45 protein-coding genes and 1 pseudogene (1 of these 46 running past the window's edge) are annotated in these 57,671 nt (G+C 72.1%); 21 read left to right on the top strand and 25 right to left on the bottom strand.

Translation table 11 applies throughout. The annotated features are described in order from the left end of the window. Both ACWGI6_RS29810 and ACWGI6_RS29805 read right to left on the bottom strand, forming a co-directional pair. Positions 1-569: the 5' portion of an LLM class F420-dependent oxidoreductase gene (locus ACWGI6_RS29810; RefSeq protein WP_453270400.1), read on the bottom strand. Its footprint begins 391 nt before the window's first position; 569 of the gene's 960 nt are visible here — the first part of the coding sequence; it begins with the start codon at positions 567-569; its stop codon lies beyond the left edge, outside the window. 489 nt (positions 570-1,058) lie between these two features. Then, positions 1,059-2,297 carry an amidohydrolase family protein gene (locus ACWGI6_RS29805; RefSeq protein WP_453270379.1) on the bottom strand — a complete coding sequence of 413 codons (1,239 nt, stop codon included), beginning with the start codon at positions 2,295-2,297 and terminating at the stop codon, positions 1,059-1,061. A 258-nt stretch (positions 2,298-2,555) separates the two neighbouring features. On the opposite strand from ACWGI6_RS29805, the gene ACWGI6_RS29800 reads away from it, so the two are divergent. The 5 genes from ACWGI6_RS29800 (at position 2,556) to ACWGI6_RS29780 (ending at position 8,774) form a co-directional block, all read left to right on the top strand. After that, complete coding sequence (locus ACWGI6_RS29800) at positions 2,556-5,492, top strand: BTAD domain-containing putative transcriptional regulator (RefSeq protein WP_453270378.1); 2,937 nt, start codon at positions 2,556-2,558, stop codon at positions 5,490-5,492. Between the two features lie 211 nt (positions 5,493-5,703). Beyond that, the gene (locus tag ACWGI6_RS29795; RefSeq protein WP_453270377.1) at positions 5,704-5,976 is read left to right on the top strand and encodes a hypothetical protein; all 273 of its coding nucleotides are present in this window, start codon (positions 5,704-5,706) and stop codon (positions 5,974-5,976) included. 206 nt (positions 5,977-6,182) lie between these two features. Continuing rightward, entirely contained in the window at positions 6,183-6,377 is a 195-nt protein-coding gene (locus ACWGI6_RS29790) for a hypothetical protein (protein WP_453270376.1), read from the top strand. 96 nt (positions 6,378-6,473) lie between these two features. Next, on the top strand, positions 6,474-8,042 hold the full coding sequence (locus ACWGI6_RS29785; protein ID WP_453270375.1) for a class I adenylate-forming enzyme family protein: 1,569 nt from the start codon (positions 6,474-6,476) through the stop codon (positions 8,040-8,042). A gap of 141 nt (positions 8,043-8,183) precedes the next feature. Further along, complete coding sequence (locus tag ACWGI6_RS29780) at positions 8,184-8,774, top strand: TIGR03086 family metal-binding protein (protein WP_453270374.1); 591 nt, start codon at positions 8,184-8,186, stop codon at positions 8,772-8,774. A gap of 34 nt (positions 8,775-8,808) precedes the next feature. On the opposite strand, the gene ACWGI6_RS29775 is transcribed toward ACWGI6_RS29780, so the two are convergent. Beyond that, positions 8,809-10,446 carry a FadD3 family acyl-CoA ligase gene (locus ACWGI6_RS29775; protein WP_453270373.1) on the bottom strand — a complete coding sequence of 546 codons (1,638 nt, stop codon included), beginning with the start codon at positions 10,444-10,446 and terminating at the stop codon, positions 8,809-8,811. 105 nt (positions 10,447-10,551) lie between these two features. Between ACWGI6_RS29775 and ACWGI6_RS29770 the strand changes: the two genes are divergently transcribed. From ACWGI6_RS29770 to ACWGI6_RS29760, 3 genes are read left to right on the top strand one after another with little or no spacing between them, the layout of a single operon-like run. Next, positions 10,552-11,703 (top strand): lipid-transfer protein, encoded by a 1,152-nt coding sequence (locus ACWGI6_RS29770; RefSeq protein WP_393907450.1) that lies wholly within the window; start codon positions 10,552-10,554, stop codon positions 11,701-11,703. 36 nt (positions 11,704-11,739) lie between these two features. Next, on the top strand, positions 11,740-12,222 hold the full coding sequence (locus ACWGI6_RS29765) for a Zn-ribbon domain-containing OB-fold protein (protein ID WP_453270399.1): 483 nt from the start codon (positions 11,740-11,742) through the stop codon (positions 12,220-12,222). Continuing rightward, positions 12,219-13,013: an enoyl-CoA hydratase/isomerase family protein gene (locus ACWGI6_RS29760; RefSeq protein WP_453270372.1), complete on the top strand. Its 795-nt coding sequence runs from the start codon at positions 12,219-12,221 to the stop codon at positions 13,011-13,013. Before ACWGI6_RS29765 ends, ACWGI6_RS29760 begins: the two co-directional genes overlap by 4 nt. 3 nt (positions 13,014-13,016) lie before the next feature. Here ACWGI6_RS29760 and ACWGI6_RS29755 read toward each other — a convergent pair whose 3' ends face one another. After that, on the bottom strand, positions 13,017-13,562 hold the full coding sequence (locus ACWGI6_RS29755; protein ID WP_453270371.1) for a hypothetical protein: 546 nt from the start codon (positions 13,560-13,562) through the stop codon (positions 13,017-13,019). 197 nt (positions 13,563-13,759) lie between these two features. On the opposite strand from ACWGI6_RS29755, the gene ACWGI6_RS29750 reads away from it, so the two are divergent. Further along, positions 13,760-14,680, top strand: coding sequence for a hypothetical protein (locus tag ACWGI6_RS29750; protein ID WP_453270370.1), 921 nt, complete (start codon positions 13,760-13,762; stop codon positions 14,678-14,680). Positions 14,681-14,824: 144 nt separating this feature from the next. On the opposite strand, the gene ACWGI6_RS29745 is transcribed toward ACWGI6_RS29750, so the two are convergent. Further along, positions 14,825-17,461 (bottom strand): outer membrane protein assembly factor BamB family protein, encoded by a 2,637-nt coding sequence (locus ACWGI6_RS29745; RefSeq protein ID WP_453270369.1) that lies wholly within the window; start codon positions 17,459-17,461, stop codon positions 14,825-14,827. A gap of 930 nt (positions 17,462-18,391) precedes the next feature. Here ACWGI6_RS29745 and ACWGI6_RS29740 point away from each other — a divergent pair. Next, positions 18,392-19,039: a TetR family transcriptional regulator gene (locus ACWGI6_RS29740; RefSeq protein WP_453270368.1), complete on the top strand. Its 648-nt coding sequence runs from the start codon at positions 18,392-18,394 to the stop codon at positions 19,037-19,039. Between the two features lie 225 nt (positions 19,040-19,264). On the opposite strand, the gene ACWGI6_RS29735 is transcribed toward ACWGI6_RS29740, so the two are convergent. The 3 genes from ACWGI6_RS29735 to ACWGI6_RS29725 all read right to left on the bottom strand — a co-directional run bounded on the left by ACWGI6_RS29735 (position 19,265) and on the right by ACWGI6_RS29725 (position 21,846). Continuing rightward, a complete protein-coding gene (locus ACWGI6_RS29735) occupies positions 19,265-19,735 on the bottom strand; it encodes a nitroreductase family deazaflavin-dependent oxidoreductase (protein WP_453270367.1) in 471 nt (156 codons plus the stop codon). Then, the gene (locus ACWGI6_RS29730) at positions 19,735-21,126 is read right to left on the bottom strand and encodes an acyl-CoA dehydrogenase family protein (RefSeq protein WP_453270366.1); all 1,392 of its coding nucleotides are present in this window, start codon (positions 21,124-21,126) and stop codon (positions 19,735-19,737) included. Before ACWGI6_RS29730 ends, ACWGI6_RS29735 begins: the two co-directional genes overlap by 1 nt. 216 nt (positions 21,127-21,342) lie before the next feature. Continuing rightward, the gene (locus ACWGI6_RS29725) at positions 21,343-21,846 is read right to left on the bottom strand and encodes an allene oxide cyclase barrel-like domain-containing protein (protein ID WP_393907442.1); all 504 of its coding nucleotides are present in this window, start codon (positions 21,844-21,846) and stop codon (positions 21,343-21,345) included. A 776-nt stretch (positions 21,847-22,622) separates the two neighbouring features. Between ACWGI6_RS29725 and ACWGI6_RS29720 the strand changes: the two genes are divergently transcribed. Next, positions 22,623-23,807 (top strand): thiolase C-terminal domain-containing protein, encoded by a 1,185-nt coding sequence (locus ACWGI6_RS29720; protein ID WP_453270365.1) that lies wholly within the window; start codon positions 22,623-22,625, stop codon positions 23,805-23,807. Between the two features lie 63 nt (positions 23,808-23,870). Here ACWGI6_RS29720 and ACWGI6_RS29715 read toward each other — a convergent pair whose 3' ends face one another. Together ACWGI6_RS29715 and ACWGI6_RS29710 are read right to left on the bottom strand one after the other, a co-directional pair. Then, positions 23,871-25,055, bottom strand: a complete 1,185-nt coding sequence (locus ACWGI6_RS29715; protein ID WP_453270364.1) for a macrolide family glycosyltransferase — start codon at positions 25,053-25,055, stop codon at positions 23,871-23,873. 331 nt (positions 25,056-25,386) lie between these two features. Further along, positions 25,387-26,163 (bottom strand): VOC family protein, encoded by a 777-nt coding sequence (locus tag ACWGI6_RS29710; protein WP_453270363.1) that lies wholly within the window; start codon positions 26,161-26,163, stop codon positions 25,387-25,389. A 334-nt stretch (positions 26,164-26,497) separates the two neighbouring features. On the opposite strand from ACWGI6_RS29710, the gene ACWGI6_RS29705 reads away from it, so the two are divergent. Next, positions 26,498-27,814 carry an FAD-dependent monooxygenase gene (locus ACWGI6_RS29705; RefSeq protein WP_453270362.1) on the top strand — a complete coding sequence of 439 codons (1,317 nt, stop codon included), beginning with the start codon at positions 26,498-26,500 and terminating at the stop codon, positions 27,812-27,814. A gap of 1 nt (position 27,815) precedes the next feature. Next, a complete protein-coding gene (locus ACWGI6_RS29700; protein ID WP_453270361.1) occupies positions 27,816-28,550 on the top strand; it encodes a pyridoxine/pyridoxamine 5'-phosphate oxidase in 735 nt (244 codons plus the stop codon). Between the two features lie 276 nt (positions 28,551-28,826). Here the strand turns inward: ACWGI6_RS29700 and ACWGI6_RS29695 are convergent, their stop codons facing one another. The 3 genes and pseudogenes from ACWGI6_RS29695 to ACWGI6_RS29685 form a co-directional block, all read right to left on the bottom strand. Next, positions 28,827-29,315: a GNAT family N-acetyltransferase gene (locus ACWGI6_RS29695; RefSeq protein ID WP_393907436.1), complete on the bottom strand. Its 489-nt coding sequence runs from the start codon at positions 29,313-29,315 to the stop codon at positions 28,827-28,829. Between the two features lie 207 nt (positions 29,316-29,522). After that, positions 29,523-30,005: a Zn-ribbon domain-containing OB-fold protein gene (locus ACWGI6_RS29690; protein ID WP_453270360.1), complete on the bottom strand. Its 483-nt coding sequence runs from the start codon at positions 30,003-30,005 to the stop codon at positions 29,523-29,525. A 26-nt stretch (positions 30,006-30,031) separates the two neighbouring features. Further along, positions 30,032-30,160 (bottom strand): annotated as a pseudogene (locus tag ACWGI6_RS29685) (DoxX family protein); the annotation flags it as partial. Positions 30,161-30,386: 226 nt separating this feature from the next. Here ACWGI6_RS29685 and ACWGI6_RS29680 point away from each other — a divergent pair. After that, positions 30,387-32,642: an acetate--CoA ligase family protein gene (locus tag ACWGI6_RS29680; protein ID WP_393907434.1), complete on the top strand. Its 2,256-nt coding sequence runs from the start codon at positions 30,387-30,389 to the stop codon at positions 32,640-32,642. A 127-nt stretch (positions 32,643-32,769) separates the two neighbouring features. Beyond that, entirely contained in the window at positions 32,770-33,687 is a 918-nt protein-coding gene (locus ACWGI6_RS29675; protein ID WP_453270359.1) for an enoyl-CoA hydratase/isomerase family protein, read from the top strand. 149 nt (positions 33,688-33,836) lie between these two features. Here ACWGI6_RS29675 and ACWGI6_RS29670 read toward each other — a convergent pair whose 3' ends face one another. Together ACWGI6_RS29670 and ACWGI6_RS29665 are read right to left on the bottom strand one after the other, a co-directional pair. Next, positions 33,837-34,502, bottom strand: coding sequence for a hypothetical protein (locus tag ACWGI6_RS29670; protein ID WP_453270358.1), 666 nt, complete (start codon positions 34,500-34,502; stop codon positions 33,837-33,839). Next, positions 34,499-35,092: an RNA polymerase sigma factor gene (locus tag ACWGI6_RS29665; RefSeq protein WP_393907431.1), complete on the bottom strand. Its 594-nt coding sequence runs from the start codon at positions 35,090-35,092 to the stop codon at positions 34,499-34,501. The genes ACWGI6_RS29670 and ACWGI6_RS29665 overlap by 4 nt, the downstream gene beginning before the upstream one ends. 203 nt (positions 35,093-35,295) lie before the next feature. Here ACWGI6_RS29665 and ACWGI6_RS29660 point away from each other — a divergent pair, with 203 nt between their 5' ends. Beyond that, positions 35,296-35,928 carry a flavin reductase family protein gene (locus tag ACWGI6_RS29660; RefSeq protein WP_453270357.1) on the top strand — a complete coding sequence of 211 codons (633 nt, stop codon included), beginning with the start codon at positions 35,296-35,298 and terminating at the stop codon, positions 35,926-35,928. Between the two features lie 39 nt (positions 35,929-35,967). Here the strand turns inward: ACWGI6_RS29660 and ACWGI6_RS29655 are convergent, their stop codons facing one another. From ACWGI6_RS29655 to ACWGI6_RS29640, 4 genes are all read right to left on the bottom strand, one after another. Further along, the gene (locus tag ACWGI6_RS29655; protein WP_453270398.1) at positions 35,968-37,314 is read right to left on the bottom strand and encodes an MFS transporter; all 1,347 of its coding nucleotides are present in this window, start codon (positions 37,312-37,314) and stop codon (positions 35,968-35,970) included. A gap of 97 nt (positions 37,315-37,411) precedes the next feature. Further along, entirely contained in the window at positions 37,412-38,482 is a 1,071-nt protein-coding gene (locus ACWGI6_RS29650; protein WP_453270356.1) for a Zn-dependent alcohol dehydrogenase, read from the bottom strand. Further along, positions 38,479-39,672 carry an acyl-CoA dehydrogenase family protein gene (locus ACWGI6_RS29645; RefSeq protein ID WP_453270355.1) on the bottom strand — a complete coding sequence of 398 codons (1,194 nt, stop codon included), beginning with the start codon at positions 39,670-39,672 and terminating at the stop codon, positions 38,479-38,481. Before ACWGI6_RS29645 ends, ACWGI6_RS29650 begins: the two co-directional genes overlap by 4 nt. A gap of 228 nt (positions 39,673-39,900) precedes the next feature. After that, a complete protein-coding gene (locus ACWGI6_RS29640; protein WP_453270354.1) occupies positions 39,901-40,809 on the bottom strand; it encodes an SDR family oxidoreductase in 909 nt (302 codons plus the stop codon). 108 nt (positions 40,810-40,917) lie between these two features. Between ACWGI6_RS29640 and ACWGI6_RS29635 the strand changes: the two genes are divergently transcribed. Beyond that, positions 40,918-41,844, top strand: a complete 927-nt coding sequence (locus tag ACWGI6_RS29635; RefSeq protein ID WP_453270353.1) for a cyclase family protein — start codon at positions 40,918-40,920, stop codon at positions 41,842-41,844. Between the two features lie 340 nt (positions 41,845-42,184). Here the strand turns inward: ACWGI6_RS29635 and ACWGI6_RS29630 are convergent, their stop codons facing one another. The 3 genes from ACWGI6_RS29630 to ACWGI6_RS29620 form a co-directional block, all read right to left on the bottom strand. Next, positions 42,185-42,670, bottom strand: a complete 486-nt coding sequence (locus tag ACWGI6_RS29630; protein WP_453270352.1) for an ATP-binding protein — start codon at positions 42,668-42,670, stop codon at positions 42,185-42,187. Positions 42,671-43,143: 473 nt separating this feature from the next. Next, positions 43,144-44,130 carry an acyl-CoA dehydrogenase family protein gene (locus tag ACWGI6_RS29625; protein WP_453270351.1) on the bottom strand — a complete coding sequence of 329 codons (987 nt, stop codon included), beginning with the start codon at positions 44,128-44,130 and terminating at the stop codon, positions 43,144-43,146. A 7-nt stretch (positions 44,131-44,137) separates the two neighbouring features. Continuing rightward, the gene (locus ACWGI6_RS29620) at positions 44,138-45,292 is read right to left on the bottom strand and encodes an acyl-CoA dehydrogenase family protein (RefSeq protein WP_453270350.1); all 1,155 of its coding nucleotides are present in this window, start codon (positions 45,290-45,292) and stop codon (positions 44,138-44,140) included. A gap of 131 nt (positions 45,293-45,423) precedes the next feature. On the opposite strand from ACWGI6_RS29620, the gene ACWGI6_RS29615 reads away from it, so the two are divergent. Together ACWGI6_RS29615 and ACWGI6_RS29610 are read left to right on the top strand one after the other, a co-directional pair. Beyond that, a complete protein-coding gene (locus tag ACWGI6_RS29615; protein WP_453270349.1) occupies positions 45,424-46,959 on the top strand; it encodes an AMP-binding protein in 1,536 nt (511 codons plus the stop codon). Positions 46,960-46,996: 37 nt separating this feature from the next. Next, entirely contained in the window at positions 46,997-48,184 is a 1,188-nt protein-coding gene (locus tag ACWGI6_RS29610) for a winged helix DNA-binding domain-containing protein (protein WP_453270348.1), read from the top strand. Between the two features lie 145 nt (positions 48,185-48,329). Here the strand turns inward: ACWGI6_RS29610 and ACWGI6_RS29605 are convergent, their stop codons facing one another. Together ACWGI6_RS29605 and ACWGI6_RS29600 are read right to left on the bottom strand one after the other, a co-directional pair. After that, complete coding sequence (locus ACWGI6_RS29605) at positions 48,330-50,600, bottom strand: protein kinase (protein ID WP_453270347.1); 2,271 nt, start codon at positions 50,598-50,600, stop codon at positions 48,330-48,332. Positions 50,601-50,827: 227 nt separating this feature from the next. Next, on the bottom strand, positions 50,828-52,951 hold the full coding sequence (locus ACWGI6_RS29600; RefSeq protein ID WP_453270346.1) for a protein kinase domain-containing protein: 2,124 nt from the start codon (positions 52,949-52,951) through the stop codon (positions 50,828-50,830). Positions 52,952-53,140: 189 nt separating this feature from the next. Between ACWGI6_RS29600 and ACWGI6_RS29595 the strand changes: the two genes are divergently transcribed. Then, complete coding sequence (locus tag ACWGI6_RS29595; protein ID WP_453270345.1) at positions 53,141-54,376, top strand: serine hydrolase domain-containing protein; 1,236 nt, start codon at positions 53,141-53,143, stop codon at positions 54,374-54,376. Between the two features lie 18 nt (positions 54,377-54,394). Here ACWGI6_RS29595 and ACWGI6_RS29590 read toward each other — a convergent pair whose 3' ends face one another. Next, positions 54,395-56,101 carry a glycerol-3-phosphate dehydrogenase/oxidase gene (locus ACWGI6_RS29590; protein ID WP_453270344.1) on the bottom strand — a complete coding sequence of 569 codons (1,707 nt, stop codon included), beginning with the start codon at positions 56,099-56,101 and terminating at the stop codon, positions 54,395-54,397. A 222-nt stretch (positions 56,102-56,323) separates the two neighbouring features. Between ACWGI6_RS29590 and ACWGI6_RS29585 the strand changes: the two genes are divergently transcribed. Continuing rightward, positions 56,324-57,571, top strand: a complete 1,248-nt coding sequence (locus ACWGI6_RS29585; RefSeq protein WP_453270343.1) for a nucleotide sugar dehydrogenase — start codon at positions 56,324-56,326, stop codon at positions 57,569-57,571. Positions 57,572-57,671 lie beyond the last annotated feature (100 nt).

Below are 57,671 nucleotides of genomic sequence, written 5' to 3'. Positions count from 1 at the left end.
GTCTGCACGGGCCGCGGCGCCTGCCCCAGCCCCTCGAACGTGAACCGCTCCCCCGCGAACTTCGGGAACTCCTCCGGCCCCAGCGCCGCCTTCAGCGCATCGACCGACTCGTCCAGCACCGCCCCCCGCCGCTCGAAGTCCACCCCGAGCGCCTCGAACTCCTCCGTCACGTGCCCGGCCCCCACCCCGAGAATCAGCCGCCCGCCGGAGAGCCGGTCGAGCGTCGCGTACTGCTTGGCCGTGATCAGCGGATGCTTGAGGCCGACGACAGCGACATGGCTCAGCAGCCGGACGCGCTCGGTAACGGCGGCCAGATGCGCAAGGGTGGCGACCGGGTCGTACCAAACGGTGCTCATCGCCTCGGCCAGCCGCCGCGGAATCGCGATGTGCTCACAGCAGGCGATATACGCGAACCCGTACCGGTCGGCGGCCCGCGCGGTCGCGACCAGCTCCGCGGGCCCCGCCCCGGCCTCCCAGCTCTCCGCATACAGCGTGCTCTGCGACTGCACGGGCAACTGCATCCCGTACACCAGCCGCCCCGGCTCCGGCCGCCACACCCCACCGCGCATGCCGTCCACCACATGCCCTCCAGCCATACCTGACGCACCGTCATATAGCTTGCGCGGGACATCGTCGTGCTTACGGGGCCAACAGGCAAGGGGAGGGGGACAGGGGAGGTCGGCCCCGGACGAGCCGCCGCCCCTCGGGGTCAGGGGGCGGCACCCGACGCCCGCGAGCACCAGGCCGGCCCGGGCGGAGAGCCCCGGGTCCGCCTCCGTCATGATCACATCGTCCTCGCCGACGACGTGCGCGAGCGGGGCCGTGGAGCGGCCCGTACCGGCAGCCGTCCGCCCCCGCCAGTCCGCCCCCGCCAACGCCTCGCGCCAACTCCACAGCCGCCTCACGGTTCTCCGTAGCCGTGCGCACCCGGAGAAACGCCGTCACGCGACGACCTCATCCCCGACACGGCGGACCCGGGACGGCGTGAAGGGCTGACAGCCAGGGGCCGCCGCGCCCCGGTTCTCCCGCCGTCGCCCCGTCCATCAGCCCGTGCCCCGTCAGCCCCCGCTCCCCGCCGCCGACGGCTCCCAAAGCCCCTCCCCCGTCAACCCCAGCAGCGAAATCGCGTTCCCCCGAACGATCTGCTCCACCACGTCCGGCGCGAGATGCCCCATCTGGGATTCGCCGACCTCCCTCGACTTGGGCCAGGTGGAGTCGGAGTGCGGGTAGTCCGTCTCGTACAGGACGTTCCCGACGCCGATCGCGTCCAGGTTCTTCAGCCCGAAGGCGTCGTCGAAGAAGCAGCCGTAGACGTGCTCGGTGAAGAGTTCGGACGGCGGGCGGAGGACCTTGTCGGCGACGCCGCCCCAGCCGCGGTTCTCCTCCCAGACCACGTTCGCGCGTTCGAGGATGTACGGGATCCAGCCGATCTGGCCCTCGGCGTACATGATCTTCAGGTCGGGGAAGCGGTCGAACTTGCCGCTCATCAGCCAGTCGACCATCGAGAAGCAGCAGTTGGCGAAGGTGATGGTGGAGCCGACGGCGGGCGGGGCGTCGGCGGAGGTCGAGGGCATCTTCGACGAGGAGCCGATGTGCATCGCGACGACCGTGCCGGTCTCGTCGCAGGCGCGCAGGAAGGGGTCCCAGTAGTCGGTGTGGATGCTGGGCAGCCCCAGATGGGGCGGGATCTCGCTGAAGCAGACCGCCCGTACGCCCCGGGCCGCGTTCCGCCGTACTTCCGCGGCGGCCAGCTCGGCGTCCCACAGGGGGACGAGGGCCAGCGGGATCAGCCGGCCCTGCGCCTGGGGGCCGCACCACTCCTCCACCATCCAGTCGTTGTACGCGCGTACGCCCAGCAGCCCCAGTTCGCGGTCCTTGGCCTCGGTGAAGGTCTGGCCGCAGAAGCGGGGGAAGGTGGGGAAACAGAGCGCGGACTGGACGTGGTTGATGTCCATATCGGCCAGCCGTTCGGGCACGCTGAACGAGCCCGGACGCATCTGCTCGTAGGTGATGCCTTCGAGCTTGATGTCGTCGCGGGAGTAGCCGACGGCGGTGTCGAGGCGGGTCAGCGGACGCTGCAGATCTTCGTAGACCCACCAGTCGGCTATCGGCCCGTCCTCCCCCGTGGCGCCCATCTTCGGCGCGAACTTGCCGCCCACGAAGGTCATTTCCTTCACGGGCGCCCGGACGATGCGCGGGCCGAGGTCTTGATACTTCGACGGGAGCCGGTCCCGCCAGACGTTGGGGGGCTCCACCGTGTGGTCGTCCACCGAGATGATCTTCGGGAAGGTCTCCATGCGGGATACGGTAGCGCTGATCTGACGATCCGTCAGTAACGGTGAAAGGGCCGGGCGGCAATAGGGGGGCGCACGGAAGCACGGCCTTCGCGCCCCCGCCGTACGTCACTCCGACCTCCGCCCCGATCAGCCGAGGAGGCTTTGTGGACGGTCCGGACCCCTACTGACGTAAGAGGGCGCGACAAGGCAGACTGACGGTTGCGCACAGCGAGGTGGTGCGCACAGTGCGAACAAAATGACTGAGAGCAGGGAGACACCATGGACGACGGTCCGGGGCGGGAGCGGCTCCGCTTCACCGTGCTCGGTCCCGTACGGGCCTGGCGTGGCGCAACGCCGCTGGCAGCGGGCTCCCCGCAGCAGCGCGCGCTGCTCGCCGCACTACTCCTGCGCGGCGGACACACCGCCACCGCGCCCGAGCTCGTCGACGCGCTCTGGGGCGACGAACCGCCGCATGCCGCACTCGCCGCGCTGCGTACGTACGCCTCCCGACTCCGCAAGGCGCTGGGCGCGGACGCCGACACCCTGGTCAGCGAGTCCGGCGGCTACGCGATCCGGCCGGTGAACGGCCGCGCCCTGGACCTCGACCACGACCTTGCCGAGCAGTACGCCGCCGAAGCGGAGAAGGCCAAGGCCTCCGGCGACCGCCGCCGCGCACGCGAACTCCTCGAATGCGCCCTTGAGCTGTGGGACGGCGAGCCATTGGCCGGACTCGCCGGTCCGTACGCCGATACCCAGCGCACCCGCCTCGAGGAGTGGCGGCTCTCCCTCGCCGAATCCCGGCTCGAACTCATACTGGAAGCCGGCTGCCACGCCGACGCGGTGTCCGAGCTGACCGTACTCACCGCCGCCCACCCGCTGCGCGAGCGGCTGCGGGAACTGCTGATGCTGGCGCTGTACCGCAGCGGACGGCAGGCCGAAGCGCTCGCGGTGTACGCCGACACGCGTCGGCTGCTCGCCGATGAGCTGGGGGTCGACCCGTGCGCCTCACTCTCCGATCTTCATCAGCGGATTCTTCGCGCGGACACCGATCTGGACGCACCGCCCGTCACCAGCGACAACCCGGACTCCGCCGACCAGGTCGCCGTACGCCCGCAGCAGCTGCCCGCCACCGTGGCGGACTTCACCGGCCGAACGGCCTTCGTCGCCGAGCTCGGTGAACAACTCGCCACTGCCGAGGGCAGCGTGATGGCCGTCTCCGCGCTCACCGGCATCGGTGGCGTCGGCAAGACGACCCTCGCCGTTCATGTAGCGCACGCCGCCCGCGAGCACTTTCCCGACGGGCAGCTGTATGTCGACCTCCAGGGCGCCGGCCACACCCCGTCCGAACCCGAGGCCGTACTCGGTGCCTTCCTGCGTTCCCTGGGCACCCCGGACTCCTCCATCCCCGACGGGCTGGAGGAGCGGGCCGCCCTCTACCGCTCCACCCTCGCCGGCCGGCGCGTCCTGGCGCTGCTGGACAATGCCCGCGACGCCGCGCAGATCCGGCCGCTGCTCCCCGGCACGGAGGGCTGCGCCGCCCTGGTCACCAGCCGCGCACGCATGATCGACCTGGCCGGCGCGCACCTCATCGACCTCGACGTCATGAGCCCCGAGGAGGCGATGAGCCTCTTCACCCGGATCGTCGGCGAGGAGCGGGTCACCTCCGAACGCAAGGCCGTCATGGCGGTCGTCGGCGCCTGCGGTTTCCTGCCCCTGGCCATCCGCATCGCCGCCTCCCGCCTCGCTGCCCGCCGTACGTGGACGGTCTCGACCCTGGCCCGCAAGCTCGCCGACGAGCGCCGTCGCCTGGACGAACTCCGCGCCGGCGACCTCGCCGTCAAGGCCACCTTCGAACTGGGCTACGGCCAGCTGGAGCCCCAACAGGCCCGTGCCTTCCGGCTGTTGGGACTGGCCGACGGCCCGGACATCTCGCTCACGGCCGCGGCCGCCATCCTCGATCTGGACATCGAGGCGGCCGAGGAGCTGCTGGAGTCCCTCGTGGACACCTCCCTGCTGGAATCCGCTGCGCCCGGGCGCTACCGCTACCACGACCTCGTACGGCTGTACGCGCGCGCCTGCGCCGAACGCGACGAGCAGCCGCCCTCCGAGCGCGCGGCCGCGCTGTCGCGGCTGCTGGACTTCTACTCCGCCACCGCCGCCACCATGTATCTGCTCGAACGCCCCGGCGACCGGCTCGTCGATCACAGGGAGGCCACCTCCTACCCGGGCCTGGAGTTCGCCGACCGCACCACTGCCCTGGAGTGGCTGTTCAGCGAGGCCGGCTGCCTGCTGGCCTGCGCTCGCCAGTGCAGCGGACCGACGACCTTGCGGCGCGCCGTCGACCTCTTGCTGCTCACCAAGGACCTGGCCGAATCCGGCGCCGACGCCCTCCAGTACGAGCAGACCAACGTCTCCTTGCTGGCCGCTGCCCAGGAGAGCGGGGACCAGCATGCGCAGGCGAGGATCCACACCTCGCTCACCTATGCCCGTACGCTCGCAGGACGGCTGAACGAGGCCGACGAGAACGCCAAGTCCGCCATGCTGCTCGGCGTTGCCGCCGGAGACCCGTTCTCCTCCTCGTACGCACCCAACGACCGGGCCATCATCGCCAACTCCCAGCGGCGGCACGCCGATGCGGAGGCCTATCTGCGACAGGCCCTGACCGCGTTCCGGGAGGACCGCAACTGGCAGTCCGAGGCCAGCGCGCTGTGCAACCTCTCCCGTGTCCACCTGGACACCGGGCGGGTGGACAGCGCCATACAGCTCGCGGAGGAAGGCATCGCCATCTACCGTCGGGTGGGCGCCAAGCGCCGGCTCGCCAACGGCATGTACGCACTCGCGCTGGCTTACACACAGGCCAACCGGCTGGCGGAGGCGACCGAGCAGCTTCACGCCGCACTGGCCATCTTCCAGGACAGCCGGCAGCGGTTCTGGGAAGGCATGACCAACTTCCGGCTCGCCGAGGTCGATCTCGCCGCGCGCCGGCCGGCCGCGGCCGCCAACCACGCCGAGCAGGCGCTGGCCGCCCTGCGCGGCATCGGAGGCGAATCCCGGCGGGCCAGTGTCCTCACCACGCTCGGCCGGGCGCTCAACGACATCGGGCACACCGACCGGGCACGGGTGTGCTGGCAGGAGGCACTGGCCATGTTCGAGCGTGTCGGGTCGCCGGAAGGGAAAGCGGTCCAGGCGCTGCTGGCTCCCTCGGTGGTCGCATAAGCGCAGGTGCGGGCGCTCATCGCCGACGTTTATCGATCGTTCATCGGCCAGGGCCAGTCTCTTCCTTACCGATCCGCCGCCTCGGGGGGCAAGCGGCTCGGTGACCAGGTCGCCCCGTTAAGGTGAGCGGCCGTGCCGCGCCCGTCCGGCGGTCCTCGGGGGAGTCTCCGGGCGGGCGTGGCAGTTAGCGCCCACACAGGAGTTGATCGCAATGAGCACCGAGAAGCAGGTACAGCATCTGAGGGACCGCGACGTCGTCAAGCCGCTCGACAATCACCAGCCCATCGCGGGGGCCGGCATCACGCCGCAGGCGTCTCCCCAGGCGTCGGCACAGGGGGACCGCGATGTCATCAAACCCCTCGACAACCATCAGCCCATTGCGGGCAGCGACGTCAGTGCCGTTGCCGATGACAATCACCAGCCGACGCCCGGCGAGCGGATCACCTCGGCGGACAACCATCAGCCGGTCGGCAAGCCTCAGTAGCACCAACTGAGCCAACGGGGGTATTCGGGGGATCGCAGGGGCTGGATGTCGTGGCCGGGAGGGGAAGCCACCGACACCAGCCCCTGCGGCATTTTTCCGTTCATGCCGGCTGATTCGCCTGCAGGGCAAGAAGCCGAACATCTGCCCGCATGAACCATTATTTTTATGACACGGGGACACATCCCTTTTCTCATCGAGGAGTTGGCATGACGTACACGAAGAAAGCTCTGGCCGTCGGTGCACTCACGCTCGTCGCCTTCGGTGGCGCCGCTGCGCCGGCCCTTGCCGGCAGCCATACGCCCGCCCCGCCTCACTCCGCCATGATGCTGGACAATCACGCGCCGGTGACGCCGCGTGACAGGCACACGCCGGTGATACCGCTGGACAGCCACACCCCCTGAGTGCGCGAGCCCAAGATTCCGGCCAGTACTTGCATCTGACGAGGCGTCAGACCTGAGTGCTACAGTCACGCCACCCGCGACCCGCGAGGAGGCGCCGTGTTCGAGTTCGCCCGCATACACACGCTCTGGGAACTGGTCGAGTACCGGGCGCGGGCCTCGCCCGGGGCGCCGATGTTCTACGACGGGGACGGGCGGAGCGTCACCTTCGACGGGGTGCGCGACCAGGCGCTGCGGGTGGCGGCCGGGTTCCGGGAGCTGGGGATCGGGGCGGGGAGCCGGGTGGCCTGGCAGCTGCCGACGCGGATCGAGACGGTGGTCGCCTCACTGGCGCTGGCCCGGCTCGGGGCCGTGCAGACGCCGGTCATCCCGCTCCACCGGGAGCGCGAAGTCGGCTTCATCCTGGCCGAGTCGGCGGCGGAGTTCGTACTCGTACCGGGCGCGTGGCGGGGGTTTGACCACACCGCGATGGTGCGGAAACTCGCCGGGGACGGGGTGCGGGTGATCTCGGTGGCCGGCGGGCTGCCGGAGGGGGATCCGGACGCGCTGCCGGCCCCGGCCGGAGCGGGCGGAGGGCCCGACGGGGCGGCCGTCGGCACCACCTGGATCTACTACACCTCGGGCACCACCTCCTCCCCCAAGGGCGTCGAGCACACCGACGCCACGCTCCTCGCCGGTGGCATCGGGCTGGCCACTGCGCTCGGGATGTCCGCGGACGACATCGGCTCGATCGCCTTCCCGTACGCGCATATCGCCGGCCCGGACTATGTCATCGCCATGCTGGTCAGCGGGTTTCCCGCGGTCATCCTGGACACCTTCGAGCCGGGCCGCGCGGCGGCCGTCTACCGGCGGCACGGAGTGACGATGGCCGGCGGCAGCACCGCCTTCTACCAGGCGTTCCTCGATGAGTCGCGGCGCTGTCGCCGGCGGCAGCCGGGGGCCGGGCGGTTGATTCCCTCGCTGCGGCTGCTGTCCGGCGGCGGGGCGCCGATGCCCCCGGAGCTGTTTGCGGCCGCCGGGCGGGAGCTGGAGTGCGCGATCGTGCACGGGTACGGCATGACCGAGTGCCCGATGATCACGATGGGCACCCCGTACGACGGCGATGAGCAGTTGTCGCGGACCGTGGGCAAGCCGGTGGTGGGGGCGGAGGTCCGGATCGCCCTGCCGGACGGGCGCGAGGCCGGAACCGGGGAGTCCGGTGAGGTGACGCTCAAGGGGGCGATGCTCTTCCGGCGGTACACGGACCCGGCGCTGACCGCCGGGGCTTTTACCGACGACGGCTTCTTCCGCACCGGTGACCTGGGGTATCTGCGTCCCGACGGGCATCTGGTGCTGACCGGACGGCTGAAGGACATCATCATCCGCAAGGGCGAGAACATCTCCGCGCAGGAGATCGAGGACCTGGTGCACACCCATCCCGCGGTGGCGGAGGCGGCGGTGATCGGGCTGCCGGACCGCGAGCGCGGCGAGCGGGTGTGTGTGGTGGTCACGCCCGTCGATCCGGCCGCGCCGCCGCTGACCCTGGACGGGCTGACCGCGCATCTGCGGTCGGCCGGGCTGATGACGCAGAAGCTGCCGGAGCAGCTGGAGATCGCCGACGAGCTGCCGCGCGGCGGGCCGCTGGACAAGGTGCTCAAGGCGGTGCTGCGGGAGCGGTATACGGAGTAGCCGGGGGCTTTGCGGCGGTGTGGCGATGAGTTCGGGAGGCCGGCGGAGTCTTCACTGGGAGCGTCACCGGAGGGATGCGCGGCACCCCTCCGGTGGAACGACCCGGCAGAACGCCCCCGGCAGGACGGAAGGACCCGGACGATGACCGACACGATCGACTTTGCTGCGCAGGCCCGGCTGGTGTCGCAGCTGGCGGCACGGACCGCCGATGAGCAGCTCGACGCCCCCACCCCTTGCGAGGCCTACGCGGTGCGCCATCTGCTGGGCCACCTCGTCGGCCTGTCCGCGGCGTTCCAGCACACCGCGCGCAAGGACCTGGGGCCCATGACAAATGTCGACCCGAATGCGGCGGTTCCCGATGTGGAGCCCGGCTGGCGGGCCGAGCTGGACCGCAACCTCCGCGGAATGGCCGAGGCCTGGCACGATCCGCAGGCCTGGGAGGGCGAGACCCAGGCGGGCGGGGTGACCCTGCCCGCCGCCATCGCGGGCCGGTTCGCGCTGAACGAGCTGGTGCTGCACGGCTGGGATCTGGCGCGCGCCACCGGCCAGGAGTACACGCCGGACACGGCCGGCCTCGGGGTGTCGTATGCGCTGCTCGCGCCGCTGGCCGAGGGCCCGGACCGGGTGCCGGTGTTCGGCCCGCCCGTGGAGGTGGCGGCGGATGCACCGCTCCTCGACCAGGTGGTGGCGCTCAGCGGCCGCCGGCCCGACTGGACGCCGCCGGGGGCGTGAGGGGCGCCGGCGGTACGGCGGTACGGCGGCCGGGTCACGCCGGAGCGGGGCCCGGGGCTCCGCTCCGCAGCCGGGTCTTGAGGATCTTGCCGCTGGCGTTGCGCGGGAGCTCGGCGACGAAGGCGATCTCCCGCGGGACCTTGTAGTTGGCCATCTCGCGGCGCGACCAGGCGATCAGATCGTCGGCGGTGAGCAAGGAGCCGGCCCGGCGGACCGCATAGGCCTTGCCGACCTCGCCGAGGCGGCGGTCGGGTATGCCGACGACGGCGACCTCGGCGATGTCCGGGTGACGGCCGAGGAGTTGCTCTATTTCGGCGGGATAGGCGTTGAAGCCGCCGACGATGAACATGTCCTTGATGCGGTCGGTGATCCGGAGGTTGCCGTCCGCGTCGAGGACGCCCACGTCGCCGGTGCGCAGCCAGCCGTCGGGGGTGAGCACACGGGCGGTGCCGGCCGGGTCCTCGAAGTAGCCGGACATCACGTGATAGCCGCGGACGTGCACCTCGCCGGGGTCGCCGGGCGGGGCCGGGCGGCCCGCGGCGTCGACGATCCGGACCTCGGTGCCGGGGATCGCCCGGCCGGAGGTCGTGGCGATGACTTCGGGCGGATCGCCGCGGCGGCACATCGTGACGACGCCCGAGCTCTCGGAGAGGCCGTACGCCGTCAGAACGGTGGAGATCCTCAGCTCGCTGCGCAGCCGCTCGACCAGCTCCAGGGGGACCACGGCGGCGCCGGTGACCACCACGCGCAGCGCGGAGAGGTCGTGCAGGGCGCGGGCGGGGTGGTCGAGGATCTGCTGATGGAGGGTGGGCGGGCCGGGGAGTACGGAGATCCGCTCGGCGGCGATATTGGCGAGCGCGGTCTCCACGCTGAAGACCGGCTGCGGGACCATCGTCGCGCCGCGCAGCAGACAGGCGATGATCCCGGCCTTGTAGCCGAAGGTGTGGAAGAACGGGTTGACGATCAGATAGCGGTCGCCCTCCCGGAGGCCGGCCAGTTCGCTCCACACGTCGTAGGCGCGCAGGGTCTGTGCATGCGTGATCACGGCGCCTTTGGGGCGGCCGGTGGTGCCGGAGGTGAAGATGATGTCCGAGGGGGCGTCGGGGTCCAGGGCGTCGGCCCGGCCGCGGACCGTTTCCGGGGACACCGCCGCTCCGTCGGCGAGGAAGTCCTGCCAGGTGGCGAAGTCGGCGGGGGCGTCCTCGGAGAGCACCACGACCTTTTCCAGCTGCGGCAGTCCGGGCAGCGGGCCGCGGCCGGTGCCCTCCCGGGCGGCACGGCGGAGTGAGGCGACGTAGGACGTGCCGAGGAAGGTGCCGGTGACGAAGAGGAGCTTGGCGCGGGTGCGGCGCAGGACGTAGGCGGCTTCGGTGCCCTTGAAGCGGGTGTTGACGGGGACGAGGACGGCGCCGGCGGTGACGGCCCCGAGGGCGGAGACGATCCAGTCGAGGGTGTTGGGCGCCCATACGGCGACGCGGTCGCCGGGTGCGACCCCGGAGGCGATACAGGCGGCCGCCGCCTTTTCCACCCGCTCGCCGAGCTCGGCGTACGACACCCGGGTGCGGCCCTCGACCACGGCCTCCCGGGAGGCGTACCGCCGGGCGGCCGTCCGCACCAGCCGGGGGATGGCGCCGTACTCCAGATCCGCCCGCGCCTCCAGGTCGTCGCACATCGCGCTGCCTCCCGCCAAAGAGCCGTACGCCACTAGCTGACTACCCGTCAGATTAGCGGTAGCCTCCTCCGCTGTCAGCACTGACGACCGACCACGGAGGTGGCGATGGGGGCGACCCTCAAGGACGCTACGGCGATAGCCGGCATCGGACAGACTCCGTTCGCCAGACAACTCCCCGCATCCGAGAAGACCTTGGCCTGCCGCGCGATCATCGCGGCGCTGGACGACGCCGGGATCGCGCCCTCGGAGGTGGACGCCTTCGCCTCCTACACCATGGAGGAGACCGACGAGGTCGAGATAGCCAAGGCCATCGGCGCCGGGGACCTCACCCACTTCTCCAAGGTCGGCTACGGCGGCGGCGGTTCCTGCGCCACGGTGGCCCATCTGGCAGCCGCCATCGCCACCGGCCAGGCGAGCGTCGGCGTCGCCTGGCGGTCCCGCAAACGCGGGTCGGGACCGCGCCCCTGGAAGAACACCCAGGTCCAGCTGCCCACCCCGGGACAGTGGACCCGCCCCTTCGGACTGCTGCGCCCCGCCGACGAGATCGGCATGCTGGCCCGCCGCTATATGCACGAATTCGGCGCCACCCGCGACCACCTCTTCAATGTCGCGCTCGCCTGCCGCAACCGCGCCAACCAGAACCCGGCCGCGATCATGTACGAGCGCCCGCTGACCCGCGAGATGTATATGACCGCCCGCTGGATCAGCGAGCCGCTCTGTCTCTTCGACAACTGCCTGGAGACCGACGGCGCGCTGGCCTGTGTCGTGGTCTCCGCCGAGCGGGCCCGCGACTGCCGGCAGCGGCCCGTCTACGTCCACTCCGCCGCCCAGGGCCTGCCCGCCCAGCACCACGGCATGGTCAACTACTGGAACGACGACCCGCTCACCGGCCCCGCCTGGACCGCGGCCCGTCACCTGTGGAAGGGCGCCGACCTCGGACCGCAGGACGTCGACGTGGCACAGATCTATGACGCCTTCACCCCCCTGATCCCCCTCTCGCTGGAGGGCTACGGCTTCTGCGGACGCGGTGAGGGCGCGGCCTTCACCGAGGGCGGCGCGCTGGAGATCGGCGGCCGGCTCCCCCTCAACACCGGCGGCGGCGGTCTCTCCGAGGCGTACGTCCACGGTTTCAACCTCATCACCGAAGGCGTCAAACAGCTGCGCGGCACCAGCACCGCACAGGTCCCCGACGCCGCCACCTGCCTGGTCACCGCGGGCGAGGGCGTCCCCACCTCGGCCCTGCTGCTGAGGAGTTGATACGCCATGAGCGCTGGTGAGTCCGTTCGCGATGCCATGTCCCCGATGGTGGCACCCGCCACTGACAACCGGCCCGACAGCGGCGCCGGCCTGCTGCTTCCCGTCCCCGATGACGACGGGGCACCCTTCTGGGAGTACGCCGCCAGGGGAGAGCTGCGCATCCAGGCCTGCTCCGGCTGCGACGAACTGCGTTTCCCGCCCCGGCCCTGCTGTCCGCACTGCCAGTCGTTCGCCGCTCGCTGGCAGCGGATGAGCGGCCGCGGCCGCATCTGGTCCTATGTCCTGCCGCACCCGCCGCTGCTGCCCGCGTACGCCGACCAGCCGGGGTACAACGCGATCGTCGTGGAGCTGGCCGAGGCCCCGCGTATCCGCCTCGTCGGCAACCTCGTCGCCGCCGCGGACGCCCCCCTCAACTCCGTCGACCCGGCGCGGCTGCGCATCGGCGCCCCGGTGAAAGCCGCCTTCCACACCATGCCAGGAGGCGTGACCGTACCCCGCTGGCTCCTGGAGCGCCCGTGACGGTCCGCACGGAGATCAAGGACGGGGTCGCCCTGGTCACCCTCGACCGGCCCGAGCGGCACAACGCCGTCGACCTGGACACCGCCGCCGAACTCACCGCCGTCTGGCGGGCGTTCCGCTTCGACGACGCCGTACGGGCCGCGGTGGTCACCGGCGCCGGCGGCCGGGCCTTCTGCACCGGCATCGACCGCTCCGCCGACGTCCCCCAGCCGCCCTCGCCCTACTCCCTCGACGACCCCATGATCCGCATCGGCCCGAAGGCCAACGACCTGTGGAAGCCGGTCATCGCCGCCGTGGACGGAATGGCCTGCGGCGGCGCGTTCTATCTCCTGGGCGAGGCCGAGTTCCTCATCGCCTCCGAGAACTCCACCTTCTTCGACCCGCACACCACCTACGGGATGGTCAGCGCGTACGAGTCCATCTACATGGCACAGCGGATGCCCTTCGGGGAGATCGCCCGGCTGGCCCTGATGGGGACCGCGGAGCGGCTGGGCGCACCCCGCGCATACGAGATCGGGCTGGTCTCCGAGCTGACCGCACCCGGCGCCGCGGCCGAGGTGGCACTGCGCCGCGCGGCCGTGCTCGCCGCCCAGCCGACCGAGCCGGTCCAGGGCACCGTGCGCGCGCTGTGGGCGGCCAAGGAGGCGGCCCGGACGCAGGCCCTGGCACACGCCCCCCAGCTGATCGCGCTGGGCAATCTGCCCCCGGACCGCCAAGCCGGGCTGTTCGCCGCCCGCACCCGCCACGACGACCGGGGCGGCGGACAGGACGGCCGGCCCCCGGTCCGGTGACCCCTACATCCGTGTCTTGTGCGCCCGCGTGATCTGGCAGGTGTACCAGAACTGCCCGACGGAGGACTGGTTGATCGTGTACTTGGCGGTGTACGTCTCGGTGTCGCCGGGGCCGACGATGATCGAGCGCTCGTGCAGCCCGTACGCCTTGCCGTCGGCCGGCTTGGCCTTCATCCAGTTGACGGCCATGTCATAGGAGAAGGAGTCGGTCGTCGACGGATTGGTGAGGGAGACCGTGTACGTGAACTGGCGCAGCGAATTGGAGTAGTCGCAGTTGCTGCCGCTGGCGTCCGACCGCCCGTCCGGGTCGTAGGTCTCCTCGGTCGGCGAGGGCGAGAAGGTGGGCTCTTCCGTCGGGGTGGGGTCGTTCGGGTCGTACCCGCTGCTCGACGTGGGGCTCGGGATGTACGTCGGCACGTGGACCCGAGGCCGGCTGAAGGCGCAGCCGCCGACCGTGGCGACCGTGGCGAATGCCAGTCCGGTCACCGCCGCTGCCCTGATACCCGTACGGGCGGCCCCGCGGCCGCCCATGCGTGTGCGCTGTTTCATTCTGCTGTCCATCCCCCGTGAAAACTCTGAACCCGTCAGCCATGGTTTGACGCGTGCACGGCACCCTAGCAAGGCCGGGTGACACCCCGTACGGGCCCCGGCAACGCGGGCGGGCGTACTTCTCTCGCGAGCACAGAGACTCGGGCGTAGCGTCGGTCACGGAGGATGACCGGACAACTCGAAGCGAGGCGACGCCCGTGGTGCGCAACGTTCTCGGGTCGCTGATCGCCCTCGCCGGAGCGGCGGCCGCCGTCTGGAGCCCCTTCCGTCCCTGGTACGACGGCCGTCACGGCAGCGACGTCCGGATCGAAGACCTCTTCAACGGCATCACCCGCAACAGCGCCGCGCTCTTCGGCTCCGTCGTCCTTCCCATGGCGTTCGCCGCCCTGCTGACCCTGATCGGCGTTGCCCTGCGTTCCCGGGCCCTGATCACCGTCGCGGGCCTGGTGGTACTCGGTTTCACGATCCTGTGGATGGTCCGCCAGGGGCAGGCCGCCAGCGAGCTGACGGCCGGTGCCCGCGGCCTCGGGGCGGGCGTGGCCAGCGCGTTGGGCGGCGGCGCGCTGCTGCTGCTCGGCGCCCTGGTCATGCGCGGCCGCGGCCGGCGGGTCTATGACCGCGGCTATGACGACCGGCGGTACGACGACGGGCGCTACGGGCCCTCCGCGCACGACGACCGCTACGACGACCGCTACGACGAGCGTGCGCCCTACGACCCGCGCACGCCCTACCCGCCGGGGACGCCCGAACCCTGGGACGCGGGCCGCCCCGGGGCCGAGGAGTGGAACCCGGAGCCGTACCCGACGGGCCCCGGCACCACCGGACCCCCGGCAGGCCCCGCGACGCCCGGCGGACCCCACCACGGCGCCCACGGCCCGCACCAGGACACCCCCACCGCTCCCCTGCCGGTCACCCCGCCGCCACCACCGCCCACCCAGCAGCAGCGGCCACAGCCACCGCAACAGCCACAGCAGCCACAACAACAACCGCCGACCATGCCGGCCCGTCAGCAGCCCCCCACACCTCCGGTGGAGTGGGGCAAGGAACACCGGCAACCGGGCCCCTCGCACCCCGGACGGTCCGAACGGCCCGAACAGCCCCCCGAGGACCGGGAGTAGCCGACCGGGCAGATTCAGGGGACCGGCCCCGCGGCCCGTCACCGCCGCCGTGTCACGATCGCCACGTCACGCCACGTCACGTTCGTCACGTCACGTCACGTCACGACCGCCGTGTCACCACACCACACGACACGACCGCCATGTTCACGACCGCCGTGCCAGGCCCGTCCCCTTGGCCGCGTCCAGCGCATACACACAGCGGTCCTTGCTGCAGGCGTACACCACACCGCCGACCGCCACCGGTGAACCGGTGATCTCGCCGCCGGTCGCCAGCTTCCAGCGCAGCTGGCCGCCCATCGCATCGAGCGTGTAGAGACAGTGGTCGGCCGAGCCGAAGTGCACCCGGCCCTCCGCGACGACCGGTGCGCCGACGACCTCCGCGCCGGCCTGGAACCGCCAGCGCGGGGTACCGGTCACCGCGTCCAGTGTGTAGAGCGCCTTGCCGCTGCCCAGGTGGACCGCACCGTGCGCGACCAGTACCGGTTCGGTGGACTGCCGCGCCTCGGTGGCGATCCGCCAGCGGTCGCGACCGTCGGCCGCGTCCAGTGCGTAGACCGTGCCGAGGTAGTCCGCCAGATAGACCCCGCCGCCGGTGACGGCCGGGCCGGGGGCGAAGGCGGGCGGGCTCAGGAACACCGCGGGCGCCTCGAAGTGCCAGCGCACGTCGCCGCGTGCGATGTCGATCGCCAGCACCCGGGTGCCGGCCACGACGTAGACCGCACCGTCCGAAGCGGGCAGCAGCCGCACCGGTACCCCGCCGCAGGACGCGGCGTCACCCACCGGGTACGACCAGCGCTCGGCGCCGGTCCGCGCCTCCAGCGCCTTCAGCCGCGCGTCGGCCCAGACGAAGACCGTGCCGTCGTGCACCACGGGCCCGGCCTCGGCGGTCTCGAAGTCGGCCTGGACGCCGCCGATCTCCCACAGCCGTTCGCCGGAGGCCGCCTCCCAGGCCTGGACGCCGCCGCCCCGGGTACTGGTGACGACGGTCCCTCGGTCGGCCTGGAGGGCGTAGACCCAGCCCTCGGTGTGCAGCCGCCAGCGCTCGGTGCCGTCGTCGGCGTCCAGCGCGTAAAGGCTCGGGCCGTCCGAGGCATGGATCCGGCCGTCCGCGACCGCCATCGCCCAGGCGACATCACGGGTCTTGAACTTGCGGCGCCCGCTGGCCACATCGAGTGCATGCACCTCGAAGGACGTGACGTACAGCAGGTCGTCGGCGACGGCGGGGGTGCCCCACACATCGTTCGACATCCGGAACCGCCAGGGGCGCCAGCGGCCGGGTTCGGCGGGCGGTGCCTCGGGCGGTGCGGGCGGAGCTGCCTCGCCGCGGGCCGGGCTCTCCCCGGCCACGGCACCGCCCGCCGGGCCCTGTGGCGGCACACCGGCCACGGGTCCGGCACCGGGCGGCCGCACCCAGTTCGTCGCCGCACCGGCCTGCCCGCGCGGCTGCGGGCCAGGGGAGTCGGCGCGCGGCCCCGGGCCGATCGGGGCGGGCGAGCCACCGAGGCGTACGGGGCCGGCGGCGCCGTCAGCGGAGACGGCCGGCGGTGCAGACAGTGCGGCAGCGGGCGGCGGCGCCGCGGAGACCGGGGTCACCCGGGCCGTCGAGGCATCCGGGCCGAGCGCCGCGGGCTGCGGCATCGGGCCGGGGTTGCCACGGCGCGGGTCGCCGCCGCGGTGCGCGCCGGGACCCGCGCCGATATGGCCGGGCCAGCCGGACTCCGCGCCGACCGGTGCGCTCTCCGGCCGCGGCGGCGCCGGGACGGGCTGCGGTGCGGGCATCGGGGGCGCCAGGGGCGGGGCCGGCGGCGCGGCGGGCGCCGAACGGCCGGCGCTGCGCCCCGAGCCGGCCCGCTGGCTGTTGTTGAGTACGGCGGAGCGGCCGCCCCGCCGGCCCTCGATGAGTGCCACCGCGCCGGGCGGCAGCCAGGCCGAGGCGGTACCGCTGTCGTCGCTGCCGGAGCCGAAGAGGTGCGGCGCGAGCTGGGACTGCAGATCGGCGGGGGACGGCCGCCGGCCGGCCTCCATCTGCATACAGGACTCCATGAGCGGACGCAGTTCGTCCGGCAGCCCGGCCAGGTCGGGGCCCTCACGCAGCAGCATGAAGACGGTCTCGACGGGGTTGGCGCCATGGAACGGCGCGTGCCCGGTGGCGGCGAAGACCAGCGTCGAGCCGAGGGAGAAGACATCGCTCGCGCCCGTCACACTGCGCGAGTCACGGGCCTGCTCGGGCGACATATAGGCGGGCGTGCCCACGGCGACGTTGGTCATCGTCAGACGGGTGTTGGACACCCCGGAGGCGATACCGAAGTCGATCACCCGGGGGCCGTCCTCGACGACCAGCACATTCGACGGCTTCAGGTCACGGTGCACCAGGCCCGCGCCATGGATGGACTGCAGCGCCTCGGCGATCCCGGCCGCCAGCCAGCGCACCGCCTGGGCCGGGAGCGGCCCGCACTCATTGACTATTTCCTCGAGGGAGGGCGCGGGGACATACGCCGTGGCGAGCCAGGGCACCGCCGCGCGCGGATCGGCGTCCACCACCGCGGCCGTGTAGAAGCCGCTGACCGCGCGGGCCGCCTCGACCTCGCGTGTGAAGCGGACCCGGAACAGCTGGTCCTCGGCGAGCTCGGTACGCACCGTCTTGATCGCCACGCGCCGGCCGGACGCCGAGCGCGCCAGATACACCAGACCCATGCCGCCGGCCCCGAGACGGCCGAGCACCTCGAACGGGCCGATCCGCCGGGGATCGTGCTGCGTCAGCTGTTTCAGCTGCTCCACCACTTGCCTGCCACCTCCCCGTGGGGCGTAAAAAGAGACTCTCAAAAGCCACGAGCCGCCGAGAGCCACTGCCCCGTGCAGCGTCTCCCCGCCTGCGGCGAGGACTGTCGAAACGGCCGTACGCGTGCTGATTGTTCCTGGCCGGGCCGACGGTTGCGAACCCGGGGCCCGCCCGCCGTGTCACGGCATGCCCCCCGTAGCCCGCGCCGGGACCGTTACCTGACGTAACCCAACCCCGCCTGACGTGCTGCGATACGTCCCCTGACGGGCGGTTACCGAGCGGGTTACCGGCGGGTTACGGATCTGCCCCGCACGACACCGCCCGAATTGCGGATGGTCACCACTCCGTTTGACGGGCCCGCGGCGGGAGCGGTTCGCCCTCCTGGACGTCCGGTGGCCGCGGTGGCCAAAAACCTGCTGCTGCTCCGACTGCGCACACCCATCCCCCACCGGTCCCGCCATCCCCGTCGCCGTTCCCGACCCGTCAGCCCAATTCTGCGCGTTCGAAGGTCATTTCGGCGCCATGACACCTGGCGTGGCGCCCTCCCGGGCATCCAGGCGGGCCCGGCCACCGGCCGCCGCGACGGCCAGATCTCCAAGCTAGCGCCGGTTCGTACGGTTCGCCCGGTGAAAATTCGTACACACGGTCGATTCTCGCGAGGCTTGCGGGGCGCGGAAGCGGCGGGGCCGATGTTCAACTGAAGGCCATCGCCGCGCACTTGCCGTACGGACGGTGACCACTTATCCACCAAAGTTGTCCACAGCCTGTTGATAACACTCTTCACCGGTTCGGACCAAGCGGCGCAGCGCGATCCACGGCCACCGGCGGGCCCGCCACCAGCACGCTCACGGCGGCCACGCACCCCGAACTCCCCCATCCCCATTTGCAGGCAGCCAAATCGCGCTCCGATCACCCCTCGGTAAGCTGACGGCATGACAGGACAAGTTCGAACCGTCGACGGCAGAGTTGCCGGCCGCCGCGGACAGGCGACGCGGCAAAAGCTTCTCGACTGCCTCAGTGAAATGCTCAGTTCGTCCCCCTACCGGGACGTCAAGGTCATCGATGTAGCCCGAAAAGCGGGGACTTCACCCGCAACGTTCTATCAGTACTTCCCAGACGTCGAGGGCGCCGTCCTCGAAATCGCCGAGGAGATGGCCAAAGAAGGCGCCACTCTGACCGATCTTGTCGCCGGACGCTCCTGGGTGGGCAAGTCCGCATGGCAGGCGGCGGAGGATCTGGTCGAAGGCTTCCTCTCCTTCTGGCGGAAGCATGACGCGATTCTGCGCGTCATCGACCTGGGCGCGGCCGAGGGCGACAAGCGGTTCTACAAGATCCGCATGAAGATCCTTAATGCCGTCACCAACTCCCTTACGGATTCGATCAAGGAACTGCAGAGCAAGGGCAAGGTCGACAAGGACGTGAGTGCGCCCGCGATGGCCGGCTCGCTCGTCGCGATGCTGGCGGCGGTCGCCGGGCACCAGAAGGGCTTCCAGAGCTGGGGTGTCAAGCAGTCCGAGCTCAAGCCGACGCTGGCGCTGCTGGTGCACCTCGGCGTCACCGGCAAGAAGCCGACCAAATAACGAGATAGCCGCGAAACCATCCGAGGAAGCGGCCGGAGAAGCAGTCGCGCCTCGAAGTCCCGGTGTTCCCCGGGCAGTTCGCCATCCGTCCTGATATCCGTCCTGCCATAGCTGTACCGCACACACAGCGGGCGTCGCGCGGCCCTCAGGGGTTCGCCGCAGCGCCCGCTGTGCGCACGGCGGACCGGACGGGCAAGGGCGAAGCCCCGTTACGCACCGTCCGGGTCACCGCCGCTCCAGCCGGAACAGCCGGATCTCCCGCGCCACCCGCGCCTGGTACGTGGCGTACGGCGGCCAGAAGGCCAGCGCCGCCCGCCATGCCTGCGCCCGCTCCTCACCGGTGAGCAGCCGGGCCCGCACCGGGATGTCCCGGCCGCGCCAACTCACCTCGGCGTCCGGATTCCTGAGCAGATTGCCGGTCCAGGCCGGATGCCCCGGCCGTCCGAAATTGCTGCCGATCAGCAGCCAGCCGCCGCCTTCCTCCGGCAGGCACGCCAGCGGAGTACGCCGCGGCTGCCCGCTCCTGGCCCCGGTCGCGGTCAGGACCACACCGGGCAGCATCCGCGCGCTGAGCAGCACCTTTCCGCGGGTCAGCCGATGCACCGTACGGTCCAGCGCGGGGATGAAGTGCGGCGCGATCCGGGCGAACGTACGGGTTGCGGAGACCTTCTGGAGCAACCGCTCACCCGGCGGCATCAGGCCTCCACCGCCTCTGGCGTACGGGCTCCCGCCGGCGCACCGGCCGCGTCCCGGCTTGCGGGTGTCACCCTGCTCCCGTCGGTCTCCCTGCCACCGCCGGTCTCCCCCGCCCCGCCCGTGAACAGCCCGGCCTCCTCCGCGGCCCGTGCCCGGAGCCGGTGCACGGGGCCCAGCAGCAGTTCATCGCAGGCCGCACGCTTGAAGTACAGATGCGCGTCGTGCTCCCAGGTGAAGCCGATGCCGCCGTGCAGCTGCACGGCCTCGGCCGCCACCACACGCAGCGTCTCCAGTGCCTGCGCCAGCGCGAGCGCCCCCACACCGGGCTCGGCGCCCCGGCCCCCGGACCCTCCGCCGCCCGCCGACCACGCCGCGTAGTACGCCGCCGAGCGCGCCGCCTGCAGCGTCACATACAGATCGGCGAGCCGGTGCTGCACCGCCTGGAAAGAGCCGATGGGCCGGCCGAACTGCTCGCGCTCCTGGACGTAGGCGACGGTGCGGGCCAGCGCCGTATCGGCCGCCCCGACCGCCTCGGCGGCCAGCGCCGTGGCGGCCGTCACCCCGGTCGCAGCGAGCGCCCCGGCCACCGCAGCCTCGTCGCCGTCCCCCTCCCCCAGCAACTCGGCGGGTACCTCGCGCAGTTCGAGGCGCGCCTGCGGGCGGGTCTCGTCCAACGCGGTCTGCCGGGTCCGCAACAGACCGGGAACGACGGGCGCTTCAGCGCGCCGGGCGTCCGGCCGGTCCACCGGGTGGGGTGCCGGGTGGGGCGCCGGGTGGGGTGTCGTCGCCCGTACGAGAAAGAGCAGGGTACGGCTGTGTGCGAACCCACCGGCGTGTGCGGCCACCACCAGCACCTCCGCGGTGTGCCCGTTCAACACCTGCCCGGCCTCCCCGTACAGCCGCCACGTTCCGTCCTGCACCCGCGCCTGGATGCCGCCGGCCCGGCCGCCGCCCGCCCAGTCACCGTCGTTCGGCCCGGTCAACGCCAGTGCGGTGGCGAGCTGCCCGCCCGGTACGGCGAGCGTTCCGGTCAGCTCTCCGGTGGCGAGGGCCGGCAGCAGTGCGCTGCGCTGGCGTTCACTGCCCAGCGCGAGGATCAGCGGCGCGGCCAGCGCGGCGGTGGCGATGAGCGGCGAGGGAAGCACGGCGCGGCCGGTCTCCTCGCAGGCCAGGGCGAGTTCGGTGGGCCCGCAGCCCACCCCTCCGTATGCGGCGGGCAGCGCCAGGCCGGGCAGGCCGAGCTGAGCGGCGAGCTGTCGCCACAGCTGCTCGTCGTACCCGGGCGGGGTGCGCACCGCCGCCTTGACCTCGTCCGGACCGCAGCGTTTGAGCAGCAGTTCGCGCAGCGTGCGGCGGATTTCGTGCTGCTCCTCGGTGAACGCGGCATCCATCGGCGGGCTCCTCCCGGCCGTGCGACAACGCCCGTCCGGTCCGACGGGCCCCCGCTTCCGATCTGACGGACCGTCATAGTAGGGACGGGGGGTGCACTTTCCTAGGCCGTGTCCGCAAGTCGTCGGGAGTACGGGGCGCGCGCTCCCGGCGCCGCCCGATGACGTCACCCTCGGCCTCGCCGATGCGGTCGGGGCCGAGGGCGGGGTGCGGGTGGGTCAGAGGATGAGATGGACCGTGAGCTGCGTTTCCGTTTGCGTGATGTTGACGGCGTGGAGGTAGCCGTGGGCGGTGCGGTAGCGGCCCGTGCCTCCGGTGATCGCCATGTCGATGTTGCCGGGGCCGGCCGTGGTGACGGTGAACCGGCCTTGCACGGTGAGCTGCCCCTGGGAGAGGGACAGATCGGATGCGCACTGCAGGTCGAACTCATCCGTGGGCTCGAAGCGGGTCAGCGTGCAGATCTCGCTGAAGGTGCCGACCGCGATACTGCCGCGGAAGAGATTCCCGCTGAAGACGAATTCGTCCCCCAGGCTTGGCCCGCCCGATCCGTCCACATCGACGAGACCGCCCTGAGTCTGCTTCGCGACCAGCTGGAAGACTTCCTCTCTCGGCGGATTGGGCCCGCCGCCCGTACCGGTGAAAGCCGATGCCGAGGGCGCGCAGAAAAGGAGAGCGGCCAATCCGGTGACCGCACTCAGAGCGACATGCTTGAAGTGACGCACGGTTTTCTCCTGTGAGGCTGGAAGGGAATTTCACTGACCATTTGCCATGAGATGCAATAATTTCCGGGCCGATATCGAGCGGACGGCGGGACCGCGTGACGGCATGACGGCATGACGGCATGACGCCGCGACTTTCGCCTGACGGGCGAACCAGAGCCAGGTCGGCCGGGAGCTCGGCATTCCGGTGCCGTCATTCCCGCACCCGTTCCCGCATTCCTGCTGGTCACATGCGCGAGCGCCCCGTCGGGGAAGAGGAGAATGCGATGCCGGGAATGACGTCCCCCGCCAAGAATCCGTCAGTCATTCCGGAGCCGCGCGCCTGGGCAGGCACCGGCCAACGCAATGCGAAGGCGAACATGACACTCCCTGAGACAGGCGGGAACCTCTCGTCCCGCACACGGAAATGCCTGCTCCACCGCATGGGCAACAGCGAGCAGTCAACCGGTCGAAGTCCGGACCGGTGAAATACACACAGCGAATGGAGAATACCCGCCGCGGGAAAGCATTTAAAGACCGCGCCATTATCTCCGATTCTCCGATAATCGCTTTATGTCGCCTTCCTTGGGTTCGCCTTCCTTGGTGGCCCGATGCCGGGTCGTGGCCGACCTGCCGGTCGCGCCGGCCGGGCGCAAGGCGGGGAAGCCGGACGCGGGACACGGAGACCGGGCGCAGGCCACGAAAGCCACGAAGGCCGGGCAGAACGCGGAGGCCGGGCGGGCGCCGGGCAGCGATCCGCCCTCTGCCCGCCCGCCAGGATCTGATGTACCGTCAGATTCATGACTTCAGGGACCCGTTACGGGAAGCGCCAGGTCGCCGTCGCCGGAGTGGCCCTGTCGGATTGCGGGCGCGTGGACGAGGCCACCCCGTACGCCCTGCACGCCCAGGCCGCCCGCCGGGCACTCGCCGACAGCGGTCTGGACCGTTCGGTGATCGACGGCTTCGCCTCGGCGGGCCTGGGCACCCTCGCGCCCGTCGAAGTCGCCGAATACCTGGGGCTGCACCCCACCTGGGTCGACTCGACCTCGGTCGGCGGCTCCACCTGGGAAGTACTGGCCTCGCACGCCGCCGACGCGATCGCCGCCGGCCACGCCAACGCCGTACTTCTCGTCTACGGTTCCACCGCTCGCGCCGACCTCAAGGCCGGGCGCCGCACCGCGAACCTCTCCTTCGGGGCCCGCGGCCCACTCCAGTTCGAGGTCCCCTACGGGCACACCCTGGTCGCCAAGTACGCCATGGCCGCCCGCCGCCATATGCACCAATACGGCACCACCCTGGAGCAGTTGGCCCAGATAGCCGTCCAGGCGCGCGCCAATGCGGCGGCCAACCCCGACGCCATGTACCGCGACCCGATCACCGTCGACGAGGTTCTCTCCGGCCCCGTGATCGCCGACCCGTTCACCAAACTGCACTGCTGCATCCGCTCCGACGGCGGCTGCGCGGTCCTGCTCGTCGCCGAGGACTACGTCGACGACCTCGCCAAACCCCCGGTATGGGTACTCGGTTCCGGCACGGCGGTCTCGCACACCACCATGTCGGAGTGGGACGACTTCACCGTCTCGCCCGCCGCGGTCTCCGGCCGGCTGGCGTTCGAACGCGCCGGTGTCCGCCCCTCCGAGATCGACCTCGCGGAACTCTATGACGCCTTCACCTATATGACCCTGGTGACCCTGGAGGACCTGGGCTTCTGCGCCAAGGGGGAGGGCGGTGCGTTCGTCGAGAAGGGGCGGCTGCTGCGGGACGGGGAGCTGCCGGTCAACACCGACGGGGGTGGGCTGGCCGCCTGCCATCCCGGTATGCGCGGCCTGTTCCTGCTGGTCGAGGCGGTACGCCAGCTCCGCGGCGAGGCCGGCCCGGACCGCCAGGTTCGTCAGCGCGACGGCGCGCTGCCGCAGCTCGCGGTCGCCTCGGGCACGGGTGGCTGGTTCTGTTCATCGGGGACGGTGGTGTTGGGACGGGGCTGACGGGGCTGCGCCCGAGCCCCGCCCCGCCCCATCCGCCCGGCCCGTCCACCCGGCCCCGGAGCGTCAGCCCAGCCGCTCCTCGATCAGATCGGCGGCGCGGCGGGCGCCCCCCTCCGCGCGGGACTCCGCCCGTAGCCCGGCGGAACGTGCGGCGACCTGGGGATCGGTGGTGAGTTCCGTCAGGGCACCGCGCAAGGCCGCCGCCGTGGCGTCGGCGGTGTCGAGGCGCCGGGCGACGCCCAGCTCCACCAGTCGGTCGGCGTTGTGGAACTGCTCGGCGCCCTGCGGGACGGCGATCATCGGCACACCGACGTACAGCCCCTCACTGCTGCCGCCCATCCCCGCATGCGTCACAAACGCATCCGCCTGCTCCAGTACCGCCAACTGCGGTACCCACGACCGTACTTCGATGTTCGCGGGGATCTCGTCCCCCAGCTCCGCCGGGTCGGTGTGCTTGCCGATCTGCAGCACCACATGCCATCCCGGCAACTCTCCGAACGCCGCCACGCACTGCCGGTAGAACTCCGGCTGCCGCGTGTACGCAGAACCCAGCGACACCAGCAACACCTTGTCGGCGCCGGCCGGCCGCGTCCAGCCGCCCTGTTCCGCACGGCTGCCGAAGCACGGCCCGACGAAGGTCACCGCGGCGTCGTCCACCCGGTCCGCACACGGCTGCATGGCGCGCGGGATCATGGCCAGCGCCCGGCGCGGCCGGCCGGAGAAGTCGTCGACATCCGTGGTGACCGCACCGCACCGTGCCAGCCAGGCGGCGAACAGCGCGCGGTAGGCATCCGCCCCCGGCAGCCCGGCGAACAGCGCGCCGAACTCCTCCTGGGCCCCCTCCCAGCCCACATAGGTCGGGGACAGTTGAACGAGGTCGCGGCCCTGCGACTCGGCCAGCGCACGGGCCGCGTAGGCGGCGATGTCGTAGAGGTAGAGGTCGGCGGGGTCGTCGTCGTACGCGGCACGCAGCTGCGGCAGGACCGCGATCGCGTCGTCAAGGAAGAGCGAGCAGGCGGCGACGGGGTCCTGCGGCCAGTTGCCGTCGACCGGCAGGGTGGAGGTGTAGCGGACGAACTCGGCGCCGGTGGGGGCGATCAGCTCGGCCGCATGGTCGGTGTTGGCGTACGTCACGCGATGGCCGCGGGCCACCAGCTCACGGATGATCTCCAGACTGGGCAGCACATGGCTGACCATGGGCGCGCCGACCATGGCGATATGGGCAGGGGCAGAAACAGAGCGACGCATAGGAGCAGGACTTCCTTCGGTACAGAGCTACGGAACGGGGACACGGAAGCCCGACGGCCCAGGCGGCATCGCGCGACACCGGCAACGAAGCCGGCGCGCCGCGGGCGCACCTGGGTGCGGGCGGGGCGGTGGAACGCCCTCGGCCGTGTCAGCCGTAGATCTGAAGGAAGTTCATGGGGGAAGCGTAGGAGGGGTCCTGCGGCGGGGCGAATGGATTTTTTTCCGCGGTGGCGCCGTGGTGGCGTGACGGGGTGGGGGCCCGGCGGGGTGGGGGGCGCGGCATGGCTGGTCCGGCCCGGGCCGGGAGCCCGGGCCGGACCGCGCGCGATGGCTAACCGGCGCTCGACGGGCGGGTGATGACGCTGAAGGCCGTCCCGAACGGATCGGTGATCGCGACCATGCGGCCGTAGGGGGCGTCTTCCGGGGTGCCTGCGGTACCCCCTGCGGCGAGGGCGCTGCCCACCAGTGCGTCGGTGTCCGCGACCTCGAACACCGTCTGCCAACGGGATGCCGTGGCCGACGGATCGCCGAAGATGCCGCCGATCTCATGGCCGTCGGGGCGGCGCAGGAAGGTGAAGTCGAAGTCGGGGAGGTCGTCGTTGCCGTCGAGAGTGAAGTCGAAGACGGTGGCGTAGAAGCGGCGGGCAGGGCCGGGGTCCGGGCAGGCGAGGTCGTTGCGGACCAGCGTGCAGGGCTCGTTGACCAGCTCACAGCCCGGCAGCGTACGTCCCTGCCAGAGGCTGAAGCGGGCTCCGGTGGGGTCCGCCACGACCGCCGTACGCCCCAGGTCCGCCGCGTCCGCAGGCGGTGCGAGCACCCTCCCGCCGCCGACGGCGATCTGCTTGGCCGTACCGTCACAGTCGTCCGTGGCGAAGTAGACGTGCCACCAGGACTCGCCCTCGACGTCGGCGGCGGAGACCGGCCGCAGCGCCGCCACCCGCTGACCGCGCAGCAGACACAGCGTGAACGGGCCGGTCGCCGCCGACCGCTCCTCGTACTCCCAGCCGAACAGCGCGCGGTAGAACGCCTTCGCACGGTCGAGGTCGGGGACCCCCAGGTCGATCCAGGCCGGCGTTCCGAGCGGCTGGTTGGTGCTGATCTTGCTCAACTTCTGCTCCTTCGCAGTGACACTGCCAAGGCCGACGCTAGTGACGATCGAGGTCAGGACGTGTCCTACTTGGCCGCCGCGACGGACAACGCCTTGAGCAGGGCCTTGAGCAGGGCCATCAGCAACGTCATGAGCGATGAGGCTACGGGCGGCGCGGCAGGCAATCCGGCTACCACCGGCCGGCCCGCACGGCGTCATGTACAACTGTCATAGACAAGCGTTTAAGACGCTCGTATAATCGGTCTCACCGGTCGGCGAGTGCCTCACGACCGAGCGCCGGGATCACCCTGCGCAGTCCGTTCAGGAGCGCCACGACCCCGAAGGGAACCCCGTCATGCCCAGCACCGACCCGTCGCCCCGCACCACGCCCCAGACCGTGCTGATTTCCGGCGCGAGCATCGCCGGCCCGGCGCTCGCGTACTGGCTGCACCGCTACGGCTTCGCGGTGACCGTCGTCGAGCGCGCCCCCGAGCTGCGGACCGGCGGCTACAAGGTCGATATCCGGGGCGCCGCGATCGAGGTCGTCGAACGGATGGGGATCCTGGAGGAGATCCAGCGCGCCAGTACGGACATGCGGACCGGCGCGTACGTGAACGACGACGGCAAGCGGATCGCCACCCTCCCCGCCGATATCTTCGGCGCCCGGGTCGGCCGCGACGACGAGATCATGCGCGGCGATCTGGCGCGCATCCTCTACGAGCGCACCCGGAGGGATGTCGAGTACGTCTTCGGCGACTCGATCACCTCGATCACCCCGGACGCCACAGGTGCCACAGGCGTCGAGGTCACGTTCGAGCGTGCCGCTCCCCGTCGCTTCGACCTCGTCGTCGGCGCGGACGGTCTGCACTCCACCGTCCGGCGGCTGGTCTTCGGCCCGGAGGAGCAGTTCCTACGGCACCTCGGGGCGTATGCCTCCGCCTTCTCCATGCCGAATGAACTCGGCCTGGACCGCGAGGAGTTGTACCACGCCCAACCCGGCAGGCTGATCTGTGCCTACAGCTCCGCCGGAGACCCCGCGGCCAAGGGCCTGCTCATCTTCCGCTCACCGCGGCTGAGCTATGACCACCGGGACCCGGATCAGCAACGGGCCTTGCTGGAAGCCGCGTTCGAGGGGCTGGGCGTCCCCCCGGCCGGAGGCTGGCGGGAGGTCCCACGGCTGCTCGAAGCGGCTCGCGAGGCGAGCGACTTCTACTTCGACGGGCTGCAGCTGGTCGAGATGGACCGCTGGTCGCGCGGCCGGGTGGTGCTGCTCGGCGATGCCGCGCACTGCGCCTCACCGGCGTCGGGTCAGGGCACGGGGATGGCGCTGGTCGGCGCGTACGTCCTGGCCGGGGAACTCGCGGCGGCCGACCGCGATCCGGAGGCGGCCTTCGGGCGCTACGAGGAGGAGCTGCGCGGCTATGTCGCGGTCAATCATGCGCTGGCGACGGAGTTCGCCCAGGAGATGACGGTGGGCACCCGGCGGCAGATCCGGTTCCGGCATCTGATGATGCGGATCCTGCCCTACATGCCGTGGAAGAACCTGGTCGCGAAGAAGATCGCCGAGGACGTACAGCGTGGGGCCAACGCGATCACGCTCAAGGACCATCCGGTATCGAACGGGGCCGCCGGTCCCGCTCCGGCCGCCGCACGCCCCACGTACGCTGCCTGACATGACTGATCATCCCGGGCACCGGAACACGCCGGATGCCGTCCCCGCCGACGCCACCGCGAACCACTCCGGAGCTGCGGACGCCCGCGCGTTCCATGAGCTGCTGCGCGGGCTGCGGGTCTGGGACGTCGAGCTGCCGTCGTTCGACCCGGCAACGGCTCCGGACGATCCGCTGCCCCTGTTCCGGCAGTGGTTGCGGGAGGCCGCCGAGGCTGGTGTGCCCGAGCCGCACACCATGACGCTCGCCACCGCGGACGCGGCCGGTGACCCCTCCGTGCGGACCCTGATGCTGCACGACGCCGATGAGCAGGGCTGGCACTTCGCCTCGCATCGCGGCAGTCGTAAGGGCCGCGAACTGGCCGAGCGGCCGCGGGCGGCGCTCGGTTTCTACTGGGCCGCGGTCGGCCGCCAGGTGCGGGTCCGCGGATCGGTGACCGCGGCGGGCCCCGAGGAGAGCGCCGCCGATCTGCACCGCCGCTCCACGGGCGCGCTGGCCGCGGCGCTGGTCGGCCGGCAGAGCGAGGTGCTCGGCTCGACGGCGGAGCTGGCGCGCGCCTCGGACGCCGCATGGGAGCACGCCCGGCGCGAGCCGGAGGCGCCGGTGCCGAGCTGGACGCTGTATGTGCTGCGCGCCGAGGAGGTCGAGTTCTTCCAGGGCGATGCGCGGCGCCGTCATGTGCGCCTCAACTACCGCTACGAGGGCGGGGGCTGGGTGAAGGAACTGCTCTGGCCGTGAGCCGGGGAGCGGGTCCGGGCGTCGTCGGAGGAACGGGAGCCTCGGCCGGGCCGGGCGTCGTCGGAGGAGTGGGCGTCTCGGCCAGGCCGGGCGTCGTCGGAGGAGCGGGCGTCTCGGCCAGGCCGGGCGTCGTCGGAGGAGCGGGCGTCTCGGCCAGGCCGGGCGTCGTCGAAGAGAACAGGCGTCTCGGCCAGGCCGGGCATCACAGCCGGTCCAGAGGTCTCGGCCGGCCCGGTCCTCACCGCGGCCCTGATACCTCCACCGGTCCGCTCGCCCTCACAGCTGCTGATACATGATGTGCAGCCCCACATAGCCCTTGGTGGGGTGCCGGAAACCCTCGGGGAGCGTCGTCATGATCCGGAAGCCCAGGGACTCCCAGAGGGCGACGGCACCGGTGTTGGTCTCCACGACAGCGTTGAACTGCATCGCGCGATAGCCCTCGGCGCGGGCCCAGGCCAGTACGTGTTCGCCCAGCGCCCGGCCGACGCCGCGTCCGCCGCGCTGCGGATCGACCATGAAGCTCGCGCTGGCGATATGTGCGGCGCCGCCCATGTGGTTGGGGTTCATCTTGGCCGTACCGAGCACCGTGCCGGACTCGTCGACGGCGACGACCGTGCGGCCGGGCGCCGTCAGCATCCACATCTCGCGGGCCGTCGCCTCATCGAGGTCCCGCGGATAGGCATAGGTCTCCCCGGCCGCCACGATGGCGTGGAAGAAGGGCCAGATGGCGGGCCAGTCGCCCGCGGTCGCGTCACGAATCAGCACGGCCACAGCATCCCGCGGACGCGGCGCGCCCGCCACCGCATTACGCCGCGTTCCTGGCCAGGGGCACAGGGTGGCGGGAAGGCGGGCACGTGAGCGCATGGGCGCAAGGGCGCACGGGCGCATGGGCGCACACGTGGGGGACGCACACCCGCAGACCCGCAGACCCTCAGGCACTCAGGCACTCAGGCACTCAGGCACACCCTGACGTCACGCGGGCCGGAAGACAGGGAGGGCGACCCTGCCGCCCGCGCCCTCACCTTCCCCGTCACCTGCGCCCTCGCCCTCGCCCTCGCGACGGAAGTGCACCGCGAGCGGCATCCCGATCCGTAGTTCCGGCTCCGGGCAGTCGGTGATCTCGGTCATCATCCGGGGGCCTTCGACCAGATCGACCACGGCTGCGATGTACGGGACCCGGTCGCCGAACGGCGGAAGGTCGTTACGGTGCACGACGGACCAGGTGTAGAGGGTGGCGCGGCCGGTGGCCTGTGCCCAGCCGACATCCTCACTCCAGCAGTACGGGCAGAACTCACGCGGGTAGTGATGCGCCGCACCGCACCCCTCTGCCCGGCAGCGACGCAGCAGCAGCCGCCCCTCGGCCGCCGCATCCCAGTACGGCCGGGTGAAGGCATCCACCTCCGGCAGATCGAAACGGGCCGCACTCCGCGCCGCACGCGGCACAGCACCTTGCATCCCTCTCGTCCCAGCAGTCCCGGCCATTACGCGAACACCCCCACCGCTTCATCGACCGACCACGTCTGCCGGCTCCTCGCGTACGGGGTGACCAGTGAGATCAGCGCCATCATGGCGTTCTGCCCCTGCTCCGCCCGGTCATGGACGCACCACACGCCCCCACCCCCCTCTGACGGTACGTCAGTTCAGCCGATACGGAACTCGTCGCGCAAGGGGCCCTGCGTAATCCACGCCCACCCCGGGGGAGCCGAGGCCGCCCCCGGACCGAACCCCGCAAGCTTTTACCGTGCAGCCCCATTCCTGACGCGCCGTCAGTTCAGTAATCTGACTATGCGTCAGGTAAGGAGAACGAGAGGCCTCACACAGGAGCGGGCGTCTGCGATGCTTGGATCGACTCACGGCACCCTCACCACTCACTCCCGGCCGGCCCGCGTCATGGCCTGTGGGGAGCAACCACCACACTCCGTCCACGGCATCAGTGAACCGCACCCCGGCGACGGCGGACAGGGCGCCGGGGCGGTCGACCGCGATGTCAGCGGGCGCCCGCTGCACGCTCCGGTGCCCGACCTGGACCGGTTCTTCCGGCCCGAGTCCGTGGCCGTGGTCGGCGCCTCGGACAGCGAGGGCCGCCCCAACACGGGCATCACCCGCCAGCTGATCGCCTGGGCGGAACGCGTCGGCGCCCGGCTCCACCCCGTGAACCCCGGGCGCACCCAGGTCTTCGGGCGGCCTTGCCACGCCACCGTCGCCGATCTCCCGGAGACCGTCGACCTCGCCGTACTCCTCGTCGGTGATCCACTGCCGGTCATCGAGCAACTCGCCGAGGCCAAGGTGAAGTTCGCCGTGGCCTTCGCTTCCGGATTCGCCGAGACCGGCGAGCGCGGCGCGGCCGCCCAGGCCCGGCTGGCCGAGGCTGTCGAACGCTCCGGTCTGCGGCTGCTCGGCCCGAACACCAACCTCAACGCCTTCGAGAAGTTCCGCGAGGACCTGGACGGCCCGGCCATCGCCCTGATCACGCAGTCAGGCCACCAGGGCCGCCCCGTCTTCAGCCTTCAGGAACTGGGCATCCGCCTCTCGCACTGGGCCCCCACCGGCAACGAGGCCGATCTGGAGACGGCTGACTTTCTCTCCTACTTCGCCACCCGCCCCGAGGTCGGCGCCATCGCCGCGTATGTGGAAGGCCTCAAGGACGGCCGCAGCTTTCTGCTGGCCGCCGACCGCGCCGCCCGCAACAAGGTGCCCGTCGTCGCCGTCAAGGTCGGACGCACCGAGACCGGTGCCCGTACGGCCGCCTCGCACACCGGCAAGCTCACCGGCGCCGACGGCGTCGTGGACGCGGCGATGCGGCAGTTCGGCGTGATCCGGGTGGACGGTCTCGACGAGCTGCAGGACACCGCCGCCCTGCTGGCCCGCGCCGGCAAGCCCACCGCGGAGGGCATAGCCGTCTATTCGATCTCCGGCGGCACCGGCGCCCACTTCTCCGACCTGGCGACGGCGGCGGGGCTGCGGCTGCCCACCCTCGGTGAGGTCAAGCAGGCCGAACTGCACCAGTGGATACCGGACTACCTCAACGTCGCCAACCCGATCGACAACGGCGGGCACCCGGTCGGCGACTGGCGCGGCCGCAAGATCATCGACGCGATCCTGGCCGACCCGTCCATCGGCGTACTGATCTGCCCGATCACCGGGCCCTTCCCGCCCATGAGCGACAAGCTCGCGCAGGATCTGGTGGATGCGGCGGAGCAGACGGACAAGCTGGTGTGTGTGGTGTGGGGCTCGCCGGTCGGTACCGAGGACGCCTACCGCAGCACCCTCCTCGGCTCCTCGCGGGTGGCGACCTTCCGCACCTTCGCCAACTGCATCACCGCCGTTCGTGCCTACCTCGACCACCACCGCTTCGCCGCCGGCTACCGCTCCCCCTTCGAGGACGCACCGCGCATCCCGTCCCCGTCCGCGCGCAAGGCGCAGGCCCTGATGCGTCCGGGCCAGCCGCTCAGTGAACACGGGGCCAAGCAGCTGCTGCGCGCCTACGGCATCCGGGTCCCGCGCGAACAGCTGGTGACCAGCGCGGCGGCGGCCGTACGGGCGGCGAGCCTGGTCGGCTACCCCGTGGTCATGAAGGCCTCCGGGCCACAGCTGGCGCACAAGACCGAACTCGGCCTGGTCAAGGTCCAACTGACCTCGGCCAGCCAGGTCAGGGATGCCTATCGCGAGCTCACCGACATCGCCCGTTACGAGGACGTCCCGCTGGACGGTGTACTGGTCTGCCAGATGATCCAGCGGGGCGTCGAGATGGTCGTCGGCATCACCCACGACAGCCTCTTCGGGCCGACCGTGACCGTCGGCCTCGGCGGGGTGCTCGTGGAGGTCCTGCAGGACGTCGCTGTGGGCATCCCGCCCTTCGGTGAGGACCAGGCGCGCGCGATGCTCGACGAGCTCCGCGGCCGCGCCCTCCTGGACGGTGCACGCGGCGCACCGCCCGCGGATATCGATGCGCTGGTCGAGGTCGTGCTCAGAGTGCAGCGGATGGCGCTCGAACTCGACGGCGAACTGGCGGAGTTGGACATCAATCCGCTGGTGGTGCTGCCACGCGGGGAGGGCGCCGTCGCCCTCGACGCGCTGGCCATCTGCCCTTGACCGGCCCCGTACCCACAGGCACACCCACGCCCGCACCCGCACGAACGCCGTCAGCCACCACGCCGGCACCCGCCACGCCGCGCCCCGCCGTCCACACCCTGACCGCACCCTTGGGAGCCGCTCCCCCATGACGCCCTCACCGTCCCCCGGTTCCGTTCCCCCCGCCGACGGCGCCGCCGGGCCCGACAAGCCCGCCGGGCCCGGCCGGCCCGCCGACGGCACCGCCCGTGTCGATCCCCCCGACCGCGCGGACCCCGTCGATTCATTGGTACTGCACGCCACTGACAACGGCGTCTCGTGGATCACCCTCAACCGGCCGGAGGCGATGAACGCCGTCACCTGGGAGCAGCGCGAACGCCTCATCGGCCGGCTCGCCGACGCCTCGGCCGACCCGGACGTACGGGCCGTGGTCATCACCGCGACCGGCAGGGGCTTCTGTGCGGGTGCCGATCTCCGCGGCTCGCCGTCGTCGGGTGAACGGGTCGCCGGTGACGTCGCCCGGATGATCCGCGACGGCGCCCAGCGCCTCATCGCGGCGGTGCTGGACTGCGAGAAGCCGGTCGTCGCCGCCGTCAACGGCACCGCGGCCGGGCTCGGCGCCCATCTCGCGCTCGCCTGCGATCTGGTGCTGGCCGCCGAATCGGCCCGTTTCGTCGAGGTGTTCGTACGCCGCGGTCTGGTCCCGGACGGCGGCGGCGCCTACCTCCTGCCACGGCTGGTCGGCCCGCAGCGCGCCAAGGAGCTGATGTTCTTCGGCGACGCGGTACCGGCCGCCGAGGCGGCACGGCTGGGACTGGTCAACCGAGTCGTCCTGGACTGCGAGCTGGCAAAGACGGCCCGGGAGTGGGCAGAGCGGCTGGCGGCGGGCCCGACCCGGGCGCTGGCCCTGACCAAACAGCTGGTCAATGCCTCGCTCGACGCCGACCGTGCCGCGGCCTTCGCGGCCGAGGCCACCGCCCAAGAGATCAATATGACGACGGCGGACGCACAGGAGGGGGTCGCCTCCTTCGTGGAGCGGCGCAACCCGGCCTACCGGGGGCGGTGACCCGCCGCGCCGGACGCACGGGAGACGAAGCGGAGACGAAGCGGATACGAAGGGCCCGCGCCCGGCGCACGGGCAAGACGAAGATCCGGCGCCCTATGCCTCGTAGGCGCCGCCCTTCCGCGGGCCGCCCACCGGCCCCCGTGGACCGCCTACTTCGCCCCAGCCGCACACTCCCGCACCTCACGGGTGTTCCGCGTCCGCACCCCCGGCAGCCAGCCCCGCGCCCCCGTCCCGCTGGTGACCAGATACCAGCGGGTGGAGGTGATGCCCGCTTCGTCGCGGACCATCCGTCCGTCGGTCACCACACAGCGCGCGGCCAGGTCATCGCCGTGCCAGACCCGGCCGGCAAAGTTGCCGCGCGCGGCGTATTCGGCGCGCGGGTCCCGGGCCAGCCGCAAGGCGCACTCCAGGGAGCGGCCCGTGCGGCAGGCCTGTTCACTGTTGTAGACCGTGACTTTCACCGTCGGGGACGGCCCCGCCGGCTGCAGGGTGACGGGCCCGGGACGCACCAGCCACCACACCCCGAGCGCCACCGCGGCCACCGCCGCCGCGACCACGAGCGCGACCGCGTACGGCCGCTTCCGGGGCAGCGCGACCACGGCGGGCTCCGGCGCACTGCCGGGTTCCCTGATGCGGTCCCACAGACCGGGCGGTGTCTCGATCTGTTCGTCCGCGAGCCGTAGGCGCGCCCGCAGCAGCGCCTCGGCATCGTCCCCGGCGCCGTCGCCCCGGCCGCCGCCGAAACCCCGGCCGCCGCCGCCCGTTCCGCCCACACCGCCGTCGTACCGTGGCCCCACGCCCACTGCGCCGCTCACCTCCCGGCCTGCCCGTGCTCCGATTCAACGAGGTAGGCGCGCAGCCTGTCCAGCGCACGGGCGCGATGGCGGGCGGCGGTGCCACGGTGCACCTTCATGATCTTCGCTGCCTGGTCGATGGTGTAGCCGTCGAGGTCGACGAGGATGACGATGCCGGCCTGCCGGTGCGACAACTTCCCCAGCAGACGCACCGCTTCGATCTCGGCCTGCCGCCGCTCCACCCCACCGTCCCAACCGCCGGACGCCACACCGGGCCCCGCACCGGCGCCACCACCCATCCCGCCCGCACCGGCTTCCTCGACGCCGTCCATCCCGTCCACCAGCACCTGCCGCCGGTCCTTGCGGTAGGCGTCACGGGCGACGTTGAGCACGGCGGTGAAGGCGTAGGCGTACGGCTCCGGATGGGCGAGTAAGCGCTGTGGACGGGCGGCGAGTTTGAGGTACGCCTCATGCACCACATCCTCCGCGGACTGTCTCGATCCGGCCAGCATCACCGCCCTCCGATAGAGGCGGGGCAGCAGCCCGCAGAAGACCTCGTCGAAGGTGGGTGACGCGGCAGACGAAGCTGATGACGATGTCGCATCGGCCATGTACCGGAACTCTCCCCCGTGCTCGGCTACGGACGCGGCCGAAGTGGACGCTACCCGTGCGGGCGACACGCAATCAGGAATCCGCCCCTCAATCTCCCGCGAATCCCCCAAGATCGGCCCTGATCGCCCGGCAAACCACACGTGCGGGTGGCCGCCGCTCCCCGCACCTTCACATCTGATGCTTCATCAGATTCAATAAAGCCATGATGGGACACGCTGCAATGGCGGCCACGGCCGTGCGGTACCTGCGCTCCGTCGGCGCACCCACCACGGCCGCCGCGCCGGCCACCGCACCCGCCGGGCCACTTCCACGCCCCGCGCTGCGGGCCGTACGCGACGACGAGCGCGCCCCCTTGGAACCGGCCGAATTCCGCTCCGTCCTGGGGCACTTCGCCAGCGGCGTCACGGTCATCACGTCCCCCGGGGAACCGGGACCGGCCGGTTTCGCCTGCCAGTCCTTCACCTCGCTCTCCCTCGACCCGCCGCTGGTGGCGTTCATGGTGGCGCGTACGTCGACCACCTGGCCGCGGATCGCCCGCGCCGGGGTGTTCTGTGTCAACATCCTCGGCGCCGGACAGGGCGAGCTCTGCCGGGGCTTCGCGGTCAGCGGGGGCGACAAGTTCGCCGGTGTCCACTACGGGGCCGCGCCCGCGACCGGCTCGCCCCGGCTGGCGGACGTTCCGGCCTGGACCGACTGCACGGTCCAGGCCGTGCACACCGGCGGCGACCATCTGATCGTGGTCGGCCGGGTCGACGCCCTCGGCACGGACCCGGCCGCCGCCGAGAGCGGCCCGCTCCTCTTCCACCGGGGCGCCTTCGGGCAGCTCCGTGCGTGAGCGCGGCCGGTGCGGTCGCGCACTCAAGCCACCGGCGGTCTACGCCGCGGCCGGCCGCCCCTCCCCCACGCGCCGCTGCCGGATGACCAGGGCCATCAGCGCCGCGACGGCACACAGCGCACCCGACGCGTACCAGACCGGGTTGTAGGTGCCGAAGGCGTCGCGCGCCAGGCCGCCGAGGAAGGCGATCAGGGCGGCGCCCACCTGGTGGGCGGCCAGCACCCAGCCGAAGACGATCGCACTGTCCTCGCCGTAGTACTCGCGGCACAGGGCGATGGTCGGCGGGACGGTCGCCACCCAGTCGAGGCCGTAGAAGACGATGAAGAAGACCATCGGAGGGTGGACGGTGTCGGCCAGCAGCAGCGGCAGGAACATCAGCGACAGTCCGCGCAGGCCGTAGTAGACGGCAAGCAGCCGGCGGGGGTCGAAGCGGTCGGTGAACCAGCCGGAAGCAATGGTTCCGGCGATATCGAAGATGCCGATCACCGCGAGCAGTGAGGCGGCCGCCGTGATCGGCATGCCATGGTCGTGCGCCGCGGGCACAAAGTGCGTCTTGACCAGGCCGTTCGTCGTGGCGCCGCAGATCGCGAAGGTGCCCGCCAGCAGCCAGAACGGACCGGTGGGGGTCCCACCGCCCGGCCGAAGCCGCCCCTGCGGGAGGGCCGCCGAGACCAGCGCCCGCACCGCGCGCCGGGCCGCGCCCCGCTGCGGCGGCGGCTTGGGGAGGAACTCCTGGGCCCCATACGGCGCGAGGCCCACATCCGCCGGGTGGTCGCGCAGCAGCAGCCACACCAGGGGGACGACGGCGAGCGCGGCGAGCGCGACGGTCACCGCGGCCGGGCGCCAGTCGTGCCGGTCGACGATCCAGGAGAGGACCGGCAGGAAGATCAGCTGCCCGGAGGCGCCGGCCGCGGTGAGGACGCCGGTGACCAGCCCGCGCCGCGCGGTGAACCAGCGGCCGGTGACCGTCGCCGCGAAGGCGAGCGCCATCGACCCGCTGCCCAGGCCGACCAGCACACCCCAGTAGAGGACGAGTTGCCAGGCCGCGGTCATGAAGACGGTCAGCCCGGCACCTGCCGCGATCACCGTCAGGGCGGTGGCGACCACCCGCCGGATACCGAACCGGTCCATCAGCGCGGCGGCGAACGGCGCCGTCAGCCCGTAGAGGGCGAGGTTCACCGACACCGCGAAGCCGATGGTGCCGCGCGACCAGTGGAACTCGCGGTGCAGCGGGTCGACGAGCAGGCCGGGGAGGGAGGCGAAGCCGGCCGCGCCGATGATGGTGAGGAAGGTGACGGCGGCGACGGACCAGGCCCGGTGCGGGCGCCGCCGACGGGGTACGGGAGCGGGAACGGGGTCCGCCGCACGCAGGGGCAGTTCGGGTATGCGGTTCACCGGAGCAGCTTCGTCCGTCACCCCCGGCAGGAACGAGTGGCCGGAAGGCCAGGGATCAAAAGGATCGGGCCAGGCCGGACAAGGCCGCTTACCCGAAGGTCAGCACCGCCCGCGCCACCCGCCCGTGATGCGCATCGTCCGCCGCCTTCGCGAAGTCCTCCACCGGATACGTCTTCGTCACCAACTCGTCCAGCAGCAGCCGCCCTTCGCGGTACAGCCGGGCGTAGAGCGCGATGTCCCGCTGCGGGCGGGCCGACCCGTAGCGGCAGCCCAGGATCGACTTGTCCAGATACATCGACGACACCCGGAACGACGCCTCCGCGGTGGCCGGCGGGACACCGAGCAGCACCGCCTGGCCGTGCCGGTCCAGCAGATCGATGGCCTGCCGGATCAGCCGGGTGCTGCCCACGCACTCGAAGGCGTGGTCGGCACCGGTCGGCAGGATCTCCTTCACCGCCTTGACGCCGTCCGTCACCACCGACGCGTCGATGAAGTGGGTCGCCCCGAACTGCCGCGCCGCCGCCTCCTTCGCGGGGTTGGCGTCCACCGCCACGATCACCGATGCCCCGGCGATCCGTGCCCCCTGGAGCACATTGAGGCCGATCCCCCCGGCCCCGATCACCACGACCGAGTCCCCGCGGTCCACCCGCGCCCGGTTGAGCACCGCCCCGACCCCGGTCAGCACCCCGCACCCGATCAGCGCGGCCGACGTCAGCGGAATGTCCTCGGCGATCTTCACCGCCTGCACCGCCTTGACGACCGTGCGCTCCGCGAACGCCGAGTTCGACGCGAAGCTGAACAGCTCGGTATCGCCCCGCCGGAACGGCTTCTGGGGCATCCCGATCGCCTTCCGGCACATCGTCGGCCGCCCCCGGTCGCACTCCGCGCACGCCCCGCAGTTGGCCAGCGTCGACAGCGCGACATGATCACCGGGCACCACATGGCCGACGCCCGCGCCCACGGCCTCGACCACCCCCGCCCCCTCGTGCCCCAGCACCACCGGCACCGGAAACGGAATGGTCCCGTCGACCACCGACAGATCGCTGTGGCACAGCCCCACCGCCCGGATGCCGACCAGCACCTCGCCCGCTCCCGGCTCCCGCACCTCCAGATCGTCCACGACCCGGGGCTGCTCGCCGTCGAAGATGACGCCCCTCATATCCGCTCCACTCTGGGCAGGCCGAGCACCCGCTCGGCGATGATGTTGCGCTGGATCTCGTCCGAGCCGCCGTAGAGGGTGTCGGCCCGGGTGAACAGGAACAGCCGCTGCAGTGGGTCCAGTTCGTACGGCGCCTGAGCGGTCCAGTCGGCGGGGCCCAGCGCCGCGGCGGCCCCGCGCACCCGCATCGCCAGCTGCCCGAGGCGCTGGTGCCAGCCGCCCCACAGCAGCTTCGCCACACTCGGTGCGCCGGCGTCCCCGGCCGCCCCCAAGGTCCGCAGCGCGTTCCACCGCATGACCTTCAACTCCGCCCACTGGCGGATGAGTTGCTCACGCAGCACCGGATCGCGCAGCGCGCCGCAGCGCACCGCCGTCCCGACGACCTCATCCAGCTCCGCCGCGAACCCGATCTGCTGGACGAGCGTGGACACCCCACGCTCCCGCGCCAGCAGCCCCATCGCCACCCGCCAGCCCGCACCCTCCCCGCCCACCACGTGCCCGGCCACCGCACCGTCGAAGAACACCTCGTTGAACTCCGCCGTCCCCGACATCTGCCGGATCGGCCGCACCTCGATGCGCCCCGGCTGATCCATCGGCACCAGCAGGAACGAGAGCCCACGGTGCCGCCGCTCGGCCGGATCCGTCCGCGCCAGCACGAAGCACCAGTCGGCCGTCATGGCCAGCGACGTCCAGATCTTCTGTCCGCTGACGCGATAGCCGGCACCGTCCCGGACCGCCACCGTCCGCAGCCCCGCCAGATCCGACCCCGCGTCCGGCTCGCTGTACCCCTGGCACCACAGCTCCTCCCCCCGCGCGATGGCCGGCAGAAACCGCCGCCGCTGCGCCTCGTCCCCGTACGCGATCAGCGTGGGCGCCAGCAGGTTCTCCCCGATGTGCCCCACCCGCCCCGGCGCCCTGGCCCGCGCATACTCCTCGGCCCACACGACCTGCTGGGTCAGGCTCGCCGCACGGTTCCCGTACGCCCCCTCCGCACAGTCCCACCCGAGCCCGATCCACCCGCCGGCCCCCAGCTCCCGCTCCCACGCCCGCCGCTCCTCGGCCCCCTCGTGCTCGCTTCCGGGGCCGCCGCGCCCCGCCAACTCGGCGAATTCGCCCACGAGATGACAGCCAAGCCAGTCACGGGCCGCCGCCCGGAACGCCCCATCCCCGCTCCCGAACTCAAAGTCCACGAAGACCTCCCACGCCTGCCCCACGAAGCCTTTCCCCACCCACTCACGGGAGGGGACGGGCCGGAGGGGACTGGTGAGTGGACGTAACCGCTCACCGGGCCCCGGAGGCCCGTCACCGCACCCACAGCCCCGCGCAGCGGGAACACCACGGCGCCGCACCCGGCAACACACGCAAAGCCACCCCGTCGGCGTTGCCGCGCCGCCGCCCCGGCAACGTACGCAAGCCTCCTACCGGTTGGGCCGCGCCTTCGCCGCCGCAGCGCTCGCCATCGCCGACAGCTGCGCCAGCATCGGCATCGGGTCGGTCCCCACGGACCCCGGCAGCACCTCCGCCACCCGCTCCGGCGTCCAGCCGGCCCCGTCGGCGTACACGGAGCGAAGCTCCCTCGGCTGAGCCCATACGGCGATCTTCGGCCCGGCAACCGTGTACACCTGCCCGGTGACCTCCCGGGCCCGGTCGCTCAGCAGATAGACGACCAGCGCCGCGACATCCTCCGGCTCACCGATCTCCGTCAGCTCCATCGGCACATTCGCCGACATCCGCGTCCGCGCCACGGGCGCCACCGCATTGGCCGTCACTCCGTACTTGTGCAGCCCCAGCGCGGCACTCCGCACCAGCGAGATGATCCCGCCCTTCGCGGACGCATAGTTGGCCTGGGACACCGACCCCTGATGGTTCCCGCTGGTGAAGCCCAGCAGGGTCCCCGACCCCTGCCGGCGCATGACGGCCGACGCCGCCCGGAAGACCGTGAACGTCCCCTTCAGATGGGTGGCGACCACCGGGTCCCACTCCGCCTCGGACATATTGAAGAGCATCCGCTCCCGCAGGATCCCGGCCACGCACACCACGCCGTCGATCCGTCCGTACTGCGCCAGCGCGGTGTCCACGATCCGCTGACCGCCGGCCATGGTGGACACATCGTCGGCGACCGCGGCCGCACGGCCTCCGGCCGCCTCGATCTCCTTCACCACGGATTCGGCGACCTCGCTGCTGGGTTCGCCGCCCTCGATGGAGACCCCGTAGTCGTTGACGATCACCTTGGCGCCCTGTTCCGCACAGGCGAGAGCCACCGCCCGCCCGATACCGCGGCCCGCCCCGGTGACGGCGATCACCTTGTCGGCCAAGAAGTTCCCCATGCCGTGACCCTTCCCACAGTTTCTGACGGACCGTTAGATTTTTGAGCAGACACGGTACGAACACAAGACCCCGGGGCGTACCGAACCCAGCCATCCCGAGGAGGGCCCATGCCCCTGCCGCAGGAGTTCCACGACATCGCCGAACGCGTGAACAACTGGGGGCGTTGGGGGGCGGACGACGAGATCGGGACCCTCAACCTGATCACCGACCAGGTCGTACGGGAGGCCGTCGGCTGCGTCCGCAGCGGCCACCGCATCCCGCTCGCACTCCCGCTCCAACAGGACGGCGTACAGACCGGCATGATCCCCGGCCGGGTCAACCCGCTGCACACCATGACCGCCATCAACCAGGAGATCTTCGGCCCCGGCACGGTCGCGACCACGGACGACGCGGTCACCATGGGCCTCCAGGCCGCCACCCACTGGGACGGCCTCGCCCATGTCTCGCACTCCGGGCGGCTCTACAACAACCGCCCCGCCGACTCGGTCACCGCACACCACGGCGCCACCGGCCTCGGCATCGAAAAGGCCACCCCGATCGTCTCCCGCGGGGTCCTCCTGGACGTGGCCCGCGTGCACCGCACCGACCGGCTGCCCGGCGGGTACGCCGTCACGCCGGAGGACCTGGACGCCGCCGAGGAACTGGCCGGGACGACGGTGCGGGCCGGCGACATCGCCCTCGTACGGACCGGGCAGCTGCGGCACTACCTCGCCGGCGACCGGCAGGCCTATGCGTTCCCGTCGTCCGGCCTGTCGCTGCGCACCCCGGAGTGGTTCCACGCCCGCGATGTCGCGGCGGTCGCCAACGACACCCTGACCTTCGAGATCTTCCCGCCGGAGATCGAGAACCTCTGGATGCCGGTGCATGCGCTCGATCTCGTCGAGATGGGCATGCTGCAGGGCCAGAACTGGAATCTGGAGGAGCTGTCGACGGCCTGCGCGGAGGCGGGGCGCTGTGCGTTCCTGCTGTCCGCGATGGCCGAGCCGTTCGTCGGGGGATCCGGGGCGCCGGTCGCGCCCGTGGCGATCCTCTGACCGGGCCGCTCCGGGCCGCCGGCCCTGACGGCCGGCGGCCCGACGGCGCCCGGCCGGCCGGGTGGCGGTGCGCTCATGCGCGCCCCGAGCACGGCACCGCGGACCGCCACCCATCCCCAGTTGCCACTGGGGAGCCCCACCGGGCCGCGATCCGCACTCGCCAAGGCCAGGACCGGAATCCCGGTCCCCCCACGACCTCGGCGTCCCCTCGCGGCGCATCGCTCCACCCAAGAGTGATCAACCGGGCACGCCACGTCAACACCTGGTCTGGACTAATTTCGTTACGCCCGTTTTGCCGCACCCGTCGGCAAAACAATGCCTCTGTGCCAATCTGAGCGGATCACGCCTGATGCGTCACGGCGCGCGACGCTGCGCGAGGGGGCTCGTAGGCCCCCAGGTCGGATCCTGCCGCCAACAGCAGGGGCCGGCCGCGGTCCACCTCGCACCAGATCCGCTTGCCGCCGCCCTCCTGCTGCCATCCCCAGCGGTCGGCCAGTCCGTCGACCAGCTCCAGGCCACGGCCGTTGGTGTCGTCACCGTCGGCGTGCCGCTGACGTGGCGGGCGGGCGCTGACGTCCACCACCTCGACCCGGACCGTCCCGACCACGGCGCCCGATCCGGAGAAGCACATCCGCAGCTCGGCCGCCGCGCCGGTGTGCACCACGGCGTTGGTGACGAGCTCGGAAATCAGGAGGATCAGTGTCTCCGCAAGTGGCTCGTCGACCCCTATACCGGAACCCACGAGCCGCGACCTGGCCCACCGCCGGGCCCTGCCCACCTCCGCGGGGTCGGGCCGTACGTCCAATTGCACCTGAAGCACCTGCACCGCTCACACCATCCGAACCGGCGGAAACATCGCCTCGCGCCTCCACGGAGTCACGGTGCGTGACCCCGGTGAAGCACAGCATGGTTGACGTTCAGTCACCCCAACAAGCGCTTCGGGCATATTCCAGCGCAAGGGAGTATGCGTCCTGCATACTGTGCGACGCACTTTGCGGGGAGTCGAACAAGGGGGGCGATCCGGCCCCGCCCAAGGGCGAGCGGCGCGCAGTCCGTACCCCGGAGCCGTCTTTCCGACGGCACCGGGTCCGTTGCGCCTCAGAACCACTCGCACCCAACGGAGCGTACCCGAGCGGAACGCCGACTCCCCCCTGTGACGAGTCACGCCTAGGACACAACCCGATATCGACCCTCCGTGACCACTTCTGCATGGCGAGTCCGACATTTCGCATACGAGGTGCCAGAGTCCGACATCGCCGGGCGCCGCACACCCCCGCAACGGCCTTCGCGCCGCCACCGTCAGGCGATCAAGCCCGCCGCCAGCAGTTCTTCCGCCTCGCGCGCCGCCTCCCAGCGCTCGGCCCGCAACCAGGCCCGTTTGAGGTGCAGATGAACATCGGCTTCCCATGTGAAGCCCATTCCGCCGTGGACCTGCAGACAATCCCGCGCGTTGCCCACCGCGGCCTCGTCGGCGAGCAACTTCGCCGCCGTGACGTCGAGAACACTGTCCGTGACCGCCGCCGCATACACCGCACTTCGGGCGATTTCCGCCCGTACGAGCATCTGCGCGCACAGATGCTTGACCGCCTGGAACGAGCCGATGGGCGCGCCGAACTGCTCGCGCTCACGGGCGTGGCGCACCGCCATCTCGACCGTGCGGGCCGCGCTGCCGAGCTGCTGGGCCGCGGTGAGCAACGCGGCCTCGCGGCGGAGCCGGGGGACGTCCAGGGCCAGGGGCTCGGTGCGCGGCAGGTCCATGACGCGGGCGAGCGGGGTGAGGGGGTCGATGGAGGCAAACGGGGCGCAGGCCACCCGGTCCGACGCGCTCCGGTATGCACCGCCCGTGCGCCCCTGTGCGCCCCCGGGTCCGTCGCAGCCATGACCCGCATCCCGCTCCACCAAGATCAACTCATCGCAGTCCGCCGGGTGTTCCCACAGCACCGGCTCCCGCTCCGCCTCGCACAGCCCGACGGTCCGCTCGCCGGCCGCGACGCCGTCCACCACGCCGGCCAGCAGCTGGCACGCCACCAGCGGCCCCGGCAGCAGCGCCCGCCCGGTCTCCTCGAAGACCAATACTGCCTCCGGCAGTCCGAGCCCCACCCCGCCACCCTCCTCCGGCAGCCGCAGCGCGAAGAACCCGGCCGCGCCCAGCTCACGCCACAGCGCACGGTCCAGCGCCGGGTCACCCACGGCGGCCCGCAGCCGGTCCCGGCCGAACCGTCCGGCCAGCAGCTCGCGGGTGCCGTCCCGCAACGCCCGCTGATCTGCGGTGAGTTGGAAGTCCATGGCCCGGTCACCGCCCCTTCGGCAGGCCGAGGATCCGCTCGGCGACGATGTTCTGCTGGATCTGCGAGGTACCGGCCGCGATGGTGTACGAGAGGGACGACAGCCGGTCGGCGACCCACTCGTGGCCCACGTCCAGCGCACCGGCGCCGAGCACCTCGGCCGCCGTGTCGTACAGCTCCTGGCGGACGTGCGAATAGCGCAGCTTGAAGACCGAGCCGCCGGTTCCCGGGACGCCGCCGCCGCGTTGCGCCTCGCTCACATTCCACTGGGTCAGCCGCCACAGCGCCGTGAACTGTGCGCTCAGCCGGCCCAGCCTGCGGCGCAGCACGGCATCGTCCCAGCGGCCGTTGGCGCGCGCCGCCCGGGCCAGCGCGCCGAGCACCCGGCGGCAGGCCACCACCTCGCCGACGAAGGCGGTGCCGCGCTCGAAGGACAGCGTCACCATCGTCACCCGCCAGCCGTCGTTCTCCGCGCCGACGCGGTTGCCGACCGGCACCCGCACCTCGTCGAGGAACATCTCGGCGAACTCCGTCGAGCCGGCCAGGGTGCGCAGCGGCCGGACCGTCACCCCCGGTGCGTCCATGGGCATCGCCAGCCAGCTGATGCCCCGGTGCCTGGGCGCGGCCGGGTCGGTGCGGACGAGCAGTTCGCACCAGTCGGCGACCTCGGCGTGCGAGGTCCAGATCTTGGCGCCGCTGACGACGTAACTGTCCCCGTCGCGCACGGCCCTGGTGCGCAGTGCGGCGAGGTCGGAGCCGGCGTCCGGTTCGCTGAAGCCCTGGCACCAGATCTCGTCGCCGCGCAGGATCGGCGGCAGCCAGCGGGCGCGCTGTTCGGCGCTGCCCTCGGCGGCGAGGGTCGGCCCCGCGTGCAGCAGCCCGACGAAGTTCGCGCCGACGTAGGGCGCCCCGGCACGCTCGGTCTCCTCCAGGAAGATCAGGTGCTGGGTGGGGGTGGCGCCCTGCCCGCCGGCGTCCCGCGGCCAGTGCAGGCCCGCATATCCGGCGTCGTGGAGCATCCGCTGCCAGGCCGTGTCGTACGCCCGGCGGCCGGGCCAGTCGGCCGCGGCGGGCTTCGCGGGGAGCCCCGGCAGCACCTCACCGAGCCAGGTGCGCAGCCGGGCCCGGAAGTCTTCCTCTTCCGGTGAGTACGTGAGGTCCATCGCAGCCCCCTCGCCATTTTCTGATGGCCCGTCAGAAAGAGGCTAGCCCCGGCCCCTCTGGACCGACAAGGCGCCGGCCTCTACTCTCGGCATCAAATCTGACACATCGTCAGCTATCTGTGGAGGGGCGGATGACCGGCACTCTCTGGGACCTGGTCGCCCAACGCGCCCGCCGCACCCCCGGCGCCACCGCCCTCATCCAGGGCGCCGGGTCCGCCCGGCAGGAGCGGCGGATCACCTTCGGCGCCCTGCACCGGCGCGCGGAACGGGTCGCGGCCGGCCTGTACGAGCTGGGCGTACGGCCCGGCAGCCGGGTCGTCTGGCAGCTGCCGACCCGTATCGAGACCGTGCTGCTCAGCCTCGCCCTGGCCCGTATCGGCGCAGTCCAGAGCCCGGTCGTCCCGCTCTACCGCGACCACGAGGTGGGCCAGGTGCTGGTCCGCACCCGTGCCGCGTTCTTCGCCGTCCCCGGCACCTGGCGCGGCTTCGACCACCGCGCGATGGCTCACCGGCTGGCCGCCGGCCTGCCCGGCCCGCTCACCGTCATCGAGTCGTACGACACCCTCCCCGACGCCGACCCGGCCGTACTGCCCCCGCCGCCCGCCGATGCCGGCGAGGTCCGGTGGATCCACTGGACCTCCGGCACCACCGCGGGCCCCAAGGGCGTCCTGCACACCGATCACAGCCTGTGCACGGCCGGCCGCCACCTGGCCGACGCACTGCGGCTCGGCCCCACCGACATCGGCTCGATGGCCTTTCCGTACGCCCACGTCGCGGGCATCGAATACACCGTCCTGCTCCTGCTGCACGGCATCCCGGCCGTCCTGCTGGAACACTTCGCGCTGCCCGGCTCCCTCTCCGCCTACCGCCGCCACCGCGTCACCGTCGCCGGCGGCTCCACCGCCTTCTACTCCCTCTTCCTCGCCGAACAGCGCAAGCTGCCACCGGGGCGCCGGCTGCTGCCGTCGCTGCGGCTGCTGGCCGGCGGCGGCGCGCCCAAACCCCCCGGGCTGTACCACGAGGTCGTCGCCGAGCTGGGCTGCCAACTCACCCATGGCTACGCCATGACCGAGGCCCCGATGGTCACCATGGGCGATCCGCACGACAGCCCCGAACACCTCGCCACCACCGACGGCCGGCCCCCCGTCGGCATGGAGATCCGTATCGCCCCCGGCACCGGCGAGATATCCCTGCGCGGCCCGGCCGTCTGCCGTGGCTACCTCGACGAGCCCGACCACTGCGACGCCGACGGCTTTCTGCCCACCGGCGACCTCGGTCGCCTCACCCCCACCGGCCACCTCGTCATCACCGGCCGCCTCAAAGACATCATCATCCGCAAGGGCGAGAACATCTCCGCCCAGGAGATCGAGGAACTCCTCCACCGGCATCCGGACGTGGCCGACGCCGCGGTCATCGGACTGCCGGATGCACAGCGCGGGGAACGGGTCTGCGCGGTCGTCGAACAGCCGCCGGGAGCGGCACGGTTGACGCTCGACGCGGTCTCGGCCCACCTCGTCTCCCAGGGTCTCGCCCGGAACAAAGTCCCGGAACAGCTGGAGGTGCTGGCCGCCCTGCCGCGCGGGGCGACCCTGCGCAAGGTACTCAAGCAGGAGCTGCGGGAGCGGTTCGGGGCGGACGGGGCACCTGACGAAGCCCCGGGCGGGTAGGACACCCGCTGTCCTACCCACCCCCTACGGTCTCCCCATGAGTCACTCCCGACCCCTGATCGACACCGCCGGGCGCCGTGCCCGCCTCGGGCGGCGGCAGCTGCTCGCGCCCGCGTACCGGGCGGCCCGTACGGAGGAGGTTGCCGAGGCGGTCGTGGGGCTGCATGCCAGCGATCCGGCGACCGTCCATCTGGCGGCCTGCGCCCGGCTGGCCGACCCGGACCCGGCCGATGTGGAGCGCGCGCTGTACGACGAGGGGTCGCTGGTGCGGCTGCTGTGCATGCGCCGCACGCTCTTCGCGGTCGGTGCCGCGCTCGCACCGGTCGTCGCCTCCTCCACCGCGCAGGCGATCGCCGCCAAGGAGCGGGCGGGGTTGGTCAAGTGGCTCATCGAGGGCGCCCCGGGGTGGGACGAGCGGCGGCTGGCCGAGGTCGAGACGAGGACGCTGGCCGCGCTGAGCGCACACGGTGAGGCGACCGCGGCCGAACTCGCCGCCGAGGTGCCCGACCTGCGCGACACCATCGTGGTCTCCCCCGGCAAGCCGTACCAGGCCACCGTCGCCGTCTCCAGCCGGATCCTGCGCACCCTGGCCGCCGAGGGCCGTATCCGGCGCGGGCGGCCGCGCGGCGGCTGGACCAGCAGCTCCTTCCGCTGGACGCCGGGCACCGCGTTCGCCGAGCTGCCCGCGCCACCGGCCCCCGAGGCGCGCGCCGCACTCGCCCGCCGCTGGCTCGCCTCGTACGGCCCGGCGACCGTCGAGGACCTCAAGTGGTGGACGGGCTGGACGCTCACCGCCACCCGGCAGGCGCTGGCCGCCACCGGCGCCGTAGAGGTGGACCTGGATGGCGGCACCCCCGGCGTGGCGCTGCCCGGCGACCTCGAACCGGTCGCCGCACCCGGCCCCTGGGCCGCCCTGCTGCCCGGCCTCGACCCCACCGCGATGGGCTGGAAGGCCCGCGACTGGTTCCTCGACCCGGACCACGTACCGCAGCTCTTCGACCGCACCGGCAACATCGGGCCGACGGTGTGGTGGCACGGCCGGATCATCGGCGGCTGGGCCCAGCGCGCGAACGGCGAGATCGTCTGGCGGCTGCTGACGGACGACGGCGGCAGCGAGGCCGCCGCGGCGGTGACGGACGAGGCGGCCCGGCTGGCGGCCTGGGTCGGGGACGTCCGCGTCACCCCGCGCTTCCGGACCCCGCTGGAACGGGAGTTGAGCGCGTGACGACCGGCGGACGCACCCGCTTCCGGGCCCCCGCCGGGAGCGGGAGTTGATCAGGTGACGACCGGCGGCCCCACCCGCTTCCGAACCCCGCTGGAACAGGAGTTGAGCGCCTGACGACCGCCGGCTCCACCGCCGCCCGGCCGCCTCAGCTCGGGCGGTAGGCGCTCGTCGCCTGCTCGTACAGCTGGTCCGCCTCGTGCCGGCCGCTGTCCGGGCCGATGACGAGGACGAGGTGGTAGCGGCCCTTGTGGATCATCGCGAGGTTCCGCACATATACCTCGCGGCCGCTGCCGTCGCGCCAGGAGAAGGTGCCCTCGGCCATCGCCGTCTTCCCGACGTCGATCCGCTGCAGACCGGAGGCCGAGGCCCAGCCGGAGGAGCGGTACGGCGCCAGCTCGGCTTCCTTGTCCTGCATGTACGCCATCGGGTCGGTGCCGGAGTGCGCCGTCGTGTCGCGGCCGGGCACGATCACCAGCTCGAAGTCCCCGCCGACGTACCGCACCTGGCCCCGGTCGTTCGCCCCGCGCCGCTGCCAGCCCTTGCGGACCGCGACCTGGAAACCCTCGGGGTCGGTGCGGACCTCGAAGCCCTTGGCGACCCCCGTCGGCCTGGTGGTCTGCGGCGCGCCGGAGCCGGGGGAGCCGCCGTCCCCCTTGGTCCCCCGGTCGCCGGACGGCGTGGGGCTGGCGCCGGGCGCCGCGCCCGAGGTGCCCGCACGGTCCGCGCCACGCCCGCCGTCCTTGGCGTCCTGGCCGGACTTGGGCAGGAACGCCATCGCATAGATGACCGCGCCGACGAGGAGGAGCAGGATCGCGGTGAGCAGCAGCCGGCCGAGGTGGCGCGGTGCACGCGCCGGGCGTGGTGCGGCTTCCAGGCCGACCTGGCCCGGCAACTCCTGATCGTACGGATCCGGGTCCGCGCTCGCGCTCCGCCCGTGCGGCGTGGACGGCTCGGCGGGCCGCTCCGACCGGGCCGGCCTGGGCTGCCGGAGCGGCTTGGGCTGCTTCGGGGGGCGGGGCGGACGGGGCGCGGGAGCGAACGGGGCGGAGTGCTCCGGGCCCGGTGCCTGCGGGACGGGCGGTGCGGTCGCGGCGGCGGACGCCCCGACGGCGGCCGGGGCCGGCTGCGGCCGGGCGCGCCGGGGCGTCCGGGGCTTCTTGTGGCGCCCCTTCCGCACGAGCTCCCCGCGGCGCCGTACGATCGGCAGCCGCCGCGGATCGGCGCTCTGCGACGCCGGCACCGTCACCAGCCCGCTGCCGGCCTCCGGCTCCGGTGCCGTACGGATCAACGAGCGCAGCCAGCCGTTCAGCTCCTCGGAATCCGGCCGGTCGGCGGGGTCCTGGCGCAGCAGGGACTCGACGACGGGACGCAGCGCCCCGCACTCCTCGGCGACCGCGGGCGGCTGTGAACAGACCAGCTGCGCCAGTTCGACGGCGCTGTCCTCCGGGAACGGCGGCTGCCCCTGCACGCTCCGGTAGAGCAGCGCACCGACCGCCCACAGGTCGGTGGCCGGGCCGACCGGCGGCGCCAACTGCCAGTTCTCGTGCACCGGCCCGGCCTGCTCCGGCGCCCAGCGCTCGGTGACCGGGCCGATGGCGGTCAGCCGCGCCTGCCGCGCCCGCTCGGCGGCGAGCCCGGCGGTGGGCCGCCCGTATGCAGTGGTGGTGGTGTCGCCGTCGGATGCGGGCTTGGTCAGCGAGGTCTTGGCGGCGGGCCCGTCCGCCGCGGGCTCACCGGCGGCGGGGCCGTCCGCCGCGGGCCGTGGCTGCGGGGCCCCGGCCGCGGCGGGCGAATCGTATCCGCACAGCGCCTCCTGGGCCGCGCCCGCCGCCAGGCCGGTCAGGATGGCCCGGCCGTCGTCACAGACCAGGACCGTACGGGCGGTGATGTTGCGGTGCAGCCAGCCGTTCGCATGCAGCACCCGCAGCGCGGTGAGCAGATCCGCGGCGATCTCGGCGGCGCGGTGCGGGGACAGCGGCCGCTCGGCGAGCAGCGCGGACAGCGGGCGGGCGGTGAGGAGTTCGGCGACGACCCACAGGCTGCCGTCCTGGGCAAAGGCATCGAAGACCTGCTCCAGCCGGGGGTGGTCGGCCAGCTGGGCCGCGGTGGTCGCGGCCTCCAGCGCGCGTCGTACGGCGGGATCCCGAGGACTGCGGTCGGCCGCCCCCGCCGTCACACCCGCCGTCACCCGCGCGGCACCGAAGCGGCCGCCACCGGAGCCGCGCGCGACCGGCCCGGCCGGCTCCGCCCCCACGACCTCCGCCTCGACGACCTCGGGCAGCGGCACCTGACGGACCAGCACCTCCTGGCCGCTGAAGGTGTCGAACGCCCGGGTCTCGGTGAAATCGTCGTCGCCGAGGGGCCGCAACGGCAGGCGGTAACGCTCGGCGAGCACCCTTCCCGCGTACTCGTCCACGACGCCTCCCCGCAGCGCGCGCTGTGTCTACCGTCGCGCCGGAGCCGCCGTCGGCGCTGGCGCCTCCGGTCACTTCCGGTCGTCTTCCCGCCGATTGCGGATGCGTACGGTCTTCGTTGTCTCACGATACGTGCCCGCATCGGAGGTTGCGGCCCGGTCGGCGCAACGACGCGCGACCTCTCCGTTCCGCGTCCGTCCCGTGCCCGGGGCCCGTCGCCCGGTCCCCCTCAGTCCTTCAGCGTGAAGGTCTTGAACGCGGTCGTGATCATCTGCTGGCAGGCCTTGTCCGACCAGGCATCCGCCTTGCAGGTGATCATGATGGCGTAGCCGTGGTGGTCATCGGCCCTGAAGCCACGGTCGAGGATCCGTACCTTCTGGCCGCTCTGCCGACGGGTGAACGACCAGTCGGCGACGGTCGGATAGCCCCGCCACTTCACCGACTTGATGCCGATGAGGTGGTAGTCCTCGCTGGAGGAGCGCACGGCCGGCTCCAGGCTGCGCCAGGAGGCCGCCGCATCGGCGCCGGGCTTGGCGTTGTAGTCGATCTGGATGCGCGGGAAGCCGCCCGAGGCGCTGTATATGGCGCCGGACCCCTGCCCCGCCGTCGCGGTCTGCTTGAAGCCCTTGGGCATCGCCATACGGAAATGGAACTTCCCGTTGGACAGCTCGGCGAAGCCGCCCGGCACGGCCTTGCCGCCCTTGTCACCCTTGGCGTCCTTGCCGCCGTTGTCCTCGGCCGGGGTGAGGTTCGGCGGCTGCGGGCTCGGCGCGGCCTTGTCCTTTGCCGCGTCCCCGCTCGCATCGGCCGCGTCCGTCGAGGGCTTCGCCCGGCTCGCGGACGACGCCTTGTCCTGCTTGCCGGACGACTTGCCGCCCTTCCGCGCCGAGTCGTCACCGCTCAGTGCGAGGGCCAGGACCGTGCCCAGCACCGCCAGGACGACGACCACGGCCACGATGATCAGTGTCCGGCGCGGGACGACATCGGTCACCGACGCGCGCGCCGGCGAACGGCTGCCGTCGCCCGATCCGGCGTCCGTACGGGCCGTCACCGCGGCGGCGGCGCTGCGCACGGACCGCAGGGCGCCGCGCACCCGCTCCTTGGCGGCCTCGGCGTCGAACCCGGGCCGGGCGCCCGCCGGACGGTCCACGCCCGAGCCGGCCGAGCCCGCACGGCCCGCGTCCGTACGGTCCGGACCACTCGCCTCGTCGGCCGTCGGGGCGGCCGCCTTCTTCCGCGGGCGCTCGGTCCGCACCGGCGCGCTCGCCGCGGCGGCCTTGGCGGCACCCGCCTTGCTTCCGCCCGCCTTGGCTCCCGCGGACGTGTCTGCGCCCGCCTTGCCACCGCCGGACGTGCTCGCGTTCCCGGCCGCCGGCGCGGCAGCGGGCTTCGGCTTGCGCGGCGCCCGCGACTTCGGGGCGGGCTTCGGCTTCGGCTCCGCCCGCTCCCGGGGCACCGTCGGCAGCGCCATCGCCCGGGTCGCGTCCATCGGGGGCTCCGGCGCCTGCGCCTCGGGGGCGTGGATCACGTCCTCCAGCAGCACCCGCGCACCGGCGTCGTCCAGCCGGCCCGCCGGGTCCTTCACCAACAGGCCGTAGATGACCTCTTCCAGCGCACCGGCGCTCTTCGGCGGCTCGACCGGCTCGGTCATCACCGCGGTGAGCGTGGCGATCGCGGAGCCCTTGTCGTACGGCGGAACGCCCTCGACACAGGCGTACAGCAGACCGCCCAGCGACCACATGTCGGCCGGCGGGCCCGGCTTGTGTCCGCGGGCGCGCTCCGGGGAGATGTAGGAGGGGGCACCGACGAGCATGCCGGTCGAGGTCACGGAGGGGTCGCCCTCGACCTGGGCGATACCGAAGTCGGTCAGCACGACCCGGCCGTCGTCGGACATCAGGACATTGGACGGCTTCACATCGCGATGCAGGATGCCCTCGGCGTGCGCGGCGCGCAGCACATCGAGCACGACCAGACCGACCTCGGCGGCGCGGCGCGGGGTGAGCGGGCCGTCATCGCGGACGACCTCGGCCAGCGAGCGGCCCTCGACCAGCTCCATCACGATCCACGGGCGGTCGTCCTCGTCGACCACGTCGTAGACCGTCACCGCGCCGTTGTTCCGGATCCGGGCGATCGCCTTGGCCTCGCGCAGCGTGCGGGTGATCAGACGACGCTTCTCGTCCTCCTCGACCCCGCCCGGAAAGCGCAGTTCCTTGACTGCGACCGTACGGCCCAGGACCTCGTCGCGTGCCCGCCAAACGGTGCCCATGCCGCCCCGGCCGAGAACATCGGCGAGCCGGTACCGCCCGGCGAGCAGCCTGCCCCCTTTGCCGTCCATCTCGACCTCGTCGCCCACTGAATCCCCTCTGCAATCCAGCCGAGTTGGCAGCTTCGACGTCCCATCGATCACCAAACTGGCCCAACTCGGACAACCCACCCTGGCAGAGCCTTCATTCTCCCTCATCCGCAGCCATGCGGAAGGCCCGGGTCGGTGCCGGACGACACCGCGTACCCGTCATGATGGCCCCGACGAACGGGAGTCCCGATGCCGAAGCGCTCGCCTCGCCCGGCCGCGAACGCCGCGCTCACCCCTGTGCCACCGGTCGCCGGCCGCCGCCGCGCCCTGGTCCGTTCGGGTGCCCTGGCCGGGCTGGCCGTACTCGCCCTGGCCGCCTGCACCGGCCGGCCCCGCCTGGTTCCCCTCGGGAGCGGAACGCACGAACGGCCGCCCGCGACCACGACGCATGCACTGCACCGTCTGGTCGACGACGGGGCCCCGGGCGCGGCCTCCCTCACCACCCGCGTCGGGTACCCCGCCGCGCGCTACTCCACGGCCGGCGTGGCCGATCTGCGCAGCGGCCGCACGATGGGCCCGCAGGACCACTTCCGGGCCGGCAGCCTCACCAAGACCCTGGTGGCGACGGTCGTCCTGCAGCTCGTCGCCGAGGGCAGGCTGTCCTTGCACGACAGCGCCGCCGCCCACCTCCCGCCCGGCGTACCGGCCGCGGGGGACGGCGACCGCAGCGAGCTACGCAGGGTGACGATCCGCCAGCTGCTGGACCATACGAGTGGCCTGTTCAACTACACCCAGGACCCGCGGCTCTCGAAGCAGCTCTTCGGCAAGGGGTTCGGCGCCCACCGCTACGACAGCCACACCCCGGCCGAGCTGCTGCGGATCGCCCTCAGCCACCCGCCGGTGGCCGCACCGGGCACCCGGTACGCCTACTCCAACACCAATTACCTCGTGCTCGGCCTGGTCATCCAGGCGGTCACCGGAAACCCGTACGCCACGGAGATCCGCCGCCGCATCCTCGTCCCCGCCCGGCTCGACCACACCTCCTTTCCCGGCACCGACCCGGTGCTGCCCAGGCCGCACGGCCGCGCGTACTCCCGGGCCGGTGACCGGCGGGTGGACGCCACCTCCCTGGACCCCAGCCGGGCGGGCGCGGCCGGCGAGATGGTCACCACCCTGGGCGATCTCAACCGCTTCTTCTCCGCGCTGCTCGACGGCGCGTTCCTGGCGCCGCGCCAGATGGCCCAGATACGCAACGAGAAGGGCACCGGCGGCGCGTACGGCCTCGGCCTGTACGCGACCAGGCTGCCCTGTGGCGTCACGGTCTGGGGCCACAACGGCGACATCAACGGCTCCTACGCCCGGACCGCAGGCACCGCCGACGGCCGCCGGATCATCAGCTACCGCGTCAACACCGACACCCTGCCCGACCCGGCGCACGGCACGGCGGTGCTGACCGCGGAGTTCTGCGCGGCACGGCGTCCCTAGCGCCCGCGGTCCACCGGCCTACAGCGGCACGATGTCCGGAGCCCCCAGCCGCGCCGCATCCGCCGTCAGATCGTCCGGCTGCCGCTGGGATTCGCGCTCCGCCTCGACCCGCTTCTGGTAGTGCGTGACCTCCTTCTCGATCTGGTCGTGGTCCCAGCCCAGCGCGGGCGCGATCAGCTCGGCCACCTCGCGGGCGCTCCGGGTGCCCCGGTCGAAGGTCTCGATGGAGATGCGGGTGCGCCGGGTCAGTACGTCGTCGAGATGGCGGGCGCCCTCGTGCGTACAGGCGTAGACCGCCTCGGCCCGCAGATAGTCGTCCGCGGCCGCCAGCGGTTCGCCCAGTGAAGGATCGGCCACCACCAGCTCCAGCAGCTCCTCGGCCAGCGAGCCGTACCGGTTCAACAGATGCTCGATGCGCGCCACATGGAGTCCGGTGCGCGCCGCGATCCGGGCCCGCGCGTTCCACAACGCCTTGTAGCCCTCGGCCCCGACCAGCGGAATGTCCTCGGTGACACTCTCCGCGACCCGCTGGTCGAGCCCGTGCACCGCCTCGTCCACCGCGTCCTTCGCCATCACCCGGTACGTCGTGTACTTGCCGCCCGCGACCACGACCAGCCCCGGCACCGGATGCGCGACGGTGTGCTCCCGCGACAGCTTGCTGGTGGCATCCGACTCCCCGGCCAGCAGCGGACGCAGCCCCGCGTACACACCCTCCACATCGTCCCTGGTCAGGGGAGTCGCCAGCACCTCATTCACATGCTCCAGCAGATAGTCGATATCCGCGCTGGAGGCCGCCGGATGCGCCTTGTCCAGATTCCATTCGGTGTCCGTCGTCCCCACGATCCAGTGCCGCCCCCACGGGATGACGAACAGCACGCTCTTCTCCGTCCGCAGGATCAGCCCGGTCGTCGAATGGATCCGGTCCTTGGGGACGACCAGGTGAATTCCCTTCGACGCACGGACATGGAACTGCCCGCGCTCACCGATCAGCGCCTGGGTGTCATCCGTCCACACCCCGGTGGCATTGACGATCTGCTGCGCCCGGATCTCGTACTCGCCGCCGCCTTCGACGTCCTTCACCCGCGCGCCGACCACCCGCTCGCCCTCGCGCAGAAAACCCACCACCCGCGCGCCGTTGGCGACATGCGCGTCATAGGCGGCCGCGGTCCGCACCATCGTCGCCACATAGCGCGCATCGTCCATCTGCGCGTCGTAGTACTGCAGCGCGCCGACCAGCGCGTCCTTCTTCAGACAGGGCGCCACCCGCAGGGCCCCTTGGTGCGACAGATGCCGGTGGTGGGGCAGCCCGCGGCCGTGCCCCGACGAGATGGACATCGCGTCGTACAGCGCCACACCGGAACCCGCGTACCAGCGCTCCCAGCCCTTGTGCTGCAGCGGATACAGAAACGGCACCGGCTTGACCAGATGCGGCGCCAGCCGCTCCAGCAGCAGCCCCCGCTCCTTCAGCGCCTCTCTCACCAGCGAGAAGTCCAGCATTTCCAGATACCGCAGACCGCCGTGGATGAGCTTGCTCGACCGGCTGGACGTGCCCGAGGCCCAGTCGCGCGCCTCGACGAGTCCGGTGGACAGGCCGCGGGTCGCCGCGTCCAGAGCCGTCCCCGCGCCGACGACTCCGCCGCCGACCACGAGAATGTCCAGCTCCCGCTCCGCCATTCGGGCGAGCGCCTCGGCCCGCTGCGCCGGTCCCAGTATCGCTGTCTTCACCGCTGCCTCCCGCTGTGATCGGGGCCACACCCCCCGTCCGTCGATTCTGTCCGCGCTGCTTTCCGCTATCCACCCTCCGCTCCCGGCGACAACACCCCGCCGCCTTGATCCATCAATCCCTATTCTGGGTCAAATATCCGCTTAGTCTATTTATGCGCCATCGCCATCCACTGACGCACGCGCACACGTCATTCGCAGTCGCTCGGGAAGGACGGCCGCAGCATGCCCGCAGACCTCGCCGTCATCGGACTCGGTCACCTCGGCCTCCCCCTCGCCCAGGCCGCCACCACCGCCGGCATCGGCACCATCGGCTACGACCCCGACCCGCACACCGCCGCCCTCTCCGGCGCCGACGGGCCGCTGTCGGCCACCGAAGTACGCCGCCTGCTCTCCGCCGGCTTCCGCACCACCACCGACCCCACCACCCTCGGCCGGGTCCGTACCGCCGTCCTCTGCGCGCCCACGCCGCTCGGCGAGGACCGCGCGCTGGACCTCACCGCCCTCGCCGACGCCGCCCGCACACTGGCCGCACAACTGCGCCCGCACACCACGGTGATCCTCGAATCCACCGCCTACCCGGGCACCACCGAGGAATTCCTGCGCCCCCTCCTGGAAGAGGGCTCGGGCCTCACCGCCGGCCGCGACTTCCACCTCGCCTGCTCGCCCGGCCGCCACGACCCCGGCAACCGCACCCACCGCTACGCCAACACCCCCAAGGTCATCGGCGGCCTCACCCCCGCCTGCACCGAGGCCGCCGCCGCCTTCTACAGCCGCCTCACCGACAAGGTCGTACGCGCCCGCGGCCCCCGCGAGGCCGAGACCGCCAAGCTCCTGGAAACCAACTACCGCCACATCAACATCGCCCTGATGAACGAGATGGCGGTCTTCTGCCATGACATCGGCGTCGACCTGTGGGACGTCATCCGCTGCGCGGAAACCAAGCCGTTCGGTTTCCAGTCCTTCCGCCCCGGCCCCGGAGTGGGCGGCCACGCCGCCCCCATCGACCCCAACTACCTCTCCTACAAGGGACGTTCCCTGGGCCACCCGCTGCGCATGGTCGAGCTTGCCCAGGAGGTGAACGGCCGGATGCCGCGCTACGTCATCCAGCGCTGCGCCACCCTCCTCAACGAACACGGCAAGTCCGCCCGCGGCGCCCGGGTACTGCTGCTCGGCGTCACCTACAAGCCGGACATCACCGACCAGGCAGGCTCACCGGCCCGCGAGATCGCCTCCCGCCTGATGGAACTGGGAGCGCACCTGACCTACCACGACCCGTACGTCCCCCAGTGGAACGTCCTCGACCGCCCGGTCCCACGGGCCGACTCCCTCTACGAGGCCGCTGCCGCCGCGGACCTGACGGTGCTGTTGCAGGCGCATCGCACGTATGACCTCCAGGGGCTGGCCGTGAAGGCGCAGTTGCTCCTGGACACCAGGGGCGCGACTCCTACCGGTGCCGCGCATCGTTTGTAGCCGCACGTTGTCGCCTCCGGCGTGTCGCCTCCGGCGGGGGTGGTGGTTGGGCGGGGGCCGCGTGTCGCCTCCGGCGGGGGGTGGTTGGGCGGGGGCCGGG

This window comes from Streptomyces sp. NPDC054786 (genome assembly GCF_053611685.1).
Note: the sequence above shows the minus strand (reverse complement) of the source record. Positions and strands in the feature narration are given on the sequence as shown.

Coding starts and splice junctions, on each gene's coding strand:
- ACWGI6_RS29730 (WP_453270366.1), bottom strand. CDS start 21,126: ATGGATGCCGCGTTCACCGAGGAGCAGCACGAAATCCGCCGCACGCTG.
- ACWGI6_RS29660 (WP_453270357.1), top strand. CDS start 35,296: ATGATGGGACACGCTGCAATGGCGGCCACGGCCGTGCGGTACCTGCGC.
- ACWGI6_RS29640 (WP_453270354.1), bottom strand. CDS start 40,809: ATGGGGAACTTCTTGGCCGACAAGGTGATCGCCGTCACCGGGGCGGGC.
- ACWGI6_RS29795 (WP_453270377.1), top strand. CDS start 5,704: ATGAGCACCGAGAAGCAGGTACAGCATCTGAGGGACCGCGACGTCGTC.
- ACWGI6_RS29800 (WP_453270378.1), top strand. CDS start 2,556: ATGGACGACGGTCCGGGGCGGGAGCGGCTCCGCTTCACCGTGCTCGGT.
- ACWGI6_RS29585 (WP_453270343.1), top strand. CDS start 56,324: ATGCCCGCAGACCTCGCCGTCATCGGACTCGGTCACCTCGGCCTCCCC.
- ACWGI6_RS29740 (WP_453270368.1), top strand. CDS start 18,392: ATGACAGGACAAGTTCGAACCGTCGACGGCAGAGTTGCCGGCCGCCGC.
- ACWGI6_RS29665 (WP_393907431.1), bottom strand. CDS start 35,092: ATGGCCGATGCGACATCGTCATCAGCTTCGTCTGCCGCGTCACCCACC.
- ACWGI6_RS29610 (WP_453270348.1), top strand. CDS start 46,997: ATGAGTCACTCCCGACCCCTGATCGACACCGCCGGGCGCCGTGCCCGC.
- ACWGI6_RS29650 (WP_453270356.1), bottom strand. CDS start 38,482: ATGAGGGGCGTCATCTTCGACGGCGAGCAGCCCCGGGTCGTGGACGAT.
- ACWGI6_RS29620 (WP_453270350.1), bottom strand. CDS start 45,292: ATGGACCTCACGTACTCACCGGAAGAGGAAGACTTCCGGGCCCGGCTG.
- ACWGI6_RS29625 (WP_453270351.1), bottom strand. CDS start 44,130: ATGGACTTCCAACTCACCGCAGATCAGCGGGCGTTGCGGGACGGCACC.
- ACWGI6_RS29755 (WP_453270371.1), bottom strand. CDS start 13,562: ATGAAACAGCGCACACGCATGGGCGGCCGCGGGGCCGCCCGTACGGGT.
- ACWGI6_RS29595 (WP_453270345.1), top strand. CDS start 53,141: ATGCCGAAGCGCTCGCCTCGCCCGGCCGCGAACGCCGCGCTCACCCCT.
- ACWGI6_RS29715 (WP_453270364.1), bottom strand. CDS start 25,055: ATGCGTCGCTCTGTTTCTGCCCCTGCCCATATCGCCATGGTCGGCGCG.
- ACWGI6_RS29790 (WP_453270376.1), top strand. CDS start 6,183: ATGACGTACACGAAGAAAGCTCTGGCCGTCGGTGCACTCACGCTCGTC.
- ACWGI6_RS29775 (WP_453270373.1), bottom strand. CDS start 10,446: ATGTGCGACGACCTGGAGGCGCGGGCGGATCTGGAGTACGGCGCCATC.
- ACWGI6_RS29615 (WP_453270349.1), top strand. CDS start 45,424: ATGACCGGCACTCTCTGGGACCTGGTCGCCCAACGCGCCCGCCGCACC.
- ACWGI6_RS29720 (WP_453270365.1), top strand. CDS start 22,623: ATGACTTCAGGGACCCGTTACGGGAAGCGCCAGGTCGCCGTCGCCGGA.
- ACWGI6_RS29735 (WP_453270367.1), bottom strand. CDS start 19,735: ATGCCGCCGGGTGAGCGGTTGCTCCAGAAGGTCTCCGCAACCCGTACG.
- ACWGI6_RS29770 (WP_393907450.1), top strand. CDS start 10,552: ATGGGGGCGACCCTCAAGGACGCTACGGCGATAGCCGGCATCGGACAG.
- ACWGI6_RS29675 (WP_453270359.1), top strand. CDS start 32,770: ATGACGCCCTCACCGTCCCCCGGTTCCGTTCCCCCCGCCGACGGCGCC.
- ACWGI6_RS29700 (WP_453270361.1), top strand. CDS start 27,816: ATGACTGATCATCCCGGGCACCGGAACACGCCGGATGCCGTCCCCGCC.
- ACWGI6_RS29690 (WP_453270360.1), bottom strand. CDS start 30,005: ATGCAAGGTGCTGTGCCGCGTGCGGCGCGGAGTGCGGCCCGTTTCGAT.
- ACWGI6_RS29705 (WP_453270362.1), top strand. CDS start 26,498: ATGCCCAGCACCGACCCGTCGCCCCGCACCACGCCCCAGACCGTGCTG.
- ACWGI6_RS29805 (WP_453270379.1), bottom strand. CDS start 2,297: ATGGAGACCTTCCCGAAGATCATCTCGGTGGACGACCACACGGTGGAG.
- ACWGI6_RS29765 (WP_453270399.1), top strand. CDS start 11,740: ATGTCCCCGATGGTGGCACCCGCCACTGACAACCGGCCCGACAGCGGC.
- ACWGI6_RS29780 (WP_453270374.1), top strand. CDS start 8,184: ATGACCGACACGATCGACTTTGCTGCGCAGGCCCGGCTGGTGTCGCAG.
- ACWGI6_RS29680 (WP_393907434.1), top strand. CDS start 30,387: ATGCTTGGATCGACTCACGGCACCCTCACCACTCACTCCCGGCCGGCC.
- ACWGI6_RS29635 (WP_453270353.1), top strand. CDS start 40,918: ATGCCCCTGCCGCAGGAGTTCCACGACATCGCCGAACGCGTGAACAAC.